The following is a 57671-nucleotide window of genomic DNA, read 5'->3' on the forward strand; positions in this document are numbered from 1 at the left end:
GGAATAACAGGCGGATCTCTCGATTTTACAAAAGGTCCAGAACAACTACTGTTTCGACGAGCGATCATAACGAAAATTCAATGAAATCCACGTAGGCATCCCAAGTGCCGTCATCGCTCGTCAAGGTGAGTTTGACCTCCTGATCTCCGATAGCGTGAGTAATATTGGACAAGGTTTTGACAGTCGGCGTTTTGCCTGTGAAATTGAAGGAACCTACAGTTGTTCCTCCAATAACCAAGTCCACCTTGGCCGTACCAGCATTGCTTGAAGCCCCCCGCACTGAGATATTATGCGTAGGGTTGGCAAAATACTGTGAATATGAAGTGTAGTCAGCATTGGCATACAAGGCGACTCCGTCAAACGGTGCACTGATCTTGCCTGCATGAGTGCCGCCAATATTCATATTCTCGGCTTCAACCTTTGTTACCGTATTTTCCCCCGTGTTGGGAGTGAATTGCCAGGCATCCAAATTCAACAGATTACCGTTACTTGACCCGGTAAACACCAGATAAACGTTGTGAACTCCTGTTGCATTATTGATCGTGGTCTCTACTTCTCTCCAGGTTTGCATACCTCCAGTTGATGGCACTTTCAAGGAACCGACTAGAGGACCTGTTTCACTGTCAAGCCGTACTTCAATATTGCCACCGACATTTGTGGCCACATTAGCTTTGAACGTCTTCGCTCCGGTAGAGCCAAAATTAGCCTTTCCAACAGCGATCCAGTCCCCATTATGGATGTTGGTCACATTCAGATTGCCAATCGGGCCGCCGCTGGCTTGCGTGGGTTCGGTCGCAATGCCTGCTTGCCAGGCAATGGTCTCCGCTTCAACTCTGGTATACGGGTTCATATTGGATAGCTGAGCAATTCCTGTCATATTCCCTTGCACCTCAGAGATGCTTCCGTCCTCCTTGTGCACCAGCTTATTAATATGCGGAGAGCGATAGCCTTTTCCATCTCCAATTTGAGCTTTGCTGACCGTTTGAGCATGGTATACGACATACCATTCATTCTTGAAATTAAATACAGCATGGTGGTTGTTGCCGCCAACGCCGAAGAATGTATATGGATTTTTCAGGAAATGACCTTTATAAGTGAAGGGACCCATCGGGTTGTCGCTAACCATATAGCCGATTTCACCAGCAGGGTACTGTGGAGGGTGTGTTCCGGCAAAGTTGATACAGTACGAATAGTAGTATTTGCCGTTGTACTTATGAATACCGGAATCTTCAAACAGGTAAGGAGCATCTATAGTGGTGGCACTTCCAATAACGCTTGTCATATCTGCGCCTAATTTGATGACTCTGGCGGTTTTCGGATTTGCAATGGAAGCCGGATCGGATCCATTAGGAATTCCGCCACCGCTATACAGGTATCCCGTGCCATCATTATCTACCAGTACAGCCGGGTCAAAAAGCCAAGTCACACCAGCCATCCCAGGTGTACTATGTGTCACAAGTGCTTTGCCAAGGGGATCTGTCCAAGGTCCGATAGGCGTGTCCGCTGTCAGGACACCAATACCTGCTCCCCCATTGGCGAAATATAAAAAGAACTTGTCTCTGCCATTTATTTTTTTATGCGCAACTGCTGGAGCCCAGGAGTTAGAGGCCCATTTGGCAATGCCTCTTCCACCGTTTTTGTTGTTGGCACCTGCGACTGGTATCGTTCCGTGATCCGTCCAGTTCACCATGTCTGTGGAGGATATTACCTGGATACGATCCAGCCTACTAAAGTCGTTCTCTTTAATCGATCCATCCTTGTTATACACGTACGTATCACTTGACATGTAAATATACACTCTTCCATCATATACCAATGAATACGGGTCAGCTCCCAATTTGTGATCCATTAGAGGGTTGGAATTTCCAGGTAGTTTAGCCAGTGGTCGATTGGCAGCATCTACATTTAGCATGGGAAAGACACTCAGCAATAAAGCGAAGGAAAGAAATAAAACTAGACATTTTCTAATCATAACATAACCTCCGTTTTTTATATGGTCTAAAGCCGAGCTATCCGTAAATATATCAAATTTATGGATATGCTCAGACCTTTACCCGTAAGGAGAATGACGTGAAGAATGGTAAGAGATAGAATTGCTTTGAAATCGCTTACAAAGTATTGTTTGGAAACATTCTACAAGAGGAATCACTAAATACTTATCTCTGTCCTTATGATGTCAGTATTAATTTAATAAAATATAGAAATATAAAAAATTGAGTATTAATATGTAATTGGATATAGAATAATGGATTTATTTGGGATAATCATACCATACTCTATCAAATATAACAATATCATTCTAATTTAAAAAGAGCACACCAAAAGGGATGTAACCTTGAATTTGATTGTAGCCGGGCAAATTAAAGGCAGACTATCTGGTAGGATTAGTGAGCAAAAGCTCTTCTGCCCTACTTGGCTTGATTTTGTTCATATTAAGAGAAATTGCAGCACCGGTAAACAGAATTGTGGTGGGCAATCTGCAATTTACATGGGGTTGGTTATTGCATAAGGTCCTTAGGGTTTTATCATTTATAAATAGTCCAGATCACAAGCCTGGATCGTTGTAATATTAGAAAAAAATACTTAGCAGGCAAGGACAATCGGACGGAGCCGCTGCCCTTGCCTGCTAAGTGAAATCATTTTTTTTAGAAAAATGAAAACTAATTTAGAAAATAAAATCGATGGAATCGGGCGAGAAGCCTTCTGCTTGCTCGTCCGAGTTTACCTGAAGATCGCTTAATAGCAAATCTGGATTGGCTCCAACCTGTGACAGGATCGCTATCAAATCTCCGGTTAATCGTTCAATAGCATCTGCGCCAAACAGCTTCGTGCAATATTCAAAGGAACCCTTGATCTGCCCGTCTTCATCACTCATAGACAAGGTCAAATCGAATTTGGAGGTCCTGTGTTCCTTAACATAAGGACTAAAGGATAGTGTTTCAAGTTGTGCTTCCTGCGACTCCGTATTTTCCAGTACAAACACAGTGTCAAACAACGGGTTACGGCTTGCATCCCGCGCTACATCCAGCTTTTCCACCAGCTCTTCCAGTGGATAATCCTGATGCTCGAAGGCTTGCAGCGTACGATCTCTGGCTTCCAGCAAGTAGTTATGGAAAGTTTGGTTGCCCTGCGGCTGGTGCCGGATGGCTAGTGTATTGACGAACATGCCGATCAGCGGCTCCAGTTCAGGCAGCAAGCGGCCTGCTACCGGCGTACCGATGATCAAATCGTCCTGACCGCTGTATTTGGACAACAGGACGGTGTAGGCGCTCAATAGCACCATATACAATGTGCTTCCAGTCTGTGCCGCTATCCGGTGCAACTGCTCGGATACATTCGGGGCCACGGTAAACTCATACATTGCCCCCTCGAAGCTGCGAACAGCAGGTCTAGGATAAGCAATCGGCAGATCCAGTACCGGTAATTCCCCGGCTAAATGTTCCAGCCAGAACTGTTCCCGGCGCTGGTAGGACTCTCGCTGCATTTCCTGCTGCTGCCACACCGCATAGTCCTTGTACTGAATTGGCAGCGGCTCCAAGGCCTGTCCCTCGTACAGTTGTCCCAGCTCCTGCACGATATTGTTAGACGATACCCCGTCTGAAATAATATGGTGCATGTCGTACATCAGGAGATGGCGCTCGGGTCCGGTTTGAATAAGACGGACACGCAGCAGCGGTGCCTGCCGAAGATCGAAGCTGCGTACAAAGGACTCGATATACACTTCCGCTTCGGACTCACTGGCCTGCAGGCGTTCTACGACAAACTCCACTTGATCGTAAATCCGCTGAACAACCTCGCCGTCCACCATTTCAAAGGAAGTTCGCAGCGTTTCATGACGGGCTACTAACTGACGGAACGCTTCCTCCAGTCGATCTGCCTGAAGCGGTCCCTCCACTGTTAATACACCCGGCATATTGTAGCTGAGATCCCCACCTTCCAGATGGCTCAAAATATACAGTCGTTTTTGCGCCGAGGAGACAGGATAGTAAGACTGTTTCGTCGCAGCAGGGATCACCGTATAGGTGTCTGTCCCGTGCGTTGCAATGAGTTGGGCTTGCTGCTCAATCGTAAAGTGCTGGAACACCTCACGCAGTGTAATCCGACTGTCCAGTTCCTGATGGATTTTAGCCACCAGCGTCGTTGCCCGCAGGGAGTGTCCACCCACATCGAAGAATGAGTCGGTGACGCCTACGCTGGACAGCTTCAATACATCCTGCCAGATTTGCGCTAACTTGGCCTCCAGCGGCGTCCGCGGCGCAACGTACTCCAGACCTCCTTCAAGGCGTGCTTCCGGTGCTGGTAACGCCTTCCGGTCGATTTTCCCGTTTGGCGTCAGTGGGAAACGATCCAGCTGTACCACATACGTCGGGATCATATAATCCGGCAGCTTCGGCTGCAGCGCATTCCGCAGTTCCGGCAGACTCAGCGACTCTGTAGCTACGATATAGGCACACAGATCCTTGTGTCCGTCTTCGTTTTCCCATGCTGTGACCACGGCTTTTTGGATACCGTCCACGGTCAGCAGCTGTGCTTCCACCTCGCCCAGTTCGATCCGGTAGCCGCGGATTTTGACCTGGTGGTCGATCCGGCCCAAATACTCGATACTGCCATCCGGCAGCCACCGTGCCAAATCACCTGTCCGGTACATCCGGTTTGCGTGAGTGCTGCCCGCTTGATCGGCAACCGCCGCATCAGCAAACGGATTCGGGATAAACTTCTCTGCCGTCAGTTCTGGCAGGTTGAGGTATCCTCGTGCAATACCTGCACCCCCGATATAGAGCTCACCTGCGATACCGATCGGCACCAGCTGTTGCTGGTGGTTCAGGATATACACAGCCTGGTTCGCTATTGGCGTTCCGATGGATACCGTGTGCTCCCCTTTGGCCAGCAGGACATGCAGGGACTCTACATCTTCAATCGTATAAGCCGTCGTATCTACCGTCGTTTCGGTCGGACCATACACATTCGTAATGACCGGACAATACCCGGCCCACTTGTGCAGGAACACATGGACCAGCTGCACCGATAAGGCTTCGCCCCCGATCAGGTAGTGCTTCACACCTGGCGCTTCGGTCGCGCTGACGCTTTCGTTCAAAATATGCAGATGCGCAGGTGTGCCGTCCGACAGATCAATCCGGTGCGTGCGGTAGTAGGCGATCAAATGCTCCCCGCTCAGACTGACGTCACGGGACACCACATGCAAGGTGTGACCTAACAGCAAGCTGGCAAAGATTTGCTTCACCGAGGCGTCAAATACAAAGGCTGACAGCCATGCGATGTGAAGCGGCTGATCATACCGGCTGTATACCCGCTCATATAAAGCATCTACCAGATTGCTGACACTGCCTTGCTCGATCATGACCCCTTTCGGCTGACCGGTTGTACCTGACGTGTAAATCATATAGGCCAGGTTGTGCAGGCCGGAGACAGGAACCAGGTTGCTTGCATCCTGTTCTCCCAAGTGAGCTTGAACGCCCTCATCGTCCAGAACTACAGCTTGTACTGCTGCCGGCAGTCTGAGCGAGAGAGTGGCGGCTCTGCTTGTAATCACGACTGGTGCCCCACTGTCTTGGAGCATGTAGTCAATGCGCTCCTGTGGGTACATCGTATCCATCGGCACATACGCGCCTCCGGCCTTCAGTACCCCCAGAATGCTCACCAGAAGATCCGCAGAACGTTCCAGCAGTACGCCTACTGGCTGATCCGCTTCCACACCATTCGCACGTAACACACGGGCCAACCGGTTCGCCTGCTCATTCAGCTCAGCGTAGGTTAGCGCCATGTCCCCAGACACCACGGCTATCCGTTCAGGGTGATTCTTAGCTTGCTCTTCAAAACGCTCGCTGAGCGACAGGCCTTGGAGTGTTCCACGCACGCTATGTGCGTTCGGATCATTGAATACCTTCAGAATCTGCTCGGTTTCTTCAGTCGTAATGAGCTCCAGCTCACCCAGCTTCGCATCCGGGTTCGCCGCCACGGCTTCGGCTAAGCGAATAAAGTGACGAGTCATCCGTTCAACGGTTTCCCGTTGATACAACGCGGTTGCATACTGCAATCCGAACTGGATGCCTGCCTCTTCCTCTCTGGCTTCCAGCGTCAGATCAAACTTCGCTGGCGTTTGCTCCAAGCCATAGGGACGGAAGCTCAGGTCTGCCAACTGTAGTTCGCCTTCTTCGGTCGTTTGCAGGGTAAACATCGTATCGAACAGCGGATGGCGGCTCATATCCCGCTTCACATTCAGCTTTTCCACCAGCACCTCAAATGGATAGTCCTGATGCTCGTAGGCTTGCAGGGCGCGAACCTTCACTTCTTCCACGTAGCTGCGGAAGGTATGTTCCGCTGTCGGATAGTTTCGCAATGCCAACGTACCGACGAACATGCCGAGGATCGGCTCCAAATCCGCATGCGGTCGTCCGGCAATCGGCGTGCCGACGACGATGTCCTCCTGGCCGCTGTATTGGTGCAAGAGGGCGGTATACGCCGCCAGCAACACCATATACAGTGTAGAGCCTGTGTTCGCCGCCAGTTCCTTCAGACGTTCGCTCACTTCGCATTCCAGTCCGAACACCACGGTATCGCCTGCTGTACTACGCACCGCCGGACGGGCAAAGTCTGTCGGTAAATCCAGTACAGGCAGTTCACCCCGGAAGGTATCGAGCCAGTAGGCTTCCTGACGCTGCATCCATTCCTGATGGGCTTCGCTTTGCTGCCATACGGCATAATCCTTGTACTGTATCCGCAGTGGCGGTAACTCTTCACCGTCGTACAAGCGGACAAATTCATTAGTCAGTACCCCCATGGACACGCCATCCGAAACGATGTGGTGCATATCGAGCATAAGCAGATGTTGAGATTCCTGCTCTACTCCCTGGACGCCTAGATCCACCAAGCCTACTCGCAGCAGCGGCGCAGCTTTGAGATCAAACGGACGGACAAAGCGACTCACCAGCTCATGCACTTCCTTGCTGGCCATCGTGTCTGTATCCGTAGTCGCACCCTCTGCTTGTACCTTCGTATATTCCACTTCGAACGGCACCGTGTCCTCAACCCATTGCATCGGCTCACTGTCGATCAGATCAAAGCGGGTGCGCAAGGACGCATGACGGGCGATCAGTTGACGGAATGCATGTTCCACCCGCTTCACATCCAGCGGACCGCTCACTTGCAGCACCGACGGCATGTTGTAGTTCACATCCTGCGGATCGAACTGATGCAGCACATACAGTCGTTTTTGCGCCGAGGACAGGGGATAGAAGCTGCGCTCTTCCGTTACTGGAATGGACGCATAGGTTACTTGGTCCAGCTGTTCCAGTACAACGGCCTGTTGCTCAATCGTTGGTGCTTCAAAAATACTGCGCAGTGGAAGTGGCTTGTTCAGCTCTTTGTGAATCTTCGAGGCCAGTGTCGTCGCCCGTAGTGAGTGCCCGCCAATCTCGAAGAAGTTTTCCTTCACACCGACCTGAGTGAGACCCAGTACATCCTGCCAGATTTGCGCCAGCTTCACTTCCACCCATGTCCGAGGTGCAACATAGTCGGCTCCGCTTTGCAGGCTGCCCTCTGGTGCTGGCAGGGCCTTGCGGTCGATTTTACCGTTCGGTGTCAGCGGCATTTGTTCCAGCTGTACCACATAGGAAGGAATCATGTAACCCGGCAGCTTCTGGCTCAAAGCGCTGCGTAACTCACTTGCGACAACTTCCTCATCGGCGACCACATAAGCGCAGAGCTGCTTTTGCCCTTGCTCATCTTCCCGTGCGATGACCACAGCTTCTCGCACTGTCTCCAGCTTCAACAGCTGCATTTCTACCTCGCCCAGTTCGATCCGGTAGCCCCGAATTTTCACCTGCGCATCGATCCGCCCCTTATATTCCAGCGAACCATCCGCATTTAGGCGTACCATGTCGCCTGTGCGATAGCAGCGTTCTCCGCTACGGAACGGGCTGTCGATGAACTTTTCGGATGTCAGGTCCGGACGGTTGCGGTAACCACGTGCTACCCCGTCACCGCCTACCAGTAGTTCACCCCATACCCCCACGGGCTGAAGCCGCATCGAACGGTCCACAACATACGATGTCGAATTATGGATTGGTCTGCCAATTGGCACCGATTCCGATTGTACACCGGTGATCGCGTGTACTGTGGAAAAGGTCGTATTTTCAGTAGGGCCATAGATGTTACTGATTCGCAGGGACGGATGGGCCTCCAGCACCCGGTTCATATGTGGTACGGACATCACATCACCACCAACCAGTAGCTCCCGTACCCCCTCGAACAGCGCCAGATTCTGCTGGGACAGCTGGTTAAAGAGCGGTGTGGTCAGAAACATCGTGGTAATGCCATGACTGCGGACAGCTTCCTTAAGCTTGAGCGCGTCCAAAATGACATCCTGACTCACTAACACAAGCTGTCCACCGTTTAATAGAGCTCCCCAAATTTCGAAGGTGGATGCGTCGAAAACAATCGCGCCTGTCTGCAAAATGCGCGTGTCAGCATCCAACTGCGCGTAGTTTGTATTTTTCACCAAACGCACAACATTGCGATGCTCTACCATGACACCCTTCGGCTGCCCCGTCGTACCTGACGTATAAATCACATACGTTAGATCGTTCGGACCGGACAACGGCTCCAGATTGGAGCCATCCTCGTGATACACACTCGGTGCCCCACTCAGCACCAGCACGTTTCCATTGAAAGATACCTTGTCTACCAGATGGCTTTGTGTCAACAACAACTCTGCTCCCGAGTCGTCCAGCATGTAGCGGATACGCTCCTCTGGATATGTCGGATCGATTGGAACATATGCGCCCCCAGCTTTCAAAATGCCTAACATACCCACAATCAAGTCTACCGAACGCTCGGTCATCAGACCCACCAGACGATCCTTCGTCACGCCTTGACTGCGCAAGGTACGAGCCAGACGATTCGCACGTTCATTCAGCTCGCGATAGGTCAACTGCTCTCCTTCGAAGTACAGCGCTGGCTGTTCCGGTGTCTGCACGGCTTGTGCTTCGAACAAGCCATGGATCGTTTGATCGCTTGGATACTCAGCAGCTGTATCTCCCCATACACGGAGAATTTGCTCGCGTTCCTGCTCGCTTAACACATCCAGCTCCTGCACTTGAATGTCCGGCTTCGCTACCACTTGTTCCAGTAGCTGTATTAAATGGCCCTGCGTCCGTTTCACGGCTTCCCGATCATATAACTTCGCATTGTATTCGAATCGGATTTTCATCGCTTCCTGCGGCATGACGACCAGATTGAAATCATAGTTGGTTTGTTCAATCATCCCTGCATTGCTGATGACAAAATCCGACGCCGCACCTTCGCCAAGCTGCTCGACCTGCTCCTCCACCGGATAGTTTTCAAACACGATAATGTGCTGGATCAGCTCTTGCTTTTGCTCGGTCAAGGCTTGAATTTCATACAGCGGATACGTTTCATAATCTTGAGAAGCCAGCGCCTGCTGCTGATTCGCTCTAATCAGGTCGGCAAAAGTGTCCTCAGCCTTACTACGGATACGTACTGGAATGGTGTTAATGAACAAGCCCACCATATTTTCGATCCCTGAAATTTCTGCCGGGCGACCCGATACTACACCGCCAAAGACGGCGTCGTTACTACCGTTGTACTTTTGAAGCAGTAAGCCCCAGGCCGTTTGTAGGAGCGTATTGGTGGTCACGTGATACTGCTTGGCTACCATTTCCATGAGTCCTGTCAAATCCTTACCTAGGTCGCACAGTACATGCTCAAATTGTTCGCCGTCCGCTTTCGCGCCTACTTTTCCGGTCGGAATCGAAGTTTGTTGATCATAATCCAGCAAATATTCCTTCCAGTATGAGGCTGCTGCTTCTACATCCTGTGCTTCCAGCCACTCAATATACTGACTGTATGGAGTCACGGGGGCGAGCTTCGATTCTCTATGCTCTACCGCTGCAAAGTAAACCTCAAACACCTCATCCGTTACCAACGCCACACACCAGCCGTCCATTAGGATGTGATGAGAACTCCATACAAAATAATAATCCTCATCACCTGTCCGCAAAATCGCCACGCGCATCAACGCATCCCGGGACAAATCGAATCCAGCTGCCTTGTCTTGGCGAATAAATTCCTGCACATACGCGTCACGTTCCTGATCATCCAAATGACGCAAATCTTCACATCTGAAACCAACATCTTTATGGCGGAAAATCACCTGTACGGGCTCATCCTGCCACCCGCTGATGAAATTGGCTCTAAAGATCTCATGCCGCTGCGCCAGTTGATTCAAGCTATCTTGGAAAATATCCGCTTGGAAGCGTCCGTGTAGATCAAAGGTCGTTTGTTCAAAATAAGCCCCTGATTCTGCATCCATTAGACTATGGAACAACATCCCTTTTTGCATCGGTGTCAATGCATATACATTTTCCAGTTCCCCGATGTCACGAGTCCGCTCTACCAACTGATCCAGCTCGGCCAAGGTTACAGGTTTAAGCATAACATCGCTTGGCGTCAGCTCCGGCTGTTTGCGTTCTACGCAATGCGTGATGATTTCCTGCAGGCTGGTTCTAAGCGCTCCAGCTAGCCGCTCCATCGTTTCCCTGCGATATTCCTGATGGCTGTAGCTGATCGTCAATTGCAATTGACCTTCCGAAATCAGTCCGTTCAGATCCAGCGTGTGCGATCTGGCTGCATATGCGCTAAGCTCGGCACCGCTAGCGTAAGGAGACACGCCAATGGATTGATGTTGCATATCCTGGTCAAATTGTCCGAGATAGTTAAAGCTAATTTCAGGTTCGGTTCCAAAACGCTTTTGCTCACATGCGGCGGACAAGTATCTCAGTATCCCGTAGCCAATGCCCTTTTGCGGAATACGGTGCAGCGCTTCTTTCACCTGTTTGATGCGCTGTGAAAGATCTTGTCCTGAGCTCATATCCAGCACAACCGGGAATTGACTCGTAAACCAGCCCACCGTGCGCGTAATATCCAGCTCGGGCAAAATGGACTCCCGTCCATGGCCTTCCAGGGTGACAAGCACGCGTTCAATCCCCGCCCAGCGATGAATAGCCATGCCAAGTGCGGTCAGCAGCAGATCATTCATATCTGTGTTGTAGGCACGATGCGCCTGTTTTAACAACTGCTCCGTTTCCTGAGTGGTCCATGTGACCGTCATAAGCTCGCTGTCTTTATTCAAGGATTGTGGTTGCGGCTGGTCTTTTGGAAGCGGCTCATACGCCCCCTGTTCCACTTCCTGCCAAAAGGCGAGCTCTGCTGCCATTGCTGGACCGTTCGTATAGTGAGACTGTCCCTCAGCCCAGGTGCGGAACGAATCCGTTTTGTGCGGAAGACGAGCCGCTTGTCCGTGCAGTGCCTGTTCATAGGCTGTCGTAAGATCCTCGAACAAAATGCGCCAGGATACGGTATCCACCACTAAGTGATGAATAGCCATCAGTAAATGATCTCCATCGGGGCAATGGAACAGCCCCAGCTTCACCAGTGGTCCTTCGCTTAAATGAATCCCCGCCTGAATTTCATTCGCTTTGGCCTCGATCGCTGCAGACACTTCAGTCTCATGGCTGAAGTCTATACGTTCCAGCGTATATAGCTCGCCCTCACCCACCGCGCGGTTCCAGGCTTCATATCCATGCTCGGTAAGGCGAAAAACGATCCGCAGTGCATCGTGATGACTAACCATTTGATCCATCGCTGTACGCAGCGCCGCTACATTAAAACCATCCTGGCTATGCAGCATAATGGATTGGTTATGATGATGAGCATCCGTCAGGTTTTGCTCAAAGAACCATTGTTGAACAGGTGTCAGCTTCACCGCGCCCACCACTTCGCTCTGATCTGCCAATCTTGTCACCGATTGGACTTTCAGCGCCAAGGCAGACACCGTCGGATGACTGAACAGGTCTTTCATCTCCAGTCGATAACCTGCTTGCAGCAAGCGAGACGAGACTTGCAGAGCCTTGATCGAATCGCCGCCCAGCTCAAAGAAGTTATCCTGCGTGCCTACGGCATCCACGCCCAGCACTCCGGCCCATACCGCAGCCAGTACTTGCTCCACCTTCGTACGCGGGGCCACATAAGCTGCTCCTGTATGGATGCTGCCTTCCGGCTCTGGCAAGGCCTTGCGGTCGATTTTGCCGTTGCTGGTCAGCGGGATGGTCTCCAGTCGCATCAGACGTGCAGGCACCATGTGTGCTGGCAGTCCGGCTTCCAGCTCGGTCTGTACTTCCTCCATCCGCAGCTCGGCTTCTCCCGTGATGTATCCACACAAATACTTGTGTCCACGCTCGTCCATCCGGTCGATGACTACGGCTTGACGCACACCTGGCACCCGCTGGATCGCCGTTTCAATCTCGCCCAGCTCAATCCGGTATCCCCGGATTTTGACCTGGTAGTCCATCCGGCCGATAAAGTCCACATTGCCGTCTGGCATCCACCGCGCCAAATCGCCTGTGCGATACAAACGTTCCCCCGGTACGTACGGGTTCGCTACGAATTTCTCGGCTGTCAGGTCCGCACGGTTCAGGTAGCCCCGTGCGACCCCGATGCCGCCGATGCACAGTTCGCCCAGTACGCCGATTGGCACCGGATTCAGCTGGCTGTCCACGATGTAGAAACGTGCGTTCAGCCATGCCTGACCAATCGGCACATTCCCGCTGCTTGGCAGCTTCGACAGCTCTTTGTCGTAGAAGCTGGAGTCAATGGCCGCTTCCGTAACGCCATAGCTGTTGATGATGCGGATATCTGTGCCAAACCGTTCTTGCAGTACTCGGTAATCCGTCACGCTGCAGCTGTCCGAGCTGGTGATCAGCAGTTCCAGACTGCTCATGTCCAGCCCCTGTTCATGCACATGCTGCATAAACGGTACGATCAGGGCCGGAGTCGATTCGAACACGGTAATCTGGTAATCGCGAATCCAGCCGTACAGACGGCTTGGATCAATGCGGTCGTCTTTCGGACAGATGACCATCGTGCCCCCGTTATAGAGCGTCCGTGCAATATCCCCGACGAATACGTCGAAAGAGAAGCTGGCCAGTTGCAGCAGTCGTACCGGGAACTGGTTCAGACGGTAATCCCGGCGATACGCTGCAGCCGTATTCACCAAACTGCGATGCTCAATCATGACGCCCTTCGGACGTCCGGTTGTCCCCGACGTGTAGATCACATACGCCAGATCGTGCGGATCGTTGATCGGTTCAACATCCGTCGTATCCCCGGTATACAGCGACTCATCGTCCAGCGCTAGTACGGTATGCAGACGCAAGTTCGCTACGGATTCGGATGCTGATTCACTGTCAGACTTCGAATCTGCTGTTCCATTTAGGTTTCCATGAAGAGCACCTGATTCCATCGTTTCAGCGCTAGCCGCTGTTTCCAGCTCACCCTCAGTCTGCCCTTCGACCAAGGCCTGATCGCTTTTCTCCAGCCATGCCTGGGTACGCTCCTGCAAACTGGTTTGCGTGAGCAGCACCGTCACACCGCTATCCTCCAGCATGAAACGAATGCGTTCGGACGGATAGTCTGCATCCAGCGGCACATATGCGCCTCCAGCCTTCCACACCGCCAGTACGCCGACCAGCATGTCTACCGAGCGTTCACTCCAAATGCCGACAATCGATTCGCGTCCGATACCTTCATTTCGCAATCTACGCGCCAATTGATTTGCACGTTCATTCAGTGTGCGGTACGTAAGTTGTTGCTCTTCGTACACCACCGCCACATGATCCGGTACAAGCTGGGCCTGTTCTTCCACGTAGGTATGGAACAGTGCTCCTGCTTCAACCGCAGTAACATCTGATACGCCTACATCTCCAAAACCATAGAGGATTTGTGCTTTTTCCTCGACAGTTACCATATCCAGAGCTGCCAGTGGCTGCTGTGGATGCAGTGTAATGGCTCGTACGAGTTCGGTAAAATGCTGCGCAAAGCGCGCGATAGTCTCAGGTTTGTACAGCGCCGTGCTGTATTCCAGACTGCACAGAATGCCTTCTGACTGCTCTACGGCATCCAAGGTCAGATCAAATTTGGACGTATGATCGTCCGTCGGATACGGCTTGAAGGTCAGCCCTTCCAGCTCGAACTCCTGCTGCTCAAATGTTTTCAGCTCAAACATTGTGTCAAACAGCGCATTCCGGCTCGTATCCCGCGTTACATTCAGCTTTTCAACCAGTTCTTCAAACGGATATTCCTGGTGCTCATACGCACTGAGCGCATGCTCTTTGACCTCTTGCAAGTAGTCCAAGAACGTTTTATCACCAGACGGATAATTGCGAATCGCCAGTGTGTTCAGGAATACGCCTACTAGGCTACTGAGCTCCGCATGTGGTCTTCCGGCAATCGGCGTGCCGACGATGATGTCCTCTTGACCCGTGTATTTATGCAAGAGTGTGCTATACGCTGCAAGCAACACCATGTACAAGGTGGATCCGGTTTGCGCGGCCAGCTGCTTCAACTGCTCGCTGTCCTCCATGCAGATCGCAAACTCAAATCGAGTTCCTTCCAGACGCTGTACAGCGGGTCTTGTAAAATCCGTTGGCATATCCAGTGCCGGAATTTCACCAGACATGGTGTTCAGCCAATAGCTTTCTTGCGCACGAAGACGTTCACTTTGCATATCTGCATGCTGCCAAACGGCATAGTCCTTGTACTGAATACGGAGTGGCGGGAGCTCCTTGCCTTCGTACAATTGAGAGAACTCCTGCACGATAATTCCTTCCGTGACGCCATCCGAAATAATATGGTGCATGTCATAGAGCATAACGTGACGCCCCGGTCCGTTTTCGATCAACTGAACCCGCAGCAACGGGGCTTGTGCGAGATCAAAGGCACGTACAAAGTCCTGTGCGTACTGCGGTGTCTCTTCTTCGCTTGCTTGCACATACTCCACGCTGAATGGGACGTTAGATTCAATCCGCTGAATCACCTCGCCATCCACCATCTCGAATCGGGTTCGCAAGGTTTCATGACGGGCGATGAGCTGGCGGAAGGCTTGCTCCAGTCGCTTTTTATCCAAGGAACCTTCGATAATCAAAGCTCCTGGCATGTTGTAGCTCACCTCTCCACCTTCCAGATGACTCAGCACGTACATCCGTTTTTGCGCCGAGGAAACGGGATAATAGTCGCGCTCCTCCGCCACAGGTATGGATACATACATTTGCTGGGCCTGATCTTCACCCATCACCTGTACCAATTGCTCAATCGTCGGATATTGGAAAATATCTCGCAAGGCCAGCTTGTGATTCAGCTCCTGATGGATTTTCGCCATCAGTGTTGTAGCGCGCAGAGAATGTCCTCCCACTTCAAAGAAGTTATCCTGGATGCCTACCCGCTGATGATTCAGAACGCTTTGCCAAATACGTACCAATTGTTCTTCCAGCGGTGTCCGCGGCGCAACATACTCCGTACCTCCTTCGAGGCGCGCTTCCGGTGCTGGCAACGCTTTGCGGTCAATTTTTCCGTTTGGTGTCAGCGGGAATTGATCCAGTGGTACGACATACGTCGGGATCATATAGCTCGGCAGTTTGGGCTGGAGTGTGCTGCGCAGCTCCGGCAAATTCAGCGCCTCCGAGGCTACGACATACGCGCACAGATCTTTGTCTCCGTTTTCGTTTTCCCAGGCGGTGACGATGGCTTTCTCAATGCCATCCACAGTCAGCAGCTGCGCTTCCACCTCGCCCAGTTCAATTCGGAAGCCCCGGATTTTGACCTGATCATCCATCCGACCGATAAAGTCTACATTGCCGTCCGGCATCCACCGCGCCAAATCGCCTGTGCGGTACAGTCTTTCGCCCGGTACGAACGGGTTCGCCACGAATTTCTCGGCTGTCAGATCCGCACGGTTCAGGTAGCCCCGTGCGACCCCGATGCCGCCGATGCACAGTTCGCCCAGTACACCAATCGGTACCGGAGTCAGCTGGCTGTCCACGATGTAGAAACGTGCGTTCAGCCATGCCTGACCAATCGGCACATGGCCGCTGCTTGGCAGCTTCGACAGTTCTTCATCATAGAAGCTGGAGTCAATCGCCGCTTCCGTGACGCCATAGCTGTTCATGATGCGGATATCTGCGCCAAACCGTTCTTGCAGCACCCGGTAATCCGTCACGCTGCAGCTATCCGAGCTAGTGATCAGCAGTTCCATGCTGCTCATGTCCAGCCCCTGTTCATGCACATGCTGCATAAACGGTACGATCAGGGCCGGAGTCGATTCGAACACGGTAATTTGATAATCACGAATCCAACCGTGCAGACGGCTAAAATCAAGTCGGTCGTCTTTCGGACAAATGACCATCGTGCCGCCGTTATAGAGCGTCCGCGCAATATCCCCGACGAACACGTCGAAGGAGAAGCTGGCCAGTTGCAGCAGTCGTACTGGGAACTCGCTCAGACGATAATCCCGGCGATACGCCGCAGCCGTATTCACCAAGCTGCGATGCTCGATCATAACACCCTTCGGACGTCCGGTTGTTCCGGAGGTGTAGATCACATACGCCAGATCCTGCGGTTCGTTGATGTGATCAACGTCTGTCGTATCTCCGGTGTACAGTGACTCATCGTCCAATGCCAGCATGATTTGCAGACGCAACTTTGTTGCCGATTCAGATGCTGCTTCGCTGTCAGACTTCGAATCTGATTTCAAGCTTAAGCCTTCATTCAGGCTGTCTCTTTCCATCGTTTCAGCGCTAACTGCCGTCTCCAGCTCACTCTCAGTCTGCCCTCCGGCCAAGGCCTGTCGGCTTTCTTCGAGCCATGCCTTTGCTTGCTCCTGTAAGCCGATTTGGGTCAACAGTACCGTCGCACCACTGTCCTCCAGCATGAAACGAATGCGTTCGGACGGATAATCCGCATCCAGCGGCACATATGCGCCTCCAGCCTTCCATACTGCCAGTACGCCGACCAGCATGTCTACCGAGCGCTCACTCAAAATGCCGACAATCGACTCGCGTCCGATACCTTCATTTCGCAATCTACGCGCCAATTGGTTCGCACGCTCGTTCAGTTTCCGGTACGTAAGCTGTTGCTCCTCGTATACCACCGCCACATGATCTGGTATAAGCTGGGCCTGTTCTTCCACATAGGTATGGAACAGGGTTCCTGCTTCAACAGCAACATCCGTTACGCCCACTTCTCCAAAACCGTAGATGAGTTGCTCTTGTTCCTCATCGGTTACCATGTTCAAAACTGCCAGTGGCTGCTGCGGATGATAGGCAATCGCTCGAACGATTTCCGCAAAATGCTCTGCCAATCGCGTCATAGTCTCCCGCTTGTACAGCGCTGTGCTGTATTCCAGACTGCACAGAATACCTTCTGGCTGCTCTATTGCCTCCAAGCTCAGATCAAACTTGGCCGTATGATTGTCCAGTGGATAGGAGCTCAAGCTCAGCCCTTCCAGCTCGAAATCCCGCTGCTCCATTGTTTTCAGCTCAAACATCGTGTCAAACAGCGCATTCCGGCTCGTATCCCGGGTTAAATTCAGTTTTTCAACCAGCTCTTCAAAAGGATAGTCCTGATGCTCATAAGCATTAAGTGCCTGCTCCTTGACCTCTTGCAGATACTCAAGGAACGATTTGTCGCTGGACGGATAATTACGAATCGCCAGTGTGTTAATGAAGACACCGACTAGATTACTGAGCTCCGCATGCGGTCGTCCGGCAATTGGCGTACCGACAATCATGTCCTCTTGGCCTGTGTATTTGTGCAAGAGTGTGGTGTACGCCGCCAGCATCACCATATATAGGGTAGAGCCGGTCTGGGCAGCCAGTTCTTTCAGGCGTTCACTAACCTCACGCTCCAGTACAAATTCGACCGTATCCCCTGCCGTACTCTGCACCGCTGGGCGGGCAAAGTCCGTAGAGAGATCCAGTACAGGCAGTTCACCTTGGAAAGTGCTCAGCCAGTACGCTTCCTGACGCTGCATCCATTCCTGATGGGCTTCGCTTTGCTGCCATACGGCATAATCTTTGTACTGAATCCGCAATGGCGCCAGCTCTTCACCGCCATACAAACGGACAAACTCATCAGTCAGGACCTCCAGGGACACCCCATCTGAGACGATATGGTGCATATCGAGCATAAGCAGATGTTGGGATTCCTGCTCTATTCCTTGAAGGCCCAGATCCACCAAGCCTACTCGCAGCAGCGGCGCAGCTTTCAGGTCAAACGGACGGACAAAGCGCCGCACCAGCTGTTGCGCCTCTATGTTGACCCTTGTGTACGTATCTGTAGTTGTGTCCTGATCTGTATCCGCAGTCGCACCCTCTGCCTGTACCTTCGTATATTCCACCTCGAACGGTACGGTGTCCTCGATCCATTGCATTGGCTCACTGTCGATCAGCTCAAAGCGAGTACGCAAGGTCGCATGGCGGGCGATCAGTTGACGGAATATATGTTCCACTCGTTTCACGTCCAGCGGACCGCTCACTTGCAGCACCGACGGCATGTTGTAGTTCACATCCAGCGGATCGAACTGATGCAGCACATACAGTCGTTTTTGCGCCGAGGATAGTGGATAGAAGCTACGCTCTTCCGTTACCGGAATGGACGCATACGCCACCTGATCCAGACCTTCCAGCACAGCCGCCAGTTGTTCAATCGTTGGTGCTTCAAAAATACTGCGCAGAGGAAGCTGCTTGTTCAGCTCTTGGTGAATCTTCGAGGTTAGTGTCGTCGCCCGCAGCGAATGTCCGCCAATCTCGAAGAAGTTTTCCTTCACGCCAACTTGCGCCAGGCCCAGCACATCCTGCCAAATTTGCGCCAGCTTCACTTCCACCCACGTCCGCGGCGGGACATAATCGGCTCCGCTTTGCAGGCTACCTTCCGGTGCCGGCAGTGCCTTGCGGTCGATTTTGCCATTGGGACTCAGTGGCATCTGCTCCAGCTGTACAAAGTAGGACGGCACCATGTAGCTTGGTAGTTCCTGCCCCAGCGCACTTCTCAGCTCGCTGGCACTGATTTCTTGCCCGGCAACATAGTAGGCCACCATGTGTTTTTGTCCCGTTTCATCTGCACGAGCCATGACAATCGCTTCTCGTACCGATTCCACTTGGAGCAACTGCGTTTCGACCTCGCCCAGCTCAATCCGGTACCCCCGGATTTTCACCTGATGGTCGATCCGGCCCAGATATTCAATGCTCCCGTCCGGCATCCATCTCGCCAAATCGCCGGTGCGGTACATCCGCTCATACCCTGCTTCCCCGCCAGCAAACGGATCTTTCACAAATTTCTCAGCCGTCAGCTCCGGACGGTTCAGATAACCTCGAGCTACGCCGACACCGCCGATGCACAGTTCACCTGCAACCCCAATCGGCTGCAATTGCTCCGTGCCTTCCTTGACGATGTACAGACGAATGTTTTGAATCGGTTTCCCGATAGGAATAACCGAATAGGCTCCATCAGGCTCGCAATCGAAGTACGATACGTCCACCGTCGCTTCGGTTGGGCCATACAGGTTGACCAGCTTCGCTCCGGCCAGGCTCGACACGAGCCGCTGGAACCGGGCCACATGCTGTGGCGGCAAGGCTTCACCACTGGCAAAGACATGGCGCAGTGTGCCCAGCTTCGCTTGCATCACTTCTCGTGGCTGCTGTTCCACATACTCCAGGAACGCATGCAGCATGGCTGGTACAAAGTGCATCGTGCTCACGCCATCGCGGGCAATCGTGTCGACGATGTCTTCCGGGTTCTTTTCCCCGCCGACCGACAGCAGGCTTACCTTTGAGCCGACCATCGACCACCAGAACAGCTCCCACACCGACACGTCGAAGGTGAAGGCGGTCTTTTGCAGGATCGTATCTTCTGCACCCAGGCCGTAGCGATCATGCATCCACAAAATCCGGTTTAACACGGAATGGTGCTCCACCATTACACCCTTCGGTTTTCCAGTGGAACCGGAGGTGTAGATGACATAGGCGACATGATGCGGCCCAGCCAGGGGCTCCAGATTTGAACCATCTTCGTGGTAAATATTCTTGCCAGCCTGCTCCTGACGATCTAGCACCAGCACCTGACCGTCGAAACTCCGTGATGCTTGCTCCGCCAGATGCGATTGCGTCAGCACCAGCTTCGCGCCTGAATCCTCCAGCATAAAGCGGATGCGGTCGGCCGGATATTCCGGATCGATCGGTACATAAGCTCCGCCTGCTTTGAGGATCGCATAGATACCTACGATCATGTCCAGCGAACGATGGACCAGAATGCCTACCGGCTGATCGGGTTCAACCCCTTCCGCACGCAGCGTCCGAGCCAAACGGTTGGCTCGCTCGTTCAGCTCACGGTAGGTCAACATCTCCGACCCGAATATTACCGCTGCCTGATCCGGTGTAATTGCTGCCTGCTGCTCAAACAGTGCGCTTAGCGTTTGATCCTGCGGATAGGCTGCCGCCGTATCTCCCCACACCTGAACGATCTGTGCCTGTTCTTCCGGTGTCACCAATTCCAGCTCATTCACACGGATATGCGGATTGTTCACGATTTGCTCGATGACATGCAGTACATGTCCCTGCATCCGCTCGATCGTAGACCGATCGTATACATTGGCGTTGTATCTGAACATGATGCGGAAGGTGTCATCCGGCATCACAATCAAGTCCAGATCATAGTTCGTCTGCTCAACAACCTCTACATTCGTAATGTCAAATGCAGACGGACGAACTTCACCCAACTGCTCGACTTGCTCCTCTACCGGGTAATTCTCAAATACCATAATGTGATTAATCAGATTTTGCTTCTGCTCGGTCAGCGCCTGGATTTCATATAGCGGGAAGCTGTCATATACTCCCGAAGCCAACGCTTGCTCCTGCGTGTTCCGCATGATGTCCACAAACGTGGCATTCCGCTCACTTTGAATCCGAACCGGGATCGTATTAATGAACAGACCGATCATATTTTCTACACCCGCAATATCCGTCGGACGTCCAGATACGACACTGCCGAATACAACATCCTCATTGTTATTATATTTCTGCAAAATCAGGCCCCACACGCTCTGCATCAGCGTATTAATCGTGACCTGCTGCTGCTTGGCAATCCGGTACATGGCTTCGCTCCACGTTGGATCCAGATCTACCGTTACTTTTTCAGAAACATATTCGCTGGCTTCGCTTGCTGTCGAGGATACCGCATGTTCCCTGCTGTCCGTCACGTGGTCTTTCGATGCAGTATCCGATCCTGGCAACAACGTCTGCTGTTCAAAGCCTGCCAAATAGTTGCTCCAATACTCTTTTGCCGCACGTTCGTCCTGACGCTCCAGCCATTCGATATATTGGCCATACGGTGTGATCGGAGCCAGCTCCGGCTGTTTCTGCTCCAGCAGCGCAAAGTACGTACCAAACACTTCCCCGGTAACGAGCGATAAGCACCAGCCGTCCATGATGATGTGATGGAAGCTCCAGACCCAGTGATACGTCTCTTCATCGGTCTGCCATACCTGTACGCGCATGAGTGCATCCGTACCGAGATCAAAGCCCCGAGCCTGATCCTCCTGCTTCAACGCCTGGATATACGCCTGTTGTTCTGCTGGCTGCATTCCGCGTACATCCTTGAAGGACAGATCGCTATCTTTGTGACGGAACACCAGTTGCAATGGCTCCTGACCATGTCCGGTCTCAAACCGATGGAAATTCGTCCGCAGCGCTTCATGACGCTGTGTCAGCAGATCTAGGCTCTTGCGGAAAACAGCAACATCGAAGCTGCCTTTTTGATCAAACGATGCTTGCTGGAAGTATGCGCCTGAGTCTGGCTCCATCAAGCTATGGAACAGCATCCCTTTCTGCATGGGAGAAAGAGCATACACATTTTCCAGTTCGCCCACAGAAGCCGTTTGCTCCGTCAATTGCTCCAGTTGTTCCAACGACAAGCCTTTGAACAAGACATCGCTTGGCGTTAGTTCGCTCCGCTCTTGGGAGGCACAATGCTTGATGACTTCCTGCAAGCTTTCCCGTAGCAACTGCGCAAATTTTTCTACGTTTTGCTGATGATATACTTGGCTGTCATAGCGAATTTCCAGTGTCAGCACGCCTGCTGTAATCATGCCGTTCACATTCAGCGGCTGCTCCAGCACGGTATAACCACTCATCGGCTCTCCGTCCGTATGCGAAGACAGCACGATATCGCTTTGTTCCAAATCCTGATCAAATTGTCCCAAATAGTTAAAGCTGATCTCTGGCTGCAGGCTCCAGGAAGAGGTAGCATCATCCGAAGACATATACTTCAAAATACCGTAGCCAATGCCCTTATGCGGCACATGACGCAGGTCCTCTTTGACCCGCTTGATGCGCTGCCCAATCTCTGCCTTTCCATCGACATCCAGCAGCACCGGATACTGACTCGTAAACCAGCCCACGGTACGTGTAATATCCATATCTGGAACAATAGCTTCCCGGCCATGTCCCTCCAGATTGACCAGCACACGCTCCTGACCGCTCCAGTTGTACAATGCGCTGCCGAGTGCGGTTAACAGCAGATCATTGACCTCCGTATTGTACGCACGATGTGATTCCTGAAGCAGCAACCGGGTTTCCTGTTCGTTCCAAGCCACGGTCACCGTCTCACTATCTCTGACCCAAAAAGGCTGTCCTGCTGCTTTGTCTTGATCCTTAGGTAGCGATGCAACTTCTATGTGGGCAAGACGCTGCCAGTATTCGCGTTCGTTGTCAATGGCTGGACTATTCGCATATTGAGACAACCGCTCTGCCCAAGCAGAGAACGAATCCGTTTTATAAGGCAAGCGAATCGCTTCTCCCCGAACGGCCTGCTCATATCCAGTCGCAAAATCTTCAAACACAATCCGCCATGAGATCCCGTCTATAACCAAATGGTGAATGGCAATCAGTAAATGATCTCCATCCATGCAGCGGAAAAGTCCCAGCTTCACCAGCGGTCCTTCATCCAGACAAATAAAGCTTTGGATGGCATTGGCTTTCATCTCAATTGCGGCTGCCACCTCTGCCATGTTTTGCACCTTCGTCAAATCTACAACGTCCAGACTGTACAGCTCGCCTTCGTTCACACCGCGATTCCACGCCTCATAGCCCTGTTCGGTCTGACGGAAGACCATACGCAGCGCATCATGATGCTCCGTCACCTGGGTCACCGTGCGATGCAATGCGCCTATGTCGAAGCCTTCTGCTCTATGCAGCATCACCGACTGGTTGAAATAATGCGGCTCTGCCGACGATAGTCCAAAAAACCACTGCTGGATCGGGGTCAGCTTGACGCTGCCCGAAACCTCGCCCTGATCGGCCGTACGACTAACTGGGTGTACATGACCACTCAGCAGCGAAATGGATGGATATTGGAACAAATCCTTCATGTCCAGCTTGTAGCCCGCTTGCAGCAAGCGGGAGGATACCTGGATTGCTTTGATCGAATCGCCGCCCAGATCAAAGAAATTATCTAAAATACCGATGTTCTTCGTTCCTAATACAGACTGCCAAATCGAAGCCAACGTCTGCTCCAGCGCTGTGCGCGGCTCTACATAATCCGCTCCGCTTTGCAGACTGCCTTCCGGTGCCGGCAGGGCCTTACGGTCGATTTTGCCGTTCGGTGTCAGCGGCATCTGCTCCAGCTGGATGAAATACGAAGGCACCATGTAGTTTGGCAGCTCCTCACCCAGGAAGCCGCGCAGCTCCCCAGCGCTTACGTCTCTTTCAGCGACATAGTACGCCACCAGTTGGTTTTGTCCCTGCTCGTCCGCTTGAGCCAGGACGATGACTTCTTGCACGTTTTCCACTTTCAACATTTGTGCCTCGACTTCGCCGAGTTCGATCCGGTAGCCCCGGATTTTCACCTGATGGTCGATCCGGCCCAAATATTCAATGTTGCCATCAGGCATCCATCTCGCCAAGTCCCCCGTACGGTACATTCGTTCATAGCCTGCTTCACCCGCCGCAAACGGGTTCGCTACGAATTTCTCCGCCGTCAGCTCTGGGCGATCCAGATAACCACGCGCCAGACCCGGACCGGACACGCACAGCTCACCTGCTACGCCGACCGGCGCCAAATGTCCATGCCCATCCACCATGTATACCCGGTGATTCGGCATAGGACGTCCGATGGAAATGAGTTGGCCTGCCCGCTCATCCTCGGATACCGGCCAGATGGACGTCGCCACCGAGTTTTCGGTTGGACCATAGCCATTGTAGTACGCCACCTGATCCTTCCACTTGTATACCAGTTCGGTGGATGAGGCTGAACCCGCAGTGAACAGAATACGCAGGTGCGGCATCCGCCCCGGCTCCAAATACACTGCATAAGTTGGCGGCAAAGCAGCCACCGTAATGTGGTGATCCGCCATATATTGCTCAAACCGTTCGTAGTTCAAAATCGTCTCTGTTGTTGGCACGTATAACGTAGCCCCGCAGAACAGCGCCTGGAAGATTTCCCAGCAAGCCGCATCAAACGAATAGCTGGCAAATAGCAGCGCATGATCCGACGCACGAATCTTGAGCGTCTGATCAAAATACGTTTTCAGATTGCACAGCCCGTGGTGCTCCAGCATCACGCCCTTCGGCTGCCCGGTTGTACCTGACGTGTAGATCACATACGCCAAATCGTTTGGACCAGACAGCGGCTCCAGGTTGGAACCATCCTCGTGGTACACCGATTGTTCCCCATCCAATACCAGCACTTGACCGTCGATAACGGCTTTGTCCACCAGATGACTTTGTGTCAATAGCAGCTTCGCTCCCGAGTCATCCAGCATATAGCGGATACGTTCCTCCGGATAGGTTGGATCGATAGGAACATAGGCGCCTCCGGCTTTTAAAATCCCGAAGATGCCCACAAGCATGTCCACCGACCGCTCGGTCATCAGACCCACCAAACGATCTTTCGTCACGCCTTGACTGCGCAAGGTACGCGCTAATCGATTGGCGCGTTCATTCAGCTCGCGATAAGTCAGCTGCTCTCCTTCAAAGAACAAGGCTGTCTGCTCTGGCGTCTGCGCGGTTTGCGCCTCGAACAAGCCGTGAATCGTTTGCTCGCTTGCATAGGCTGCCGCTGTATTGCCCCACACCTCAACGATTTGCTTACGCTCCTGCATCGTAACCATGTCCAGTTCATGTACGCGAATGTTCGGATTCGCTGTCACCTGCTCCAGTAGCTGCACCAGATGACCTCGAATGTGCTCCACACTTTCCCGTTCAAAGGCTAGGGCATTATAGCCAAAGCTCATGTGAATGGTATTCCCCGGCAGCACTACCACGTTAAAGTCATAGTTGGTCTGCTCGACAGACTCGGCTCCTGTGATCGTGAAGCTGGACGCCTCACTACTACCTAATTGCTCGATTTGTTCCTCTACCGGATAATTTTCAAAAATAAGAATATGATTGATCAAATCCTGCTTAAGCTCCGACAGCCCCTGAATTTCATACAACGGATACGTATCATACACATGGGAAGCAATCGATTGCTCCTGGATGTGCTTCATCACGTCGGAGAATACGCTATCCACCTGACTGCGGATACGCACCGGAATCGTATTGATAAACAGACCAATGATATGCTCCACATTCGGAATGTCTGCCGGACGTCCAGATACTACACTGCCAAACACGACATCATCGGTGCCATTATATTTTTGCAGCAAAAGGCCCCATACGGTCTGCATCAACGTATTGATGGTGACCTGATAACGCTTGGCTATGCGCTGAATACCAGCTGTGAGGTCTGCGCCCAAATCAAAATCCAAACGCTCCGCCTGATACCCCGTCTTACCCTGAATTTTTGCCTGTGGCAAACGGGACTGCTCCTCATATCCTTCCAGAACCTTGCTCCAGTAGCTTGATGCGGCCTGACGATCCTGCTGTTCCAGCCATTCGATATATTGACTGTACGGCGTTACAGGGGCCAGTTCAGGTTGTTTATGAGTCAGTATCGCAAAATAACTCGCAAACACTTCGTTGGTCACCAGCGACAAGCACCAGCCATCCATCACGATATGATGGAAGCTCCATACAAAACGGTACGCATCCTCACCTGTGCGCAAAACAGCGACACGCATCAAAGCATCCTGCGCCAGATCAAACCCTCTTTGTTTGTCTTGGCGCGTAAATTCGAGCATGTACTCGTTTTGCTTCTCTTCCTCCATATCCCGCAAATCCTCAACATACAGTTCGCTGCGCTTATTCCGGTACACGACCTGAAGCGGTTCATCCTTCCAGCCGCTGTAGAAGTTCGTACGCAGTACTGTATGCCGCTGCACCAAAACATCCAAACTGGCCGCAAAGGCAGCGATATTAAACTCTCCTCGCAGATCAAAGGAGGCCTGTTCAAAATAAGCTCCCGATTGCGAATCCATCAGATTGTAAAAGAGCATGCCCTTCTGCATCGGCGTCAGTGCGTATACATTTTCCAGCTCACCGATACGTGCCGCTTGTTCCGCGATCTGTTCCAGCTCTCCAGTCGTCAGACCTTTGAAGGATACATCACTTGGGGTAAGCTCTGGCCGCTCCTGAGCGACGCAATGCGTAATGACCTCTTGCAAAGCGGATTGCAGCAGCCCCGCCACCTGTTCCAGCGTTTCTTTACGATACTGCTTACGGCTGTAAGCGATCGTCAAGCGCAGCGTGCCTTCCGAGATCATTGCGTTCAGATCCAGCGTGTACGGCAAGCGGGAATGGGCATCCTCTGTTTCCCCTGTACGGTAGGAGGACAACGTAATTCCACTGTTTTGCAGATCCTGATCGACCTGACCCAAATAGTTAAAGCTGATTTCCGGTTCGGCTGCGATCGTGTCCATTTCATCTGCAGGCAACGCAGAGGACAGGTAACGCCAAGTGCCATAGGTCAGGCCTTTATGCGGAATACGCCGCAGGCCTTCCTTCGTTTCTTTAATCCGCTGAGCCAGTGTCATTTCCTTGCCGGTCTCCAGCAGCACTGGATACAAGCTCGTAAACCAGCCTACTGTACGTGTAATATCCACCTCTGGCAAGATCGCTTCCCGGCCATGGCCCTCCAGGTTCACCAGTACATGTCCTGCACCTGTCCAGTTGTGCACCGCGAGTCCCAGCGCGGTCAGCAGCAAATCATTGACCTCGGTGTTATAGGCGCGATGGGCCTGCTTCAACAGTTGCTCGGTTTCAGCTTCAGTCCACTCCACCGTTAGCACTTCGCTGTCTGCATTCACGGAGCCCTCATAGGCAAAATCCTTAGGCAGTGGTGCAGCTTCAGCTTTGACCTGTTCCAGCTGCTTCCAATAGACTTCATCCGATGCAGCCTCAGGACGGTTAGCATAAGAGGATAACTCCCGTGCCCAAGTTTGGAAGGAATCTGTTTTATAGGGCAATCGTACAGGCTCGCCCTGGATCGCCTGCTCGTAGCCTGTCGAGAAATCTTCAAACAGAATCCGCCACGACACCCCGTCCACCACCAAGTGGTGAATAGCGATCAGCAGATGGTCGCCCTCCGCTGTGCGGAACCATCCGAGTTTCACCAAAGGTCCTGCGGACAGGTCCATGCTGCTTTGGATTTCCGTTGCCTTCGCTTCCAACTCTTCCGCATAAGCAGCCCGTTCACGGTAATCCAAAGTTTCCAGTGTATATAACGTGCCTTCCTCTACATGGCGGGTCCAAGCCGTGAAACCAGAGGAAGTCTGACGGAAGACCGTACGCAGCGCATCATGATGCTTCACGAGGTGATCCATGGCTTGGCGAATTGCCGTCTCCTCAAAGCCCTCCGCGCGATAGAGCATAACCGCCTGATTAAAGTGCTGTGGACGCTCGCGCTCCTGCGCAAAGAACCAATGCTGGATCGGAAGTAGCGCCGTTTCCCCGCTGACTTCTTCCTGATCTGCCATACGACGGACCTCGTGCATATGCGGTGCCAGGGCTTCAACGGTTGGATACTGGAACAAATCCTTCATGTCCAGCTTATAGCCAGCCTGGAACGCACGGGACGCGATTTGGATCGCCTTGATCGAATCACCGCCCAGGTCGAAGAAATTGTCCAGAATACCGACCGTCTGCAGCCCCAGTACCGACTCCCAGACCGCTACCAAAGCGCGTTCTTGCATAGTGCGCGGCTCGGCATAATCGGCCCCCGTTTGCAGGCCGCCCTCTGGTGCAGGCAATGCCTTGCGATCGATTTTGCCATTCGGTGTCAGTGGTAGCTGTTCCAGTTGTACAAAGTACGATGGCACCATGTAGCCTGGCAGCTCCCGTCCCAGCTCACTTCTTAGCTCGCTGGCCTCGACTACTTGTCCCGCGACATAGTAGGCCACCATGTGGTTTTGGCCCATTTCGTCCATACGGGCCACGACCACGGCTTCGCGCACCGATTCCACCTGGAGCAGCTGCGATTCGACCTCGCCCAGCTCAATCCGATAACCCCTGATTTTCACCTGATGATCGATCCGGCCCAGATATTCAATGTTGCCGTCCGGCATCCATCTCGCCAAATCGCCGGTGCGGTACATCCGTTCATACCCGGCTTCTCCGTCGGCAAACGGATCGGCTACGAATTTCTCGGCCGTCAGCTCCGGTCGGTTCAGGTAACCGCGGGCTACACCGACACCGCCGATGCACAGTTCCCCTGCAACCCCAATCGGCTGCAATTGCTCCGTGCCTTCCTTCACGATATACAGACGGATATTTTGAATCGGTTTCCCGATCGGGATAACCGTATATTCCTCATCCGGCTCGCAATCGAAGTACGATACGTCCACCGTCGCTTCGGTTGGGCCGTACAGGTTGATCAGCTTCGCTCCGGTCAGGCTCGATACGAGCCGCTGGAACCGGGCCACATGTTGTGGCGGCAACGCTTCACCACTGGCAAAGACATGGCGAAGTGTGCCCAGCTTCGCTTGCATCACTTCCCGTGGCTGCTGCTCCACGTACTCCAGGAACGCATGCAGCATGGCTGGAACAAAGTGCATCGTGCTCACGCCATCGCGGGCAATCGTTTCGATGATGTCTTCCGGGTTCTTTTCCCCGCCCACGGACAGCAGGCTCACCTTTGAGCCGACCATCGACCACCAGAATAGCTCCCACACCGACACGTCGAAGGTGAAGGCGGTCTTTTGCAGGATTGTATCTTTCGCACTCAAGTCGTAGCGATCATGCATCCACAAAATCCGGTTCAGCACGGAATGGTGCTCTACCATTACGCCCTTCGGTTTTCCGGTCGAACCGGAGGTATAGATGACGTACGCGACATGGTGCGGCCCGGCCAGCGGCTCCAGATTCGAGCCGTCTTCGTGATAAATGTGCTTGCCATCCTGCTCCTGACGATCCAGCACCAGCACTTGGCCGTCGAAACTCAGCGATGCTTGCTCCGCCAGATGCGATTGCGTCAGCACCAGCTTCGCGCCTGAGTCCTCCAGCATAAAGCGGATGCGGTCGGCCGGATATTCCGGATCAATCGGCACATAGGCTCCGCCTGCCTTCAGGATCGCATAGATGCCTACGATCATGTCCAGTGAACGGTGAACCAGAATGCCTACCGGCTGATCCGGTTCAACCCCTTCGGCACGCAAGGTGCGTGCGAGACGGTTGGCTCGCTCATTCAGCTCTGCGTAGGTCAACGACTCCGCTCCGCACAACACCGCCACTTGCTCCGGCGTGTTCGCTGCCTGCTGCTCGAATAATGCGTTTAGCGTTTGATCCTGCGGATAGGCTGCCGCCGTATCTCCCCACACCTGAACGATCTGTGTCTGCTCTTCCGGTGTCACCAATTCCAGCTCATTCACATGGATATGCGGATTGTCCACGATTTGTCCGATGACGTGGTTGATATGACCATAGATACGCTCCACTGCAGACCGGTTATACACCAGCGCATTGTATTCAAACAGGATAGAGATATCCTCATCAGGTACGACAATCAGATTAAAGTCGTAGTTGGTTTGCTCTGCAAGTGCCACATTGGCAATAGAGAAGCCTGTTTGTGCCTTTGTCTCGCCGGAACCGCCCATCTGCTTCATCTGCTGCCCGATTGGGTAGTTTTCAAAGACCATGATGTGATGAATTAGGTCTTGTTTTTGTTCAGTCAGTGCCTGAATGTCGTACAGCGGGAACGTGTCATAGACACTGGAGGCCAAAGCCTGTTCCTGTGTACGCTGCAATACTTCAGCAAATGTAGCATCCGGTGCACTGCATATCCGTACCGGAATCGTGTTGATAAACAAACCGATCATGTTCTCTACGCCTGCAATTTCTGCCGGACGACCGGATACAACACTACCAAACACAATATCCTGATTATTATTGTATTTCTGTAAAATAACGCCCCAAACGCTTTGCAGCAATGTGTTAATCGTTACATGTTGTTGCTTGGCAATTCGGTTTAATGTGGCACTCCGTTCTTTACCCAACATAAATGGCAGCTTTTCCGAAACATAACCGGAATTTGAACTTCCACCGCTTCTGTCTGTATCTTCATCGCGTTCTACTACAGAAGCTTGCACGTTCTCACTAGGCAACAATGTTTGCTGCTCAAAACCTGCCAAATAGTTACTCCAATAACGGGTCGCTTCCCGTGCATCTTGATGTTCCAACCATTCGATATAGTCACTATACGGCTTGACAGGTGCGAGCTCTGGCTGCTTATTCTCCAGCAAGGCAACATATGCACCAAACACTTCGTCCGTCATCAGGGACAGGCACCAGCCGTCCATCACAATATGATGGAAGCTCCATACAAAACGGTATGAGCGATCACCCGTGCGGAAGACAGCTACGCGCATGAGCGCATCCTTGCTTAAATCAAAGCCTCGAGCTTTGTCCTGGGCCACAAATTCAGCTACAGCCTGTTCACACCCTCTGACATCCTCATAAAAGAAGCTCGGATTTTTATGACGATAGACAATCTGCAACGGTTGACCATGCCAGCCACTATAGAAATTCGTCCGTAATATAGCATGTCGACTAACCAGCAGCTTCAAGCTTTCCTCGAATATAGACGGTGCAAAGTAGCCCTCAAGATCAAAGGTCGCCTGCTCAAAATACACGCCTGTTTCTGCATTCATCAAACTGTGGAACAGCATACCCTTTTGCATTGGCGTTAGCGGGTACACATTTTCCAATTCCCCAACCGTCTTTGTTTGCTCCTTAATCGTATCTAATTGCTCCAGGGTCAGACCTTTAAACAGCACATCACTTGGAGTCAATTCGGTCCGCTCCCGTGTGACGCAATGCTCGATCATTTCAAGCAGATTGGATTTCAACAGATCAGCCAGCATCTGCACGGTGTCCTTACGGAAGGCTTTTCCGTTATACCGAATCTCCAGTTCCAGGATGCCGTTCGTTACGATTCCGCTCACTTCGAGCACATATTTCATCTTCGTCCGGTCACTAATGACCGATCCCATCGAGTAAGGAGACATACGGATATCGCTGTTTTGCAAGTCCTGATCAAACTGGCCGAGATAGTTAAAGCTTACTTGCGGCTCGGCAAAAGCTTGATGTTGACCAACGGCTTGACCAGATTCATTCAAATATCTCCAAATTCCATAGCCAATTCCTTTATTAGGAATATGGCGCAGACTCTCTTTGACCTGTTTGATGCGTTCCGACAAAGCGTGACCACGGCCGATGTCCAGCCATACCGGATATTGACTCGTAAACCAGCCTACCGTACGAGAAATGTCTGTATCCGGCAAAATGTTCTCACGGCCGTGTCCCTCTAAATGAATCAGACTACGTTCATGACCCGTCCACGTGTACAGCGTCATGCCCAATGCGGTCAGCAGCAGATCGTTCACTTCCGTGTTATATGCGCGGTGTGCTTGCTTCAATAGTTTTTCTGTCTCTTCTTCCGTAAGCTGGAAGTCCACTGTATCCGTGTCAGCTAGGGTAAATGGCTCAGCCTGCCCTTGATCCTCAGGCAAACGTACTTGGTCTAACAAAGCGGCTGCGTTCCATTGTTCCCAGTAGGTGTGTTCACTTTCCATGGCCGCGCTATTCGCATAGGTGGAAAGTTTTTGTGACCAGAAACGGAATGAATTCGTTTTGTCTGGTAACTGGAGCGCCTCTTCACGGATGGCCTGTTCATAAGCTACAGCCAAATCCTCGAACAAAATACGCCATGATACCCCGTCCACGACCAAATGGTGAATTGCCATCAGGAGATGATCCCCGTCTGCACAGTGGAACAAGCCAGCCTTTAACAGCGGCCCTTCTTGCAGTTGAATACTGCTTTGAATTTCACTGGCTTTCGTCTCAATTGCCGTGCTGAGCATAACTTCATCCGTCAAATTGCTAAAGTCCAGCACATCCAGGTGGTACAGCTCGCCTTCCTGTATTCCACGGTTCCATGCTTGGTAGCCTTGCTCGGTCTTGCTGAACACCATCCGCAGTGCATCATGGTGCTCTGCTAGTTTGCCAAGTGCCTGACGCAGAGCAGACTCATCAAACCCCTGCTCCCGGTGCAGCATAACCGCCTGATTAAAGTGATGCGCGTCTACTTGCTCCTGTGCAAAGAACCCGTGCTGGATCGGAAGCAATGCCGTTTGCCCGCTCACTTCTCCTTGATCTACCATGCGGCTTACCTCATGCATATGCAGTGCAAGTGTTGCGACGATGGGATAGCGGAACAAATCCTTCATGTCCAGCTTGTAGCCTGCCTGGAACGCACGCGACACGATTTGAATCGCCTTGATCGAATCGCCGCCCAGGTCAAAGAAATTGTCCAAAGTACCTACAGTTGGCACGCCCAGGACGGACTGCCAGATCGCTACGAGTGCTCGTTCCGTTACAGTGCGTGGCACTGCATAATCCGCACCGCTGTGCAGACTGCCTTCCGGTGCAGGCAGTGCCTTGCGGTCGATTTTACCGTTCGGTGTCAGCGGCATCTGCTCCAACCAGATGAAATACGACGGCATCATATAGCTTGGCAGCTCTTGTCCCAGCTCCTGCCTCAGCTCATTAGCTCCAAGCTCTTGACTCGCCACGTAGTACGCCACTAGCTGGGTTTGACCCGTTTCGTCCGTGCAGGCCATGATGACCGCTTCTTGTACGGACTCCATCTGCAGCAGCTGCGATTCGATCTCGCCCAGTTCGATCCGGTAGCCTCTGATTTTCACTTGATGGTCCATCCGACCCAAATATTCAATCTTGCCATCCGGCATCCATCTTGCCAAATCGCCTGTACGATACATCCGCTCATGGTCTGCCTTGTCACCAGCAAACGGATTATTTACAAATTTCTCGGCCGTCAGTTCTTCACGTTTCCAATACCCACGGGCCAATCCTTCCCCGGCAATACATAACTCACCCGGCACACCGACTGGCTGCAACTCCCCATTCGCATTCATGATAAATATTTGGGTATTCGCGATAGGGCGTCCAATGTTAATTTGTTGAGCATGGGTCAGTTCCTGCACAGTCGACCAAACTGTCGTTTCTGTAGGTCCGTACATATTGTAAATACGGGGACCGTTTATTTCTTGCAGTGCTGCGAGCAGCTTGGACGGAAGGGCTTCGCCCCCGACCATAATTGCCTTCACGCCTTGCAGCGCGCGGGAGCCTGCTTCATGACCCAGCAGCATTTGCACCCGGGATGGTGTCATTTGCAACATCTCAATATGATGATGAGCAATCAATTCACCTAGTGCCTGAGGATTCACCTGATGCTGGCTGTCGCCAAGCACGACCGTCATTCCACCCAGCAGAGGCAAGATGGTTTCCAAGACAAAAATATCGAATGAAATGGTCGTCAGTGACAAAATGGTTTGGCTGGCTTCAAAGTCAATGACTTCGCGCATCCCTGTAATAAAATTGAGGACCGAGCGATGCTGGAGCATAACTCCTTTCGGATTTCCAGTCGAACCAGACGTATAGATGACGTATGCCAAATGCTCTGGCTGGGCAATTGTCTCCAGGTTGCCGTTCTCTCCCTGATACAATTCTTTATCTTCAAGAAATATTGCATTGGCGTGGTAATGATGCTCTTCCAACAGATCACGACTGGTCAGAAGCACTGTGGCCTCGCTATCTTCCAGCATGTATGCAATACGAGAGGACGGAAATTCGGGATCAATTGGCACATAAGCACCACCTGCTTTTAGAACGGCCAGCAGACCTACGATCATTTCCACTGAGCGATGCACCATCAGGCCGACCAGTTTGTCAGGTCCTACTCCCTGTGCTTGAAGTATGCGTGCCAATGAGTTGGCCCGTTCATTCAGTTCCCGATAAGTCAGACTCTGATGTCCAAACACCAATGCCACCTGGTCTGGCGTATATTCTACCTGCTCCTCGAACAGCTGATGGATCGTCTGTTTGCATGGGAATGCACAAGCGGTGTCATTAAATGCTGCTGTAATCTGTTGTTTTTCCGCTGCTGTGACTAATTCCAGCTCTTCAACCCCAACATGCGGGTTGAGCGAAATTTGCTCCAGCAGACGTGCGAAATGCCCATATAGACGCTCAATGCCTGCTTGATCAAAGCTGAGCGTGTTATACATAAAACGAATTTTAATGCCTTCTCCCGGCATAACGACGACGTTCAGATCGTAATTGGTTTCCTCTGTAGACACCACATTCGAAATTGTGAAGGGCTCCAGTCCTTCACTGCCCAACTGCTCTACCTGTTGCTCCACCGGATAATTTTCAAATATCATAATATGATTGATTAAATCCTGTTTCTGCTCGGTCAGCGCCTGAATTTCATACAGCGGGAACGCATCGTAGGCATTGGAAGCCAGCGCCTGCTGCTGGGTTCGTTTCATCAGCTCGACAAAGGTTTCGCCTTGTTCAGACTGCACACGCACTGGAATCGTATTAATAAATAGCCCGATCATGTGCTCTACACCTGGAATATCCCCTGGTCGACCAGACACAACGCTGCCGAACACGACATCCGTACTGTTGTTATATTTTTGCAACAAGACGCCCCATACCGTCTGAATCAGCGTATTGATCGTGACCTGATTTTGCTTCGCCACCCGTTCAATCTGGGCAACCAGCTCTGGCTGGAATTCGCAATCCAGATCTTCAGCGATATATTCCCCGACGTGCATCGATTTGGGCTGTGTTTTTTGCTGTGGAAGCGTAATTTGCTGCTCGTAGTCCGCCAGATACCCACTCCAGTATTGCAAGGCCGCCTCACGGTCCTGACGCTCCAACCATTCGATAAATCGGCTGAACGGCGTGACTGGCTCCAGCGCTGGCTCATGACCCGCGCGCAGTGCCAGATAGCTACCGAATACCTCCTGTGTAATAAAGGACAAGCACCAGCCATCCATCAAAATGTGATGGAAGCTCCAGATAAAGTGATACGTTTCATCCCCGGTTTGCAGGATGGAGATACGAATGAGTGCGCCCTCTGCCAGATGGAATCCTTTTGCTTTATCTTCGATGACAAAAGCTTCAACACGAGCTGCTCGTTCCTCTTTTTCCAGTCCGCGCAGGTCTTCATAATATAATTGTCCGCTACGGTTGCGAAAAACGACCTGTACAGGCTCATCCTTCCATGAACTGATAAAGTTCGTCCGCAATGCCTCATGACGCTGTACGAGCAAATCAAAACTTTTACCGAAAGTGACCACATCAAAACGCCCGTTCAGCTCAAAGGTGGCCTGCTCAAAATAAGCCGCCGAATTCTCATCCATCAAGCTGTAAAAGAGCATCCCCTTTTGCATCGGCGTCAAGGCATACACATTTTCCAGCTCGCCCAGATCTCGCGTATCTTCCACCAATTGCTCCAGCTCATCCAGCGTTACATGGTTTAACAGGACATCACTTGGGGTTAGCATCGTTCTTTCTTGGGCAACACAGTGATGAATCACCTCACGCAAGCCAGATGCCAACAGCTCTCCAAGCCGTTCAATCGTTTCATGACGGAATTGTGTTGTGCCGTAGCGAATCGTGAACATCAACTCGCCATCTTCGATCACTCCATTGATATCCAGCGCAAAATCCATAGTCGCGTTCGTGCTGACAGGCACACCGATAGAATAGGCGGAAGGCTGTAGATCATTGCCTTTATAATCCTGATCGAATTGGCCCAAATAGTTAAAACTGATCTCAGGCTGAGCCTGTAACCGCACGCCTGCTTTCTCCAGCATATTCATATCTGACAGGTATCGTAAAATACCGTAGCCGATGCCTTTTTGCGGAATATGACGCAGCCCTTCCTTGATCCTTTTGATCAGACGAGCGGTATGTCCCCCTTGTCCCAAACTTCCATCCAGTACAACCGGGAACTGGCTCGTAAACCAGCCGACCGTGCGTGTAATATCCACATCCGGTACAATGGCTTCCCGTCCATGGCCCTCCAGATTGACCAGCACCCGTTCGGAACCAGACCAGTCATAGACTGCTTTTCCGAGCGCAGCCAGCAACAGGTCATTCATTTCCGTGTTGTACGCGCGATGAGCTTGTTTGAGCAGCTGCTCGGTTTCCTGCTTCGTCCAGCGGACCGTCACAACCTCACTGTCTCCAAGCCGTGCATTGTCATTTGCAAAATCCTTCGGCAAAGGCTTCGCAAGGCTAGCTTCTGCTTGTTCGATATGCTGCCAGTAAGCAAGCTCCCGCTCCATCGTCGCACTGCTGGCATAGGCTGACAGCTGTTTGGCCCATACCTGGAATGAATCTGTTTTATGCGGCAGTCGGATCGCTGTGCCGGTTTGACCTGCAACAGCCTGCTCATAACCGGATGCCAAATCTTCCAGTAGAATACGCCACGATACACCGTCCACAACCAAATGATGAATGACGATTAGCAAATGGTCGCCCTCAGCGCAGTGGAACAGACCAAGCTTCACAAGTGGACCCTCACTCAAATGAATGCTGGCTTGAATTTCACTCGCCTTGGCTTCAACAGCGGTGGATTCGTCTTCCACTGCGCTGAAATCTACAATGTCCAGCGTGTATAGCTCGCCTTCCGCTATACTGCGGTTCCAAGCGACATAGCCCTGCTCCGCCTCACGGAATACCGTGCGCAATGCGTCATGATGCTGGACCATACGGTCCATCGTACGGCGCAGCGCGTCGACGTCAAAGCGCCCAGCTCGATACAGCATCATCGCCTGGTTGCTGTGGTGCAGGTCAGCCGGCTGCTGCTCGAAGAACCATCGCTGAATAGGTGTCAGTTCCACCGGGCCTACTGCCTCTTCCTGACTGGCCATCTTGCCATCTGTACGAAGCAAAGGACTGAGTGCCGCTACCGTCGGATTACTGAAGAGATCCTTCATGTTCAATCGATAGCCTGCTTGCATCAATCGGGACGAGACTTGCAAGGCTTTGATCGAATCGCCACCCAGCTCAAAGAAGTTATCCTGCGTGCCTACGGCTTCCACGCCCAGTACTCCAGCCCATACCGCAGCCAGTACTTGCTCCACTGTGGTACGCGGGGCTACATAGGCTGCTCCCGTATAGATGCTGCCTTCTGGCTCCGGCAAAGCCTTGCGGTCGATTTTGCCGTTGCTGGTCAGCGGGATGGTCTCCAGTCGCATCAGACGTGCAGGCACCATGTGTGCTGGCAGTCCGGCTTCCAGCTCGGTCTGTACTTCCTCCATCCGCAGCTCGGCTTCTCCCGTGATGTATCCGCACAAATATTTGTTTCCACGCTCGTCCGTCCGGTCGATGACTACGGCTTGACGCACACCTGGCACTCGCTGGATCGCCGTTTCAATCTCGCCCAGCTCAATCCGGTATCCCCGGATTTTGACCTGGTAGTCCATCCGGCCGATAAAGTCCACATTACCGTCCGGCATCCACCGCGCCAAATCGCCGGTGCGATACAAACGTTCCCCCGGTACGTACGGGTTCGCTACGAATTTCTCAGCGGTCAGATCCGCACGGTTCAGGTACCCCCGTGCCACCCCGGCTCCACCAATGCACAGCTCGCCCAGTACGCCGATCGGCACTGGAGTCAGCTGGCTGTCCACAATGTAGAAGCGTGCGTTCAGCCATGCCTGGCCAATCGGCACATGGCCACTGCTTGGCAGCTTCGACAGCTCTTCGTCGTAGAAGCTGGAGTCAATCGCCGCTTCGGTGACGCCGTAGCTGTTCATGATGCGGATATCTGCGCCAAACCGTTCTTGCAGCACCCGGTAGTCCGTCACGCTGCAACTATCCGAGCTGGTGATCAGCAGTTCCATGCTGCTCATGTCAAGGCCCTGTTCATGCACATGCTGCATAAACGGTACGATCAGGGCCGGAGTCGATTCGAACACGGTAATCTGGTAATCACGAATCCAGCCGTACAGACGGCTTGGATCAATGCGGTCATCTTTCGGACAAATGACCATCGTGCCCCCGTTATAGAGCGTCCGTGCAATATCGCCGACGAACACGTCGAAGGAGAAGCTGGCCAGTTGCAGCAGTCGTACTGGGAACTGGTTCAGACGGTAATCCCGGCGATACGCCGCAGCCGTATTCACCAAGCTGCGATGTTCGATCATGACGCCCTTCGGACGTCCGGTTGTCCCAGACGTGTATATCACATATGCCAAATCGTGCGGTTCATTGATCGGTTCGATATCCGTGACATCCCCGGTGTACAGCGACTGATCGTCCAATGCCAATACAGTACGCAGACGCAGTCCTGTTGCCGGTTCGGATGCTTCTTCGTTGTCAGACTTCGAATCTGATTTCAAGCTTACGCCTTCACTCAGGCTGTCTCTTTCCATCGTTTCAGCGCCAGCCGCTGTTTCCCATTCACCCTCAGTCTGCCCTCCGACCAAGGCCTGCCGACTTGCCTCCAGCCAACCCTGTGCACGCTCTTGCAAACCGGTTTGCGTTAGCAGCACCGTCGCACCACTGTCCTCCAGCATAAAGCGAATCCGATCGGACGGATAATCCGCATCCAGCGGTACATATGCGCCTCCGGCTTTCCACACCGCCAGTACGCCGACCAGCATGTCCACCGAGCGTTCACTCAAAATACCGACAATGGACTCGCGTCCAATGCCCTCATTCCGCAATCTACGAGCAAGCTGGTTTCCACGCTCGTTCAGCTCGCGGTACGTAAACTGCCGTTCCTCGTATACAACGGCCACGTGATCCGGCACAAGCTGTGCCTGTTCTTCCACATAGGCGTGGAACAACAAATTAGATTCTTTTTCATCAGTCCACGCAGCTACGCCTACTGATCCAAAACCATCGATGATTTTTGCTTTTTCCGCAGCAGTCACCAATTCAAGCTCATCTACCCGTGCATCTGGTCTGTGAATCGCTTCTTCAATCATATGCAGCAAATGCTCACGGATTTGCTCTACAGCTGCACGTTCCAACACTCGCGCGTTGTACTCCAAATGGAAATGAATTTCATCACCCGGCACAACGGTAATGTTGAAATCATAGTTCGTTTGCTCTGACATGGAAGCATTGGCAATCGTAAAGCCATTCGCACCACGGCTACCCATCTGCTCCATGCGCTGTTCCACCGGGTAGTTTTCAAACACCATAATATGATTCACTAGATCCTGTTTCTGCTCGGTCAGGGCCTGAATGTCATACAACGGATAGGTTTCATAGGCACGGGAAGCCAGTGCCAGCTCCTGGATCTGCTTCATTAACGCAGCAAAAGTCATATCTTTCTCACTGTGAATCCGTACAGGAACCGTATTAATGAACAACCCAATCATTTTGTCTATGCCCGGAATATCTGCTGATCTACCAGATACGACACTGCCAAATACCACATCCCGGCTGTTGTTATACCGCTGCAGTACAACGCCCCACGCTGCTTGCAAAAGTGTGTTGACCGTCACTTGCTTCTGCTTAACCAGCTTGTTCATCCGCTCCGTCACTTCACGGCCCAGTGTAAACGAAAGCTTGTCCGCTTCATATGCTTTTGCGTGACCGTCCAGCTGTTTGACCTGCGGCAATACCGTCTGCTGCTCAAAGCCCGCAAAATAATCACGCCAGAACCGTTCAGCCTCCGTCTTGTCCTGCCGATCCAGCCATTCAATATATTCGCTGTATGGTGTTACCGGGGCAAGCTCCGGCTTGCGGTCTTCGAGGATGGCAAAGTACGTATTAAATGCTTCCCCTACAACCAGGAACAAGCACCAACCGTCCATCAAGATATGATGGAAGCTCCACACAAAGCGGTACGACTCCTCGCCTGTACGTAAAATAGACACCCGCATCAGCTCTCCTGAGCTGAAATGAAAGCCTTCGGCTTTGTCGCGCTCAGCAAAATCAGCAATGTACGCGTCCTGCTCTTCTTGTCCCATCAAGCGTATATCTTCAAAACGGAACCCGGCAGGTTTGTGTCGATACACCACCTGTAAAGGCTGTTCATTCCAGCCGCTATAAAAATTCGTTCTGAATATTTGATGGCGATCCACCAGTTGATTGAGGCTTTCGGCAAAAGTCTCCACTTGAAAGCTGCCTTGTAGATCAAATGTCGCCTGCTCAAAATATGCCCCGGATTGCGGCTCCATGAAGCCGTGGAACAGAATGCCTTTTTGCATGGGTGTTAACGAATAAATGTTTTCCAGTTCTCCCGCAGCAGCCGTCTGCTCTACAATATGATCCAGCTCTACAGCCGTCAGTCCTCGAAAGGACAAGTCGCTTGGGGTCAGCTCCGGCAACTCTTTGGCCACACAGTGATCCAACACCTTACGCAAGCTCTCCTGCAGCAGATCAGCCAGCTTTTTGATTGATTTTTTCATGAACATTTTGTTGCTGTAGCTGATCGTCAGCTCCAGTGCACCGTCCGTGATCATGCCGTTAATATCCAGCGCATATCGCTTGGTCAATGTGTCACTCATGGAAGCCCCGATGGAATAAGGAGACATGCGGAATGCATTATTTTTCAAATCCTGATCGAATTGTCCGAGATAGTTAAAACTGATTTCCGGCTCGGCAACAAAATTTGCTTTCCCTTCTCCGTCAGCAAGATATCTCAAAATCCCGTATCCAATCCCTTTATGCGGCAAACGGCGCAGCCCTTCCTTGACGTTCTTGACACGCTGTCCCACATTCCGGTCTTCGCCCATATCCAGTACAACTGGGAATTGGCTGGTAAACCAACCGACCGTGCGCGAAATATCCATATCCGGCAAAATGGCTTCCCGTCCGTGACCCTCCAAGTTTACAAGCACCTGACGGATGCCTGCCCACTCCTGAATGGCGATGCCCAGAGCTGTCAGCAGCAGGTCGTTTGCTTCTGTATTGTAGGCCCGATGAGCTTGTTTCAAGAATTGTTCCGTTTCTTCGACCGTCCACGCTACGGTCAGTGTTCGATCATCACGAAGCTGTGGCTTGGCCTGAGATTTACGAGTGTAATCCTTAGGCAATGCCTCTTGAGCAGCACCAGTTCGCTCCACCTGCTCCCAATACGCACGTTCCTTCTCCAACGCGGCGCTGTTCGCATAAGCTGCCAGTTGATCTGCCCATAGGCGGAAAGAATCCGTCTTATTAGGCAAGCGGACAGACTCGCCCCGTAAAGCCTGCTCATAGCCGGATGCCAGATCCTCCAGCAAAATACGCCATGATACGCTGTCGACCACCAAATGGTGGATTGTCACCAACAAATGGTCTCCATCAGTACAACGGAACAGAGCGAGCTTTACCAGCGGTCCTTCAGACAAGTTTATGTTGTTTTGAATTTCAGTTCCTTTCGTTTCAATCTTCGTGCTCAGGGTGACTTCATCCGTCAAATCCCTAAAGTCCAGCACGTCCAGATGATACAGCTCGCCTTCCTGTATTCCGCGATTCCACGCTTGGTAGCCTTGCTCGGTCTTCCTGAACACCATCCGCAGTGCATCGTGGTGCTCCGTCAACTGGATTAACGCTTGATGCAAAGCAGCTTCGTCAAAGCCCTGCTCCCGGTGCAGCATAACCGCCTGATTAAAATGATGCGCGTCCACTTGCTCCTGTTCAAAGAACCAATGATGGATCGGAAGCAATGCCGTTTCCCCGCTCACTTCTCCCTGATCTGCCATACGACTTGTCATAAGTGGTGCCAATGCTGCGATGGTTGGACACCGAAGCAGATCCTTCATATCCAGCTTGTAGCCTGCCTGGAACGCACGGGATACGATTTGAATCGCCTTGATCGAATCGCCGCCCAGGTCAAAGAAATTGTCCAAAATACCGACGGTTGGCACGCCCAGGACGGACTGCCAGATCCTTACGAGTGCCTGTTCCGGCGCAGTATGGGGCGCTTCATAATCCGCTCCGCTTTGCTGACTGCCTTCCGGTGCTGGCAGGGACTTGCGGTCGATTTTACCGTTCGGTGTCAACGGCATTTGCTCCAACTGAATGAAATACGACGGCACCATATAGCTTGGTAGCTCCCGCCCCAGCTCACTTCTCAGTTTACTGGCTTCCATTGCTTGACTGGCCACATAGTATGCCACCATTTGTTTTTGGCCCGTTGTTTCGTCCACACGAGCCACGACGGCCGCTTCTCGTACCGACTCCACCTGCAATAGCTGCGATTCGATCTCGCCCAGTTCGATCCGGTAGCCCCGGATTTTCACCTGGTGATCCATCCGTCCCAAATATTCAATGTTGCCGTCCAGTGTCCATCTCGCCAAATCGCCTGTACGGTACATCCGTTCATAACCTGCTTTATCTCCGGCAAACGGATTATTTACAAATTTCTCTGCCGTCAGATCTTCCAGATTCCAATACCCACGGGCCAAGCCTTCCCCTGCTATACATAACTCGCCCGGCACACCGACTGGCTGCAATTCCCCACTCGCATTGATGATATATATTTGGGTATTCGCGATGGGACGTCCTATATTAATTTCTTGAGCATGAGTAAGTTCCTGTACGGTCGACCAAACCGTCGTTTCTGTAGGTCCATACATGTTATAAATACGGGGGCCATTTATTTCTTGCAGTGCTGCGAGCAGCTTGGAAGGAAGGGCTTCACCTCCCACCATGATTTCCTTTACGCCCCGCAGCGCGCGGGAACCAGCTTCATGATCCAGCAGCATCTGCAGCCGGGATGGTGTCATTTGCAACATCTCAATAGAATGATGGGTAATCAACTCACCAAGCGCCTGAGGATCCACTTGATGCTGGTGATCGCCAAGCACAACCGTCATTCCAGCCAATAGCGGTAAGATAGTTTCCAAGACGAAAATATCGAATGAAATGGTCGTGAGTGACAAAATGGTTTTACCAGCTTCAAAGTCAATGATTTCACGCATCCCGGTAATAAAGTTGAGTACCGAACGATGCTGGAGCATAACTCCTTTCGGATTACCAGTCGATCCAGAGGTATAGATGACGTAAGCCAACTGCTCTGGGTGAGAAATCACCTCCAGGTTGCTGCTGTCTCCCTGATACAATTCTGCATCCTCAAGAAACATGGTATTGGCCTGACAATGGTGCTCTTCTGCCAAATCACGACTGGTCAGAAGCACTGCAGCCTTGCTGTCTTCCAGCATGTATTCAATACGAGATGACGGAAATTCGGGATCAATCGGCACATAAGCACCGCCTGCTTTTAGAACAGCCAGCAAGCCTACGATCATTTCCACTGAGCGCTGCATCATCAGGCCGACCAGCTTGTCAGGTCCTACTCCCTGTGCTTGAAGCATTCGGGCCAATGAATTCGACCGTTCATTCAGTTCCCGATAAGTCAGACTCTGACTTCCAAACATAACCGCTGTCTGATCTGGTGTACATTCTGCCTGTTTCTCGAATAGCTCATGAATCCCCACATCGTCTGGAAAGGGAACTGTGGTCGCATTAAATACATTCATAATTTGTGCCCGCTCTTTGTCACTCATCAGTGACAACTCCTGAATCCGCTGCTGTGGCCCTTTCACCATATGCTCTACCACACTCAAAAATTGGTGAATCATTCGGGCGATTTCCTGCTCGCTGAACAGCTCGGTCCGATAATCCAGTTGCAATACAAGTTTATCGTCATCCAGCATGTCAATCATGGCAATATCAAAGTCACTCACCGTATCTCCGCAGAAATCGGTATGCACCTGCTGAACAGCTTCATCAAAACGAGAGAAGCTCAGCGTACGGTACTGAATGGTAACGCCAAACAGGCGGCCAATATCCGTGCCGCTTTGTTGTTCACGCAAATCCTGTATGATTTTGTTATACGGATAACGCTGATGCCGCAAAATGGACGACTGCTCCTTGCCAACACCCTGTAGGAAAGTAAGCAGCTCGGATTCCGGCTCAACTTGCAAACGTGTAGCCACAGTGCTGACGAACATGCCCATTGTATTTTTTTCCTTCTTCAACGTACGGTTAGCATACAATGTACCAACCGTTAAATCTTGTTCACCTGTCGTTTTATGTAAATAAATATACAGAGCAGCCAGAAAAAATGTAAAAATACTGATGTTATGCGCCTCGCAAAAAGCCGTGACACCACGATATAATTCGTGCTCCAGTGTATAGGTCTCCCGGCGTGCAGCCGTGCTTACTGTGAGCGGATTGTACGATTTTAAACCTGTAACCTCCGGCAAATTGGCAAATTTCTCCGTCCAGTACATCTTATCCTTTTGATAGCGTTCTGATTGCTCATAGCTTTGCTCTGTCTGAATAAAATCGAGATATGAGTTCGCTGGGACCGGCGCATCTGAACCTGTACCATGCACAATATTCATATAATTTCCCGTAATTTCATTAATGGCCTGCTCCATGGTAACGCCGTCAGAAATAATATGATGCATCTTGAAACTAAACCAGGTATCTTCTGCCCCCAGCTGCAAAATAACAAACCGATACAGCTGCGAATCCAGTAAGGGGAACGGCTGTGCGTTATGATGACTCACCCATAGCTCAGCTTCCTCCTGGGTTACCTGAAGGGTTTCTATGCTTTGATTAGCAAACGGCTCAACATATTGATAGGGAATGCCGTCCCGAACCGTGATTTTGATACGAAAAGAATCATTTCGTGCAATAACCCGGTTCATTGCCTGCTGCAATGCATCTATGCGAACCGTTCCCTTGATTTTAACAGTAGTAATAATCGTAGACGTGTTGCGATTGGGATACACAAGCTCCGTGTACCAAATACGTTGCTGTGGCTGGCTTAATGCAAACAATTGAACATCGTGCTGAGTCATACGTCCCTCTCCTCGCAAAATAGATATGTGTAAAAGTAACTCTGCTAAAATGACCGCCCTTGGCAAGAAACGGTCATGCGATCCTTTTTTCCGGCATTGAATTACCAATGGAAGTCGGCAAAAGCGACCACTCCTGATATACCATTGAGATCTGAGTTCGCATACTTGTTGTAGCAGTTTGATGATCGTGCTTTTGCCGCCACGGCACGCGACGACAATCGTTACCGTTTCTCCTTCTCCTATCTGAAAGCTGGTTTCCTTCAGCCCCCCGGAGCTTCGAAGAGCTGATTTTAATCGAAATAAGCACATCTTCTTTTTCATCGCTCACACTTTCGCAGTGCAAGCTTTTTTTAGTTGGGCGGTCATGGTGAAAAAACTCTGACTCTGGATGTATGAATATGTGCATGGAATGGGAACATTTTCGAATTATGCTGTGAGTGCATCTTGGTGGTGGGTTGTAGAATGGTTGCCGCAATGTTAACAACGTAGTGTGTCGTGATGTGTGCTGTCTGAATCTTGGCTTGAGGGTATCGATGCTACGAGACGCATGAACTGCTGCAGCGTGATTAGGAGCGTAATTCTAGGCTGAAAGGAGCTAAAAATACTCACGACTGCGCTTATGACTTCCTGATTTTGTACATGGATGAATTACAGTACTTCTTCCGGTGTTCTCTGCATCAAACGAAGCTCTTTGGTGAAAGATTAATCTGAATAAAATTGGAGTTGTCTTTGGAATATGGAAGACGTGGGACGGATTTACCGGAAATTTTTTAAAAACCAAACAAGAGACGACCGAGTTGCCATACAAATTTCTCACATCCTCTTTCCGTCCACAATATAACAATAAATCCTTATATATCTTCTTTTCTCCCAATACTTTCTAGCTATTTTAAATATACAAACTTTAAAACCGATTAACATGGGACATAAGTTCTAATTTGATAGATTTCATAAAATTAATAAACAGCCCATATTATTCTATTATTTTTATATCTTTAAATGCAAGAATTCCACTTTTTTATTAAATTGAATACTAACTACGACAAGTTAATATGATTTAGAACAAAATTTTTGATTTTATAATCGATAAAATAAAAATGCTGTGTGCTTGCATGAAGTCCAAAACCCTTGTACCAAAACACATTTTACGTTACATATCATTAACACAAATATAACAAGCCGATCCTGACACCATCCGACAAATTTCAACTTTTTCAGCAATATTCTTTAACTACCTAAATCATGGGATTTATTTACTCAAGCTGAATTAATTCAAAATTAATAACTCTTCACTTTTTAAATAGATAGTGATTTTTTTAGATCTTTTGAACTAATTACCGAGCAAAATTTTCTTTAAATTTTCTCTCAGAATTTCGATTTAGGTTAAATATTCTCTCATTTGAGCTATAAACTCTATTTTTTTTATTAATAGAAACGTTTGGATTTTTCATTAAAAGTTTAGATTTTCAGAAAATTTATAACTTTTGGACCATTTCTTTTGTGAAACTTATTGACCCAAAAACATAAAATAGCAAGTCTCCATGTGGCAAGAAACTTGCTATTTTTTAAGTTTTGACGAGTTAATCCTTTATTAATGAAGTGAAGATTGACACAGCAAAAGTACTGAACATATTTGTCGTTGTGATGATTACTTTATACAAATCGAATCGTTTTTGTGATGAGCGCATCACGACCGAGTAAACCTTCTGCGCTGTGATCAGAAGGGATAAAACCTGCATACGCGTGATTTTGTGGAAATCAACTATATGTATACAGGCAGCTGTACCCAGTATATTAATAATGAAAAATCGAACTAAAAAAAGACCACATTATCATAATGGATAAGGATGTGGTCCAAAAGATTGACTATATTGGTGAAGAAGACATTTTGATAAAGATTTTAGTGCATGATAAATTTTAGAAAGTTACATCTACATCCAAATGTCCTTTTTTTCTTAAAGTTAAGTGCACAGATTTTCATAAAAAAGCAGTCTTGTTCACAACCCCCGAAGCCCTTATATTGATCAGAACAATCGCTATATGGGATTAGCAAATAAATTATATACCCTCTCTGGGAAGGAATTAATGGAGACACCCATGATGAGGAATATGGAAGATTTGGATCCATTGGGTATTGAAGATTTAAGTAGTTCGTTTATTCTATTTTCCTAGCAATACTGACCAGTTAGGGTCTTTGTATCGTTTATCCACTACTTCCCTTACCAGGGTAAGCTGATCTAGCTTCATAATCCGAAATTCGTAAGGCTGCTTTGCCCTACGATCCCCCATACTGATATATCCCTCTCTCCAATGATCAGTCAGCGTATTTTCAAACGATGATCCCCCCACCGCACTTACGTCATACTGCTTACCTGCTGAATCAAATGCTCTCCACTCCTCATGCATTATTTCATTATCCATTTTCCCGTAGAATGAGATGACAGTTTCATATGCGCCTTTGTTGACTTGCGATTTCTCAAGTGAAGCCCTAACCAACTCCAGTCTATCATTCATTATTTTAAAAGTTTTGGGCTTAGTCAGCTCCGATGGTCTAAAGGAAATCTTGTTTCCGTCCATTTCTGCAACCGAATATGCATCCAGAACAAAGCGGTATGGTTTATCCTCAGGCAGGTACTTGAAGGTATAACTCCAATGCATTTTTCCGTTTCCAATAACTCTACGATCAGATGTCATTAAGCTGTCCCTGTAATTCTTTTTTCTTGGATTCACCGAGTGAATCTCTTGCCCACCCGTAGTTTCGAAATGAAAGCTCAACATCTGCTTTTTCCATAAATCACCGGAGGATCTTGTCATTGCCGCATCATCAAGTTCAGTCTCCAGTTCGAAACGTACTCCTTGCACCATTCTCGTTAGTCTTTTTAATGTAACCGTCATTCCGTGCGGCGTTGTGTAACTACCTTCCAGCTCCTCTATTTTGTTCTGCTTGTTTGCCTTTTTCATATCAATGTCAAAGCTAAAGTCCCAATTTCCTTTTATTAAGGTTTCGCTCCTTTGTCCAAGCGATCCAATACTCCCTTCTATCGTGATCTTATCTGTTTTCAGCGGATCACTAAAGAAATCAACCATATAATAAAAATCACTCGTGTACCCCATATCGTACATGCTGCCCACTACGTTTCCTTTATCATCTTTGATCGTAATTTTATTCGCTTCGCCAATGGCCAGTTTGTGGCGATCATGCTTTCCATTTTCATCAAAAAGTTGAAGTGCAATTGTCACTCGGGTAGGATCAGCAACAGCTTCATTAATCACCAACGTGTAACCTTTGTCCTTCACCTTAATATGAGGATTAATCACCAATCCCAATTCCTGTGCACGCATAAGTCCGATATCCGGATTGTCCTTGGCAAATAAAGACCTGAATACTTCAGCAAATGTAGGAACGTTAAGGATAGAAACTGCACCCAGAACGAAAAAGAAAGCAACGGCCGCTGCTGCCCATCTCCATCTTTTAAGGAAGGATCTCTTTTTCATATTCTGATCAGAAAGTGATGAAAGGGCGTATCCCACCGCGTTCTCTACTGTATTAGGAATGACCAAGTCTTGTGCTCTGGACTTTAGAAATTGTTTAAGCATAGGGTCAACCGGATCATGATAGTTCATACTTGGCTTCTCCCTCCCCAAGGGCTAACTCGGATAATTGCTGTCTGGCCCTAAATAAGCGTGATTTTACTGTCCCTTCGGATACATTGAGCACTTTGGATATCTCTTTGACCGATAAATCCTCAATATAAAAAAGCGTCACTGTAGTTTGAAGTTGTTCATCCAGTCCATCAATTACCCCAAACAGCTCGATTTGTTCATAATCACCCTTATATGATGACTTTCTTATATCATAAGGGACAGGGGATACTCTCTTCTTTTTCCTGATAATCCGATTACACTCGTTGATCAAAATCCGAATGATCCATGTTTTAAAATAAGCAGGCTCTTTCAGTCTATGTACATTTGAAAAAGCTTTGGCAATGGTCTCCTGTATAGCATCTGCACAATCTTCTTCGTTTTTAACGATTGATCTTGCTATTACATATAGGCTTTGTTGGACAGCTCGTATAACATCCACGAATGCTTCCTTGTCTCCTTGTGTTGCCAAGCTCTGCTTTCTCTGTTAAATCCATGCAATGGCCCCCCTTTCCTTCTAAAGTTTATCTATAAATTAGATCATCAAGGATTTGATTTGGTTCACAAGAAATTAAAAAAATTTCTCTTTTAAACAAAATGTATAAAATACGGTTCTATATAGAAACCGTTTAATATGGTAGATGCCATAATCCTTTCCCACTACACAAAGCCGCAGCCGATTAAGGTGACTTCCCAAGCTTGATATAACTCAAATACATCTCCCCGTATTTCTGAGTATCTACGATTTCTTATATACTCCTTTGCATTGAGATTAGTTTTATTTATATAACTAAATCGAAGCAATCTAGCATGTATGAGGTTCTGAATATACTTGGTTGAATTATCATCTAGACAAGTATGGATAAATGCATCTATTTAAGTGTATACATCCCGAGATTTTTCTCATTTTATATGGACTAATATGTGAAACATCTAATCACCTTCAAACTGATTTAGAAAGGTTTTGTGGTTAGTGCAAATTTAAGATACCTTTGCTTTGCCTTCTAAGGGATCACTATATGATACCTTGTATGCGGGACATCACTTATTTACTCATTGCTATGGCCAAGACAGGCCTTGACCTCATGCGGATATATGTATCTTTCGTCGAATGGGCTTAAAGGCTTTTGTAGTCGGTTTTATTAGCTCGATTCCGCTTTCCCTCATGGGATATGTATCGTTGAAAATGCTGAACCTAGATTGATGAAAGTCAACTGTAATGTTTCTCAATGGATTATGTACCTGCTTGAACCATGTGGTACGATACAATTAAATACTTAATGAAAGACAAGGTGCAATCGATGGAACTCCATGAACAAGACGACAAATATCATGAATTAGATAATAAGGCCAGTATCATATATAAATTTGTTATGACGTATAGCGATTTTATTAAAGCCATTCGGGACTACGGTACTGGCGAAGAGATCAACATGGTCGAAGTGCACACCCTGGCAGAAAAAAAGAAATGGATGGGACATTGAGAAAGAATGGATTTTATTCACCCCTGGAATCATTCCTGCACTGAACTTTATCGTGGAGATGTTCTGCAATAAAGGAGATAAGGTCATTATTCAAAGCCCGGTGTACTATCCCTTCCTAAACATTATCACAAATAATGGATGCCATATTGCAAACAATCCGCTAATCTATGAACAAGGTGAATATAAAATCAATTTTGAAGAATTGGAAACAATCGCCCAGGATTCTAAAACGAAAATGATATTTCTGTGCAGCCCACATAATCCTATCGGCCGCGTATGGACTGAAGAAGAATTGAAACGTTTAGGTGAGATTTGTATTCGGAATAATGTGCTTATCGTTTCCGACGAAATTCATTCTGATCTGATCTTTAAGCCCAATCATCATACTCCTTTTGGAAAAATATCCGAAGAATTCAGAATGAACTCTATCGTATGTACATCTCCTTCTAAAACGTTCAATCTTGCAGGCTTGCAATTATCGAATATCATTGTTCCGAATGAAAGACTTCGGAACGAGCTGAACCACAAATTAACAACCATCGATATTGACCCGGGCTCTTTTGCAACTATCGCCCAAATTGCTGCGTACAATGATGGAGAAGAATGGCTTGTGCAGCTGCTTACCTATCTTGAGGAGAACCTGACTTTTATTGATCGGTTTGTGAAAGAACGCATGCCCAAAGTAAAATTGATCAAACCGGAAGCGACCTATTTGGCGTGGCTAGACTTTAGAGAGCTCGGGCTTTCGGATCTTGAACTGCAACAGTTAATGCAGAAAAAAGCCAAGGTTGCATTGGATGATGGATTTATCTTTGGCGCTGGCGGAGAGTTGTTTCAAAGAATCAACTTTGCTTGCCCTAGATCTTTGCTGCAACGAGCATTAGAAAGTATGGAAAGAAGTCTGCAAGGTCTCGATTAAGAGAATTTTAGTTATAGATTATCAATAGTCGCATATCTGCATAGATGTTTATAAACTTCATAATTGGAACAAGCATTTGTCCTTGACACGACACAAAAGCTTGTTCAATAAAACAAAAAAGCCGCTATGTGTGGTCATACCCCTGTCAAGTAGACAGAACTAAAAAGACATCTTTAAGCAGCAACCGTTTCTCGGTATTCAATCGGGGAACGGTTGTTTAATTTTTTCTGAAATCTATTTTCATTATAAAAAGAAATGTACTCCCGTACGTGTTGTTCTACCTCCGCTAGGGTTCCGGGTTTCGTTAAATAAATCTTCTCTGTTTTAAGATGGGAGAAGAAGGATTCTATACAGGCATTGTCTAGGCAATTTCCACGCCTTGAATGGCTCCCAAGCATGCCAAGCCGCTTAAGTTTGCGGTTAAACGGCTTGGAGGTATACTGAAAACCCTGGTCTGAATGGAGAATGACACCCTCCATGTTCACGTTCTTACTTAGAACGTCTAGCGTCTCGCTAACTAGAGCAAGGTCATTTCGTTCCGAAAGACGCCAAGCCACGATTTCATTGTTAAACAGATCTTGAATGACAGAGAGATATACAAACCGCTCTCCAGCTCGTATGTATGTAATATCGGTAACCAGCTTGGATAAAGGAGCATCTGACTGAAATTGTCGATCTAATCGGTTGGCATTTACCACAGATGCCTGTTTGCCAAAAAAGCGCCGCTTCTTTCGAATGACGGAACGGATCCCTAATTTCTTCATTAGGCGGTACACCTTTTTGTGATTGACTAAGATACCTTCTCTACGTAAAGCAACGGTCATCCGCAGATAACCAAAATAGGGATGGATCCGGTGGATCGACAACATATGCGATTCCAGAAGCTCTTCTTCTTGCTTACGCTGCTGGGTTGTTTGCTGAGTCTTTCTCCATTTATAATATCCTGCCCGAGAAACATGGGCTAATTCAAGTAACCATTTCAACGAATATCGTGTTCGCATTCCCTCAATAATTTCAAACCTCGCTTCTTTCCTCGTCACTCCTTGTGTAGATTTGGATACTGCTTTTTTAAATATTCAATCTCCGCCCGTAGATACGCCATCTCCTCTTCCATACTGGAAAATTTCGTTTTGGGTCGTCCCTGCCTTGTGGTCGTTGGCTGGAGGTTCTCCCCCGCTCGATGTTTCATCACCTAGCTTTGCACTTGGGATTTATTACGAATGTCCAATTGTTTCGTCACTTCACGAATACTCATATGTTCTTCGTTCTCCAACCGGACTGCCTCCATCTTTACATCTAAGGAGTATTGCCGGAATGTTTGTCCCTTTTTAGCCATGAAAAATCCCCTCCGTTCAACAAGATTAAGTCCATCTTAACAGATGTCTTTTCTCTCTTGTCTACTAGAAGGGGATAATACCAATGTAGCGACTTTTTTTGCTTCAACGTTCTTGTCCCTAGACATTTGTCCAGTTTCATGTGTTCCTATCGTTTTTCCCGAAAATTGTATTTTTCAGGATGCATGTTCAAACTGGCTGTTATATAAATCGGCATAGAATCCGCCTTTACCCAGCAATTCCTCATGATTACCCGTTTCGATAATGTTACCGTCCTTCATGACCAGAATCAGATCGGCGTTCTTAATCGTTGAGAGACGGTGGGCAATCACAAAAGAGGTTTTCCCTACAGTAAGTCGGTCCATCGCTTGTTGAATCAGCAACTCCGTACGCGTATCGACCGAACTTGTGGCTTCGTCCAGTATAAGCATAGGCGCATCTTCAATCATGGCTCTTGCAATGGTAATCAATTGCTTTTGGCCAGCAGAGAGATTGGCTTTGTCGTCTAGTACTGTATCATAGCCCTGCGGCAGAGTTTTAAGGAAGTTGTGCAGACCCACTGCTCTACATGCGGCTTCTACCTGTTCATCGGTAACATGGTCTTGGGAAAAGACGATATTCTCACGAATCGTTCCTTCAAACAGCCATGTATCCTGCAGTACCATACAGAATAATTTATGAACATTCTCACGTGTTAATTGGCTGATCGGAGTTCCATCAATATAAATTTCCCCTCCGTTCAGCTCATAGAACCGCATGAGCAAATTCACGAGCGTCGTCTTACCAGCACCTGTCGGGCCAACAATGGCGACTTTCTGACCAGCTTCAGCTTTCATAGAGAAGTCTTTGATAATCATATGGTCTTCGTTATAACCGAAACGAACATGTTTGAATTCAACATCCCCTTTGGCGTTATCTAGCTTCATGGTCTTGTCACTTTCATCTTTCAATTCTTCTTCATCCAGAAATTCGAATACACGTTCACTGGCAGCAGCCGCCGATTGCAAATTGGTTGCAGCCTGCGCCAACTGTGACAAGGGCTGTGTAAATAGACGAATATACACCATAAAGGCCACAATAGTTCCGATCGTTATAACATGTTGGTTCACCAGCAAAGCGCCCACGATACAGACCGCTACATAACCGAAATTCCCGATGAACATCATAACCGGCATCATCAGGCCAGACATGAACTGGGATTTCCATGCATTTGTATACAAGCGGCCATTAATGCCATGGAACACTTCCTTGGCTGCTTTTTCTCCGTTATATACCTTGACTACGTTATGACCAGCATAGGTTTCTTCAATATGACCGTTGATCTGGCCAAGCTCCGCTTGCTGTGCTACAAAATATTTTTGTGAATGCTTCATAATTACGGTCATCAGTGAAAAACCAATCAGCGTAGCTACAATCCCGGTAATGGTCATGATCCAGTTCGTATACAGCATCATAATCAATGCACCCACAAAGGTTGCCAAGGCGCTGACAAGTGTGCCGAGACTGTTGTTTAATGTTTGTCCAATGGTATCGACATCGTTGGTTACACGGCTTAGCACATTACCATAGCTCGTAGCATCAAAATGCTTCAAAGGCATATGATTAATTTTTCGGGACAGTTCTGTCCGCATCTTCTTTGTAAGGCGCTGTGACACGGTTACCGTAATGAATCCTTGGAAATAATTAAAGATAAGGCCGAGACCATATAAAACCACCAATACAAGAACAATCTTCTGAACAGCATTCACATCAATTCCTGTTACGATTCCTTCCTGGATCAGGTTGGCAATATCGCTGAGCTTATCCGGACCAATCACGTTGAAGACAGAACCGGCCAGCGCCAGCAGCATAGAGAGGATAATCATAGGCGCATAGGCCTTGATGTAGGATAAGAGCTGACGGATGTTCTTTTTAAAATCATTCGCTTTTTTACCAGTCCCCATCCCCTCCGTAGGACCTTTACCCATGGGACCTTGCTGTTTCATTTTGATATGCTCACTGTCGACGGTGTGTTCATTCTTGTCCATGTACGAGTTCCTCCTTCGAAAGCTGCGAATAAGCGATCTCCTGATAGGTGCTACAATTCGCCATCAGCTCTTCATGTGTGCCGTTTCCTACAATCTCGCCCTGGTCCAGTACGATAATGCGGTCAGCGTCCTTTATGGTGCCTATGCGCTGAGCAACAATGAGTGTCGTAGCATGGCCGGTTTCTTGTTTAAGCGCGGAGCGCAGAATCCGGTCTGTTCTGTAGTCCAGTGCCGAGAAGGAATCATCGAAGATATAAATCTCCGGCTGACGGTAGATGGCACGCGCTATGGACAGACGTTGCTTTTGACCACCGGACACATTCGCTCCACCTTGTGAAATCCGTCCTTCATACTGACCGTCCATTTTTTCGACAAACTCCGTACCTTGGGCAATCCCCACGGCGGCTTTGACGAGTTTCTCCGATGCTTCTGCCCTTCCGTTATCGCCATACGAAACGTTGGACGCCACTGTACCGCTGAAAAGTACGGCTCTCTGTGGGACATACCCGATTTTGTTATGAAGTGTCTGCTGCTTATAATTTCTGACATTCACGCCATCCACAAGCACCTCTCCCTCAGTCACATCGTAGAAACGGGAAATCAGATTGATTACGCTGGTTTTGCCGCTGCCTGTTGCGCCAATAAAGGCAACTGTCTCGCCCTGTTTTGCCGAAAAGCTAATGTTGCGAAGCACAGGTTCCTCCGCATCCGGATATTTGAAGCTGACATTACGGAATTCCACCTGACCCATAACGCCCTCTTCTCCAGCTGTCTCATGTCCGTCGATGATGCGAGATTCGGTATTCAATACCTCCATAATCCGTTTGGCAGAAATCGAAGCTCGAGGCATCAGGAAGAATATCATACTTACCATCATAAAGGCCATGACCACCTGCACCGCATATGAGGAGAATACGACCATATTAGAGAATAGCGTAATGCGGTCCGGCACGGCCGCTCCGTTAATCAGGTAAGTGCCAATCCAATAGATTGAGACACTCAGACCCGACATAATAAAGGTCATACCCGGGCCAACCATTGCCATTAACCGGTTCGCAAACAGGTTTGTATTCGTCAATTCGGCATTAGCCTGCCCGAACTTCTCCTCCTGATACTGATCTGCATTATAAGCGCGCACCACCCGAAGCCCGGTCAGATGCTCACGTGTTACCCTGTTCAGATTATCGGTGAGACGTTGGATTTTTTGGAAACTCGGAAGAGCGAAAATAACAATGACACTCAGCATCAGGATCAGAACAGCCACAGCCACTCCTGTAGAGGCAGTCCACTGCCAGTTTTTATCCGCAATCTTTGCAATGGCCCACACGGCCAGAATCGGCGCCTTGATGATCACCTGCAGCCCCAGCGCAACCACCGTTTGAATTTGGGTAACATCGTTCGTGGAGCGGGTGATAAGGCTGGCTGTTGAAAAGCTGTTCATCTCTTCCATGGAAAAAGATAAGGCCTTGTCAAAGACCATCGCACGCAGACGCATGGCCAGCCCTGCCGCGACCTTTGCCGCAAAATAGCCGACAATAATAGATGCAATCATACTGCCGACAGCACATAACAGCATATAAATACCGGGAATCAGCAGTTCCGACATCGGCGTTCCTGCGGTTTGCAGCTTGGTTGTAATCTCGGCCATATAATCAGGCAGCTTCAAATCCAGCCACACCTGCACAACGATGAAGGCCAAGCTGCAAAGCACGAACATCCATTCATTTTTCTTGAGATATTTGAATATCTTCAGCATTCTGTTCTTCTCCTTTATCTGAAAATCTTAGGTGTTTGGTGCAATTAACGTATCCTGCATACGTTCTCTACATAGGAATTCAGCTTTTAGAGACAATAAGCTTGATGAGTCGGATAAACTCTTTGGCATCCTGTTCGTCCAGCTTTCGAAGAATTTTCTCGCTCCATGCGACTCCTTCGTTATACCTGTCCATCATAAATTGCTTGCCTGAATCCGTAATGAATACAATCACCTTACGTTTGTCGTTGGCATCCGTACGTCGTACAACCAACCCTTTCTTCTCCAAACTTTTCAGTGCCGTTGCGATCCGTCCCGTACTGACGGACAAGTATTCGCTTAAATGGCCCGAAGTAACCCCATCCTGATGACTCAAAGCGATGAGAATCCCCATTTCACCACGAGAGAAATGCGCTCGTTCCTCTAACACCGGTTTGCGCGATTTGACGATACACTCGAATAGTTCTGCTGCTGACGCTTTATAGTCCATTGGCAGTACCACCTTCTGCATTTATCTTATACTGTAAGATAATAATAATATCCGGACATAAAGTCAATTCGGGAAAATATGTAATGGTTGAAGTTTCATGACCACTCACGACCTGAATGCGAAGAGGAATACTTCATTGCAACTTGACACAAAAAACTGCACCTCCAAAGTTAGATCGCGTCTAAAAATTGGGATGCAGTTCACTCTGATGTTTATCATCTTCTGATGATCTAGATTAAAGTAAAGTAATCATCAACTTTCCTTATCCAGTGCTTTTCATACAAATCAGCAGCCACCAACCGCACTACATCTTCAACAAATCGAGGATTCTCGTACGCACGTTCTGTAACCTGTTTCTCATCAGGCCTTTTTAATACGGGATGAAGGCAACTGCTTGCATTGGATTCAGCGGCATCCAACAGATTCTCCTTCCAATCACTTGGCAATAATTCTCCAGGGTTGCCCTGTACCTGAATTCGTAGCATACCACGCTGATTATGTGCACTATATTCACTTATTTCTTTAGAACAAGGACATAACGTTGTAATCTGTATATTTAGACCTGTTTTAATAATAGGAGACTTACCTGCCTCCCATGTCACAGTAATCGAAGCCAATGAATGGTTTAACCCGAATAAACCTGTTATGGGTGCAGCACGGTTATAGAACCAGGGATAGGTAACTTCCAGTTGTGATTTCTGTTGATTCATCTGTTCGGCAATTCGCTGCGTCAGTCTAAGTAAATCTGTAATTTGGTCACTCAGTCCCTCATTGCGACTATACTGAAGCTGTTCTGCCAATCGGCTCATATTAATGCCTTTAAATTCCCGCTCCAGTGAGGTAGTCAGTCGAAAATTGCCAATGCTGGACACCTTTACAGGACTTTTTACCGAAATAACATCGATAGGATACTTCAAATTTTCGATGCCTACTTGCTGTAACTCAAACAGAAAATCATTTTTGCTATTTTTCAAATCTTTGCATCTCTTCTTTGAGAACAGGTTTGTCTCCCTGAATTGGATCAACTGAACCGAATAGCCGAAGCCTTTCAGCCTTGTCAGGCAGTACAAATGAATGTGTCACACTCTTA

11 protein-coding genes and 1 pseudogene (1 of these 12 running past the window's edge) are annotated in these 57671 nt (G+C 49.6%); 2 read left to right on the forward strand and 10 right to left on the reverse strand.

The window, feature by feature from the left end:
* Positions 1 to 64: 64 nt before the first annotated feature.
* The 4 genes from C0638_RS20705 to C0638_RS20720 form a co-directional block, all read right to left on the reverse strand.
* On the reverse strand, positions 65 to 1972 hold the full coding sequence (locus C0638_RS20705; protein ID WP_058712555.1) for a carbohydrate-binding protein: 1908 nt from the start codon (positions 1970 to 1972) through the stop codon (positions 65 to 67).
* Between the two features lie 693 nt (positions 1973 to 2665).
* Complete coding sequence (locus C0638_RS20710) at positions 2666 to 44932, reverse strand: non-ribosomal peptide synthase/polyketide synthase (RefSeq protein ID WP_102163742.1); 42267 nt, start codon at positions 44930 to 44932, stop codon at positions 2666 to 2668.
* Positions 44933 to 47092: 2160 nt separating this feature from the next.
* Positions 47093 to 48556: a DUF4179 domain-containing protein gene (locus C0638_RS20715; protein WP_102163744.1), complete on the reverse strand. Its 1464-nt coding sequence runs from the start codon at positions 48554 to 48556 to the stop codon at positions 47093 to 47095.
* Positions 48543 to 49046, reverse strand: coding sequence for a sigma-70 family RNA polymerase sigma factor (locus tag C0638_RS20720; RefSeq protein ID WP_167347003.1), 504 nt, complete (start codon positions 49044 to 49046; stop codon positions 48543 to 48545). Before C0638_RS20720 ends, C0638_RS20715 begins: the two co-directional genes overlap by 14 nt.
* An 829-nt stretch (positions 49047 to 49875) precedes the next feature.
* Between C0638_RS20720 and C0638_RS20725 the strand changes: the two genes are divergently transcribed.
* Both C0638_RS20725 and C0638_RS20730 read left to right on the forward strand, forming a co-directional pair.
* Positions 49876 to 50058 carry a hypothetical protein gene (locus C0638_RS20725; protein WP_233902239.1) on the forward strand — a complete coding sequence of 61 codons (183 nt, stop codon included), beginning with the start codon at positions 49876 to 49878 and terminating at the stop codon, positions 50056 to 50058.
* Positions 50054 to 50977, forward strand: coding sequence for a MalY/PatB family protein (locus C0638_RS20730; protein WP_233902339.1), 924 nt, complete (start codon positions 50054 to 50056; stop codon positions 50975 to 50977). The genes C0638_RS20725 and C0638_RS20730 overlap by 5 nt, the downstream gene beginning before the upstream one ends.
* 173 nt (positions 50978 to 51150) lie before the next feature.
* Here the strand turns inward: C0638_RS20730 and C0638_RS20735 are convergent.
* The 6 genes and pseudogenes from C0638_RS20735 to C0638_RS26010 all read right to left on the reverse strand — a co-directional run.
* A pseudogene (locus C0638_RS20735) lies at positions 51151 to 52313 on the reverse strand (IS3 family transposase).
* Between the two features lie 174 nt (positions 52314 to 52487).
* Entirely contained in the window at positions 52488 to 54338 is a 1851-nt protein-coding gene (locus C0638_RS20740; protein WP_058712594.1) for an ABC transporter ATP-binding protein, read from the reverse strand.
* Positions 54325 to 56094 carry an ABC transporter ATP-binding protein gene (locus tag C0638_RS20745; RefSeq protein WP_102163746.1) on the reverse strand — a complete coding sequence of 590 codons (1770 nt, stop codon included), beginning with the start codon at positions 56092 to 56094 and terminating at the stop codon, positions 54325 to 54327. The genes C0638_RS20740 and C0638_RS20745 overlap by 14 nt, the downstream gene beginning before the upstream one ends.
* Positions 56095 to 56173: 79 nt before the next feature.
* Positions 56174 to 56581 carry a MarR family winged helix-turn-helix transcriptional regulator gene (locus C0638_RS20750; RefSeq protein WP_058712108.1) on the reverse strand — a complete coding sequence of 136 codons (408 nt, stop codon included), beginning with the start codon at positions 56579 to 56581 and terminating at the stop codon, positions 56174 to 56176.
* Positions 56582 to 56811: 230 nt separating this feature from the next.
* The gene (locus C0638_RS20755; protein WP_058712109.1) at positions 56812 to 57555 is read right to left on the reverse strand and encodes a GTP cyclohydrolase, FolE2/MptA family; all 744 of its coding nucleotides are present in this window, start codon (positions 57553 to 57555) and stop codon (positions 56812 to 56814) included.
* Positions 57545 to 57671, reverse strand: the 3' portion of a protein-coding gene (locus C0638_RS26010) for a hypothetical protein (protein WP_267893709.1). It continues 5 nt past the right edge of the window; 127 of the gene's 132 nt are visible here — the last part of the coding sequence; its start codon lies beyond the right edge, outside the window; it ends in the stop codon at positions 57545 to 57547. The genes C0638_RS20755 and C0638_RS26010 overlap by 11 nt, the downstream gene beginning before the upstream one ends.

This window comes from Paenibacillus sp. lzh-N1 (assembly GCF_002872435.1).
Taxonomy (GTDB): domain Bacteria; phylum Bacillota; class Bacilli; order Paenibacillales; family Paenibacillaceae; genus Paenibacillus; species Paenibacillus polymyxa_C.

Coding starts and splice junctions, on each gene's coding strand:
- C0638_RS20740 (WP_058712594.1), bottom strand. CDS start 54,338: ATGGACAAGAATGAACACACCGTCGACAGTGAGCATATCAAAATGAAA.
- C0638_RS20710 (WP_102163742.1), bottom strand. CDS start 44,932: ATGACTCAGCACGATGTTCAATTGTTTGCATTAAGCCAGCCACAGCAA.
- C0638_RS20725 (WP_233902239.1), top strand. CDS start 49,876: ATGGAACTCCATGAACAAGACGACAAATATCATGAATTAGATAATAAG.
- C0638_RS20705 (WP_058712555.1), bottom strand. CDS start 1,972: ATGATTAGAAAATGTCTAGTTTTATTTCTTTCCTTCGCTTTATTGCTG.
- C0638_RS20715 (WP_102163744.1), bottom strand. CDS start 48,556: ATGAACTATCATGATCCGGTTGACCCTATGCTTAAACAATTTCTAAAG.
- C0638_RS20745 (WP_102163746.1), bottom strand. CDS start 56,094: ATGCTGAAGATATTCAAATATCTCAAGAAAAATGAATGGATGTTCGTG.
- C0638_RS20750 (WP_058712108.1), bottom strand. CDS start 56,581: ATGGACTATAAAGCGTCAGCAGCAGAACTATTCGAGTGTATCGTCAAA.